Below are 57,671 nucleotides of genomic sequence, written 5' to 3' on the forward strand. Positions count from 1 at the left end.
GCCTCAGTGCCGGTGTGGGCGACGACCTGATTCGGATCTCCGTAGGTCTGGAGAACCCGAATGACCTGGTCGCCGACCTGGATCAGGCCTTTGCAGCCGCCTACCCGAACACGCTCTAAAAGCTGCGTCCTCTACATCACAAAACCCGTTCTGCTCCCAACACATCCCGGATAATACGGAGCAGACATATATGCAGAGTTGCATAAAGAAGAGCCTCTTGTATAAAAAAGGACCCGACCAGGTGGTCGGGTCCTTATGAAGCCAAACGATAGGAAGAACTCAGCGAGTCTCCCGGTGCAGGGTATGCTTGCCGCAACGGGGGCAGAACTTCTTGAGCTCCAGACGGTCAGGAGTGTTACGACGGTTCTTGGTCGTAATGTAATTACGCTCCTTGCACACGGTGCACGCCAGCGTAATGCCAGGACGGATATCTGCGGCTTTTGCCATGGTTCACCTCTATAGTCGTTGCACGACCGACGTATGTCGGCCACAGTAGCGAGGAAGAGACTCGAACTCTTGACCTTACGATTATGAGTCGTACGCTCTAGCCAGCTGAGCTACCCCGCCAGAGAGCCTCGGGTGAGAATCGGACTCACGACCTCTTCCTTACCAAGGAAGTGCTCTGCCACTGAGCTACCGAGGCGTGGCGGATAGAGGATTCGAACCTCTGAAGCATTACGCGGCTGATTTACAGTCAGCTCCCTTTGACCGCTTGGGAAATCCGCCATGTCGCACTAGAACCGGAGCTCCGTACGGCAACTTGCCTATAATGACATGTTTTTCCATTTTCCGCAAGTCCCGCTCCACGCCGTGTCTTCCGTGTCAGAGCGGGACAGATGGGTCAGAAATCCCAGTCGTCGTCGTCCGTCTCCACGGCCTTGCCCATGACATAGGAGGAACCCGAGCCGGAGAAGAAGTCATGGTTCTCGTCGGCGTTGGGGCTCAGCGAGGCGATGATGGCCGGATTCACGTCGGTGCTGTCCGAGGGGAAGAGTGCCGGATAGCCCAGGTTCATCAGCGCCTTGTTGCCGTTGTAGCGCAGGAACTTGGAGACGTCCTCCACCAGGCCCACTCCTGAATACAGGCTCTCGGTGTATTCCACCTCGTTGTCGTACAGGTCGCCCAGGAGCTCATAGGTATAGTCGCTCATGGCCTGACGCTCGGAGTCGGAGACCTTGGCCAGCCCCTTCTGGTACTTGTAGCCGATGTAGTAGCCGTGCACGGCCTCATCACGGATAATCAGACGGATCAGATCAGCCGTGTTGGTCAGCTTGGCATGGCTGGAGAAGTACATGGGCAGGTAGAAGCCCGAGTAGAAGAGGAAGGACTCCAGCAGGGTGGAGGCCACCTTGCGTTTCAGGGGATTGTCGCCCTCATAGTAGTCCAGGACGATCTGGGCCTTGCGCTGGAGGAACTCATTGTGCTCGCTCCACTCGAAGGCGGCGTCGATCTGAGGCGTGGAGGCCAGCGTGGAGAAGATGGAGGAGTAGGACTTGGCATGAACCGACTCCATAAAGGCGATGTTGGTGTAGACCGCCTCCTCATGGGGGGTCAGCGCATCCGGGATCAGGCTGACGGCGCCCACGGTCCCCTGGATGGTGTCCAGAAGGGTCAGACCGGTGAAGACCCGCATGGTCAGGGTGTGCTCCTCCTCGCTCATGGCCTGCCAGGAGGGCAGATCATTGCTGACGGGAACCTTCTCGGGCAGCCAGAAGTTGCCGGTCAGACGGTCCCAGACCTCCAGGTCCTTCTCGTCCTCCAGACGGTTCCAGTTGATGGCGGAGACCCGGTCGATCAGCTTCAGCGGCTGCCGGGGAATGGAAATGGGTGGGACCATGGTTGATTGCTCCTTGTTGGATAGGTGTTCGACAGTGCGACGCGGATCATGACAGGACCGTCAGTCTACCGCATGGACGGACCCGACCTGTGGATGTGGATACCAAAGGGCCGGCGTCGCCATCAAAGACGGCACCGACCATTGATTGCATATGTCTTAAGGACTGGTGCCTTAAAGCATGCAGCTGACGCAGCCCTCGACCTCGGTGCCCTCCAGCGCCTGCTGGCGGATCCTGATGTAGTAGAGGGTCTTGATCCCCTTGCGCCAGGCGTAGATCTGAGCCTTGTTCAGGTCACGGGTGGTGGCCGTGTCGGGGAAGAAGAGGGTCAACGAGAGCCCCTGGTCCACATGCTGGGTGGCCTCGGCGTAGGTGTCTACGATCTTCTTCCAGCCGATCTCGTAGGCGTCCTCGAAGTAGTCCAGGTTCGCGTTCGTCATGTAGGGGGCCGGGTAGTAGACGCGCCCGATCTTGCCCTCCTTGCGGATCTCGATCTTGGATGCGATCGGGTGGATGGAGCTGGTGGAGTGGTTGATGTAGGAGATGGACCCGGTCGGGGGTACGGCCTGGAGGTTCTGGTTGTAGATCCCGTCCTTGAGGATGGCCGCCTGGAGTTTCTTCCAGTCCTCAACCGTGGGAATGTGGACCTTGTACTGGTCGAAGAGGTCCTTGATCCGCTGGGTCCTGGGCTCCAGGGAGCGGCTGCCCTCAGTGTACTTGTCGAAGTAGTTCCCCTGGCCGGCCGGCTTGGCATAGTCTGACTTGGCGAAGGAGGCGAAGGCCTTCCCCCGCTCCACGGCCAGGGCATGTGAGGCCCTGTAGGCGTGGTAGGCCACGGTCATGAAGTACATGTCCGTGAAGTCCAGCCCCTCCTCGGACCCATAGTGGATGCCCTCGCGGGCCAGGAAGCCATGGAGGTTCATCTGGCCCAGGCCGATGGCATGGCCCTCGTCGTTGCCCCGCTTGATTGAGGGGACGGCCTCGATGTTGGTGTGGTCGGAGACGGAGGTCAGGGCCCGCACCGAGGTCTCGACCGTGTCGGCCAGGCCGCCGTCCATGGCCTTGGCGATGTTGAGGGATCCCAGGTTGCATGAGATGTCGCGGCCGATATGCTCATAGTTCAGGTTCTCGGAGTAGGTGCTGGGCTCCTGGACCTGCAGGATCTCCGAGCAGAGGTTGGACATGGTGATCCGGCCGTCGATGGGGTTGGCCTTGTTGACCGTGTCCTCGAAGAGGATGTAGGGGTAGCCGGACTCGAACTGGATCTCGGCCAGGGTCATGAAGAAGTCACGGGCATCGATGTACTTCTTGTGGATTCGCTTGTCCTTGACCATCTCCTCATAGCGCTCGGTGATGGAGATGTCGGCGAAGGGCTTGCCGTAGACCCGCTCCACGTCGTAGGGCGAGAAGAGGGCCATGGGCTCCTTGCGCTTGGCCAGCTCGAAGGTGATGTCGGGGATGACCACGCCCAGGGCCAGGGACTTGATGCGGATCTTCTCGTCCGCGTTCTCCCGCTTGGTATCCAGGAAGCGCATGATGTCAGGATGGTGGGCCGACAGGTAGACGGCACCGGCACCCTGGCGGGCACCCAGCTGATTGGCATAGGAGAAGGAGTCCTCCAGGAGCTTCATGACCGGAACCACGCCGCTGGACTGGTTCTCGATGTGCTTGATGGGTGCGCCCATCTCGCGCAGGTTGCTGAGCAGCAGGGCCACGCCGCCGCCCCTCTTGGACAGCTGCAGGGCGGCGTTGACGCCGCGGGAGATGGACTCCATGTTGTCCTCGATGCGCACCAGGAAGCAGGAGACCGGCTCGCCGCGCTGGGCCTTGCCCAGGTTCAGGAAGGTCGGGGTGGCGGGCTGGAAGCGGCCGGAGATGATCTCATCCGTGTACTTCATGGCTGCCTGCTCATCCCCGTCGGCCAGCTCCAGGGCCACGGCCACGCAGCGCTGGGGGAAGTCCTCCAGGTAGCGCTTGCCGTCGAAGGTCTTCAACGCATAGGAGGTATAGAACTTGAAGGCGCCCAGGAAGGTCTCGAACTCAAAGCCGCTCTCGGCCGCATGCTTGTAGATCCTGTCCAGGAACTCAGGAGTGTAGCTCTCGAAGACCTTCCGATCGTAGTACTCGTGATCCAGGAGGTAGGCAATCCTCTCGGCCGTGGAGGGGAAAGTCATGGTGTTGGGCCGTACGTGCCGGTCCATGTACTGGCGTTCGGCCTCGCGGTCCTTGTCGAACTGAATCCTGCCGTCCTTGTCGTACAGGTTCAGCATGGCGTTCAGGGCATGGTAGTCGTGAGCCGGATCGAAGGTCTCCTCATCCTCGGATGCGGTCCTATCCAGGGCCAGGGACGTGTCCTCGTTTGCTCCCATCGGGTGTCCTTTCATGAGTATTGCAGTGATAGTGCGTGTAATGAAATAGGCTCAGGACTCGGGGTGGTTGCGGAAGAAATCCACAACCCCGCGGCGGACCTTCTCCTGGTCCTCCTTGGTGCCCATGAGCTCGAAATAGTAGAGGAAGGGCACATTGCACTTGCGGGAGATGATGTCCCCCGCCATGCAGAAGGCCTCCCCGAAGTTGGTGTTGCCCGAGGCGATGACCCCGCGGATACCGGACCGGTTGGCCGGGTCGTTCAGGAAGCGCTTGATCTGCGGCATGACCGCCTTCTTAGCTGATCCGCCCCCATAGGTGGGGACGATCAGGATGTAGGGCTGCCGAATGTTGAGCGGCGGATCCTTGGGCCTCAGAGGGATGCGGAAGACGTCAATCCCCTCGTCATCCAAATGGCAGTTGGCGATGAACCGGGCGGTGTTGCGCGAGGCCGACGAGAAGTAGACCACGGCCCCCAGGTGCTGACCCTGGGCGGCGAACTCGGGAGCGCTGAGCTCCGAATCAATTCCGGCGGTCTGCTGTTGCTCCATGCTTCCTCCTGATCAGGCCATCCAAAGCCTGTCTTGACGGTGATGCCCGCCCTGAAGACGGACCAACCTGAACCCGCCCAGCGCGAGCCTGAACTACTATATGTGCTATTGGTATTGAAAACGGTGAGCATATATAGGGTTTTCTGTGCCCAATATCACAGCGGATCCAACTCGCCTAGAAGTCCCAGTCGTCGTCGTCAGTGGACTCGGAGTGTCCCATGACATAGGAGGAGCCCGAACCCGAGAAGAAATCGTGGTTCTCGTTGGCCGATGGCGACAGGGCCGCCAGGATCTCCGAACTGACATCGGTCTGGTCGGCCGCGAACCGGGCCGGGTAGCCCAGGTTCATCAGCGCCTTGTTGGCATTGTAGCGAACGAAGGCGAAGACGTCCTCGACGAAGGGGAAGCCCTCATAAATCTGCCCCGAGTAGACCATCTCCAGGTCGTAGAGCTTGTCCAGCAAATCGTTGGTGAACTTTTCCAGCATGGCCTGGTCGGCCTGGGTCCTCTCCTCCAGACCCCGCTGATACTTGTAGCCCGAGTAATAGCCATGGATGGCCTTGTCACGCAGGATCAGACGGATCATGTCGGCCGTATTCATCAGCTTGGCATGGCTGGAGAAGTAAAGGGGCAGATAGAAGCCCGCATAGAGCATGAGCGAGGAGAGCATGGTGGAGGCCACCTTGCGCTTCAGGGGATCCTCGCTGACATACTCGTGCAGGACCGTGTGGACGCGCTCCTGGAGGACGTCGTTGGCCACAGCCCAGCGGTAGGCCTTGTCGATCTCCTCGCTGGAGCAGAGCGTGGAGAAGACCGAGGAGTAGGAGCGGGCATGGACCGACTGCATGAAGGCGATGTTGGTATAGATGGCCTGCTCCTGCTCGGTGCGGGCGTGATCGATCTGCACCAGCTCACCGATGGTGGCCTGCGTGGTGTCCAGCATGGTCAGTCCGGTAAAGACGCGGACCGTGGTCTGGCGCTCATGATCGGTCAGGGTGTTCCAGGATGGGATGTCGTTGGACAGGGGCACCTTCTCGGGCAGCCAGAAGTTGGAGACCAGTCGGTTCCAGACCTCCAGATCCTTCTCGTCGGTGATGTTGTTCCAGTTGACCGGGCGAATCCTGGCCTCGGGGGTGACCCGGTACTGGGGCGGAGTGATGGATTGGCGCATCATCTCGTCGTCGGCATAGACGCCGGCCTCTGACTTTGCGCTCTCTTTGGTGCTTTCCTGCTGGCTCATGACAAAACCGCCTTTCGTGAATCAGTCGACTGCTGCTGGAGCTGCACTCCCATTCCGACCAGAATGGCCCTGACCGCCTGTACATCCTCCGCGGTGCCCAGCAGCTCGAATCGATAGAGCTCAGGGACGCCGCACCGACGGGCTATCAGAGGGCCGGCCGCGCAATAGGCGCTGCCAAAGTTCCGGTTGCCCGAGGTGACGACTCCGCGGATCAGTCCGCGGTTGACCGGATTGTTCAGGAAGTGGATCACCTGCTTGGGCACGGCCCCCTTGGCTGACCCGCCGCCATAGGTGGGCACCAGCAGAAGGTAAGGCGCATCCATAATGGGCATGGGCTGGCGCCGCTCGTACAGAGGGATGCGGATGGGCCCCTCCACGCCCAGCCGCTGCACAAAGCGGTGGGTGTTGTTGGAGACGCTGGAGAAGTACACCAGCTTGGAGGCACCATCGGGAGGATCGTGCCGATCCACATCTGCTGAGGACATAGTGACTGTTGCTCCTTGGTAAACACTATATATTGGATAGGCTTGGCCAGCCAACCACAATATATAGGTTTATCCAAGACGACACAAGCTCACAGGAGCAAAACAGCCTTTGCTGTGACATTCCATACAAGGACGGAGACGGCAATTATTTGCATTTACGCTCGCGGCAGTATGCGGCCTTCAGTCAGCAATCGGATCCTGCGGTAAACCCTGCCGACGCAGATCAGCGCAAACTTCCAGGACCCGGTCGTTGGCTTCCCGCTCCCCCACAGTGATGCGGATGCCCTCGCCAGGGAAGGTCCTGACCGACAAGCCTACGTCGCGGAAGAGCTGATCAGCCTGTGCGGCAGCCTGGCCCAGAGGCAGCCAGTAGTAGTTGGCCCGAGGTTCAGGGATCTTCCACCCCTGCTCCTGCAAACCAGCCAGGATCCTGGCCCGTTCCTGCTTGAGTGCCTGGACCCGTTCGGCCAGACGGTCCTGTGCGTCCAGGCTGGCCATTGCCGCCGTCTGAGCCACATCAGTGACGCCGAAGGGCAGGGCCACCTTGTTCATGCCGGCAATGATCGGCTCCGCTGCCACGGCGTATCCGATCCGCAGACCAGCCAGTCCATAGGCCTTGGAGAAGGTCCGGGCCACTATCACATTGGGATGCTCGCGCATAAGTGTCAATCCATCGGCTCGATCAGGGTCGTCGTTGAACTGTATATACGCCTCATCAAAGAGCACCGGCAGGTCTGCTGGCAGGGCTTGCAGGAGCCGTTCGGCCTGATTGCGATCGACGTTGGTCGCAGTCGGATTGTTGGGATTGTTGACAATGACCAGTCTGGTGTGGTCATTGACCGCCGCAATCATGGCCTCGATGTCATGGCGCCCCTGCTTATCCAGAGGCACAGGCACCCCGGTGGCGCCGGCCATGGTGATGATGATGGGATAGGCCTCGAAACTGCGCCAGGGATAGACCACCTGATCGCCGTGACCGGCCACCAGGTCAACCAGCTGGGTGATGACCTCAGTGGATCCGCATCCCAGCTGAATGCATGCTGGATCGACCCCGTGCAGCTTGGCCAGCCGCTCTACCAGACGGGTGCCGTGCATGTCCGGATAGCGGTTCAAATGCCCCAAGGCTTGCTCTGAGACGGTCTGAAGCACACCAGGCAAGGGCGGATAGGGGTTCTCATTACTGGAGATCTTGTAACTGGTTAACCCGGGAACGGCTGGTGCCGGGCTGCCCTGCCGGTATCCGGGAAGGGAATCAATGCTGGCGCGATGACGATAGTACATGAGCACCATGCTAGTGGCCGCCACATGTCCCTGCGGTGTCTGTTCCGCTGCACGGTCCTGACGAGATGCAAGTGGCCCCTGGTCCTTCTGCAGGACCAGGGGCCACTAATCACCGCCTTTTTACTTGAGGATGGCCAGAACGTCGCGCGCGGACACGATCAGGTAGTCCTCGCCGCCGTAGTTGACCTCGGTGCCGCCGTACTTGGAGTACAGAACCTTGTCGCCAACCTTGACATCCATGGGGATGCGCTCGCCCTTGTCGTCACGACGGCCGGGGCCTGCCGCCAGCACCTCGCCCTGCTGGGGCTTCTCCTTGGCGGTATCAGGAATGACCAGCCCGGAAGCGGTCTTGGTCTCCGCCTCAGCCTGCTTGATGACGATCTTGTCTTCCAACGGTGTGAGTGAAATCGACACTGTGGACCTCCTACATCTTGTGAGAACAGCCAATGAACCCACGCCGGAACGTCGATGAGAGGCTGACGAACACTCACCACGCATTCCTTTGCGCTACAAGTCATAGTAGCGCGAAATTAGCACTCTGCCAACTTGAGTGCTAACGCTGGTGGTGAAAGATGGATTGTCGATTGGCCCCTCAGGACTTGGCTGACGGACGACGCCGGGCCAATATGGCCTCCACGCCGATGGATAGAGAGTTCTCGCTACGGTCAGGCGCTTCGACCTGGGCCTGCATCTCCCTCTCATGGAAGTCGTCGGGCCGCCCATCGGCCTTCTTCTGAGCCTTCTTTTGATCGGGCTGCTTCTTTTCGGGGGGACGGGCCACGGAGACCTGTCGGGTTGACTTGATCTCCAGGCTGTGGGGACCCTCATCTTCGTTGTTCTTGCCGTCCTTGTCCGCTTCCTCGCCGCGGGCCGATCCCAGGGAGAAGGAAATCAGATCTTGGCCTGCCGCCATGTCGAAAGCATCCAAGGCCGGAGAGGGATTGATGCGTTCGAGTTCGTTGGTGGCATCCTCCTGGGCCTTTGCCGAGGACGACGATGCCGCGGATTTGGAGTCCTGATCCGACGAGGCCTGGTGCTCTTTGCCGATAGACGCAGAAACCGATCCGGACTTGCCTGAATGGGCACCGGCGGATTGGGCAGGCATCGAGTGTGAAGAAGTCGGCCGGACTGCAGACTTCGAGGCAGCGGATTTGTCCATTGACGACTTGGGCGTAGCAGATTTGGAGGCAGCCTTTTGAGCCTTTGAAGATTTGGCAGCTGCTGGTTTGGAAGCCGCCGGTTGAGAAGCCGCTTGTTTGGCTGGGGTCTGTTCAGAGGTCTTCTTGGTGACGGGCTGCCTGTTCGAGGTATGTCCGGTCTGAGCAGCAGTCTTCTCGTTCGGCTTTACGGACCCGGCCGAACCCTTAGCCTTGCTGGTGCCGGCTGACGGCTTTGCTGGCTTGGTGGAATTGTGCTGCCTGGCCTTGAGTGCTGCCTGCTGATCAGCCTTGGCCTGAGCCAGCGTTTGACGAATCTCACCCTGGTCAAGCACATCCGTGGCAGTTTCCGTGCGGCCCTCATTCTTGGCCTGCACAGGCCTGCCGGAGGTCTTGCTCTTAGTCAGGCTGGCCGCCTGCTGACGACGCTGCCTAGCACGTCGCTGGGCCAAATTGCGCTCCCAAGTCCTAGCCTGGGCCGAAGCATGTGCGCCGGCGGCCAACACCACTATCACCAAGGCCAGAGGAATCAAAGTGAACCATGGGCTGTAACCTACAAGGTAAGAGAGCCCAGCCACCAGCAGAGTGATGACCAACAGGGTAAGGACCAGGATGCGACGACGGCGTATGGCCGCGCGGCGCAACTGTCTGATCTGCTTGATGCGCTGGGCCTGACTCAGCCGGTTGCCATCCTGCTGCCCTTGCTGCATGACCAACCCTTTCACCGTCCTCGACTGCCTGTCGCAGAACCTCATACCGTCTTCCCGACCCACCATGTGCAGGGAGGTGGAAAGCCTGTCCTGGCGATGCTCCGAGGCCCGCTTCATGCCCTTGACGGTGCGAAACGGCAGCCAACCCAGCACCAGAATCACTGCAATCACCAAAACCATGATGCTGCTGAGTGATTCATAAACCATAGGTACTACGTTAGTTGACGGTATGCCCCAAGCGGCAAGTCAAACCCAGCGTGTCGACCATGTCTGCCCCGGGGATTCATAAACGGGCCAGCAGATCTGAATCGAATTGGTCGCTGATCCAGGCAAAGGTCAGGTGGTCCCGCCACTGTCCGTTTACATACATGTAGCTGCGACGCAGCCCCTCCGGCTCCATGCCCAGCTTTTGTACCACACGCAGGGACCGCTGGTTTTCAGGCAGAATCGCCACCTCCAGACGGTGCAGATGAGGCCCACTCCTATCCTTGAAGACCCAATTCGCCACCATGGCCAAGGCCAGGGGCGCGAATCCGTGACCGATCCAATCCTGGTCAACCCAGTAGCCCGCTACTGCCGTGCACATGGACCCATAGCGGATGGCGCCTAGGGAAATCTGCCCTACGATGCTCTGATGAAACTCCATCAGGAAGACCGCCGAAGTGCCCTCCTGCCGGGCACGCTCCAGCTCCTGCATCCACTGGGCATAGGTCATGCCGGGTCCGTGGCGGGGATCCCCAGATTCCCATGGAGCCAGCCAATCACGATTCCTCCATCGAACCGCATTCCATGCTGATTGATCACCCTCGCGGATGGGTCTCAGCAGGAAGTCCCCATGGCCTGGAGGCGGGGTCAGACGATCGGGCAGATTCAGGGCATGGCCCGAGCGGGCCCGGGAACCCTGCCAGACCTGACGGAAGGTATGCAGAACCGACATGATTCCATGTTCTCACCGAACGGCAGCTGAGGCAGACAGGCGTCCATCCGGGAGAGCCCCTACTGGTAGAACTGAGGACATGAACGAGCAGGCACGCATCGACATGGACAAGCAAGATCGGCGTGGCCGGTTGCTTGAAGACCGAAGGCACATCGATCGGACCCAATGCCTGGATGCGGGCCGCAAGCTGGCCTATCTGCTGGCCGATCAGGTGCTACCCAGAGTCGAACGCTCCCGAAGCGACCAGAGCCTGACCGTGGCTGCTTTTGCCTCCATTCGGGGTGAGATAGCCATGGACCCCAGTCTTGACCTTCTGCTGGGCCGGGGATACCAGGTGCTCATTCCCATGCTGGGCACGGGCACCCAAGTAGGCTGGGGATGCCTGCAATCAGAGCATGATCTGGATGGCATGAAGCGGATTCCCGGCTGGCGGCCGGACGAACCCGATATGCCGGCACTGCCAGCGCAGGCTTTGCATCAGGCTGATCTGATCCTGGTGCCGGCACTGGCCATCGACCATGCCGGCATTCGTCTGGGTCGGGGCGGCGGCTGGTATGATCGGGCTTTGGCCTTGCGTGCTGAACAGACCCCAGTGGTAGGCATCTGCTGGCCCGGCGAATTCGTGGAAGCCCCTCTGCCCCACCTGGATCATGATCTTCCTGTGGATGCCGTCCTGACGCCCGAAGATTTCACGCCCACAGCCGCAGGTCTGTCACGAAGACCCAAGGCGGACCATAATGGTGATGAACAAGACTGACGAGAGGCCCGGTGCCGATTCTTCTGGTCGCAGTCACCACTAGGATATTGGGTGTTGAACCAATCGTCGCGCGAACCGACCATCAGCGGAGGGAAAGAACGGTGCCCACCTATCATTATCGTTGCAAGAACTGCGGATACGACTTTACCAAGGAGCAGTCTTTCAGCGACGAACCCATCACCATCTGCCCCAAGTGCGGGCAGCAGCAGGTCCGCAAGGTCTTCTCCGCAGTACCCATCGAGTTCAAGGGCCATGGTTTCTACCGGACCGACGGAGCCTCATCTTCCTCCTCTTCGAGCTCCACAAGCAGCAAGTAGACCAAGAGGCACATTCGACCACATCGACCATGCGGACCCATACGCCGGACAACATTCTGGCAGGCTGGGGGCATGGTCGATTTTCCCATCTTCACCAAGAAGAACAAGCCTTCAACGGTCACCAGCACTCTGACTCGCCGACGGCGACTTTTTCGGCTACGGAGCGTAGGGGCCGCCCTGGCATTGGGGCTGGCAGTCTTCTGTGCCCTGCAGATCCTGGTCCAGGCGCAGGGCCGTCTGTCTGTATTGGTCGCCGCTCGGCCTATTGCACGCGGCTCAGCCATCGAGCCTGCCATGGTTCGGACGCGGATCCTGCATGGCAGGGAACGGCTGCCCGGCCTGATCGCTTCATTTGGGCAAGTACGCGGACGGAGGCTGATGATCAGCGTCCACACAGGGCAACCGCTGACCACAGCCATGATCAGCAACAGACCGGCACAGCCGGCCGGGACCACCGCAGTGACCGTCCACCTGGCCGACGATCCGGGAGACCTGCAGGCCGGCGATCAGGTGAGTTTGCTAGCCGCGGGGAACTGCCCGGCCGACAACGGTCCGCATCCCACCCAATCCAGTTCCCTGCTGCCATCCTCCAAGCGAGACCAACCCGGTTCTGATAGGGTGCCGGGGCTTGCCCACAGTCGACAAGTCAACGACGTACAGACGCCTGCTCCCAGGCAGGCCTCAGGTGGCGGACGCTGCATGATAGCCGAGCAGGCACTGGTTTTGCAACCAGCGCAGACCGTCCCCAGGAATCAATCCAATCCAGACGGGCGGGAGAGCAACCAAGGCCGGCAAAGATCCCAGTCCGTCTTCGCTCTGGATGCCAATCAGGCCCTGCTCTTGTTGTCGCTGGATCCATCCACCCCTGTCATTGCCATTCGCCCCGACAGAACTCCTGCACCGACACCCTCCAATCATGTCGGAAAACCGAAACCATCCTGGGCCCGCGATAATGGAGGAGGAAGTAGGCATGGGCGCTCCATGCCTCACATCAGCTACGGAAGGATACAGGATGGCCTCGATCAATCAGGTGGCGGCCAAGGATACCGCCGAAGCAGTGCACAAGATCTCGCAGATCAGCAACAAGGGCGTGCTGGGCGAATTCAAACAGTTCATCTCACGCGGATCCATGGTGGATATGGCCGTGGGTGTAGTTATGGGTTCAGCGGTGACCAGCGTGGTCAACGCCATCGTCAACAATCTGATCAGCCCCCTGATCGCCATGATCTTCGGCAAACCAGACCTGTCGGGACTCCTTACCATCAGCTACCGGAACGCTACCATCTCTTTCGGTGCCATTCTGACGGCCCTGCTCAACTTCCTCTTGATCGCCATCGCTGTCTACTTCTGCATCATTATGCCCATCAACAAGCTGCGGCAACTGAGCAGGGCGGCCTCGGGCATCAAGGACCAGCCCAACGCACCCAGCCCCCAGGACCAGAGCCTGCAGCTGTTGCGCCAGATCGCCGCCGACATCCACCAGTCAACAGGCGCAGACAGCCAAGATGCCGGAACCGGTATGCCCACAGGACAGAACTAGAACCAGCAGTCAGTCGCCACGCTCGTTGGGGAAGAGTCCCCAATGCGGCGGCAGCTCACCCAGGATCCGCCGGTCATCCCCGTCAAGACGATCCTGCGTACAGACCTGGTCCTGAGGATCCTCCTCGATGCCGTCAACATCAAACCGTTCCGTGCCTGGGCGAACAACCCGGCGATGCCGACGTCTGCGTGAAGCTGCAGGCTCACCGGTCTGATTTCCCCGGTCTAGCTGATCATCTGCCATCAACGCGCCTGCTGGTAGATATCAGCAAGGCGAGCAACGATCCTTTCGGCTTCTTTATCGGGGTTGACAAAGGCCGAAACGCTCCAGACCGTCATGACCGACCAACCAAGATACTGCAGGTCCTCGGTGGTGAACCGGTGACGTTCCCGGGTGGACTGGGTATGCATGAACTCGGCGTCGTCGGTCAACACGGCCAGAGCATAGGGCTTGTTCTTGAGCCCAACCACCAACGGGATTCGGGGCGCCTGTTCGTACCCATAATCCAGGGCTACATCCAGCCCCCGGGTCCGCAGCCGTTGGGCCAGATCCCGGAAGAGCACATTGGTGGACTGCTCGGCTTGCTCGGGCCTAGCAGGTTCAGCGTCGGGATGCTCAACCCAAGTCAACAGATCCTTGAGCAGACGCGGCCCAGGCTGGTGAATGCGGTCGTCCTCAAGATCATCAGCGGAAAACGCCGCAACGATGTCCAGATTCCGATCCGGCAGGACCAGAGCATCCAGCAACATGCCCTTGCCTCCTTCGCCTTCCAGGTCGCCGAACTGCTGCAGAAGACGGCCGTGGGTGGTCTTGGCAAAGCCCAGAGTGAGGATCACGTCCGTGGCCCGGGCACCGCAGACCTCGTCAATGCCGACAATGCGTACGTGCCGCAGGAATTTGGCGAAAACCCTATCCTTGGCAGCTGCCGACTTGAGTTCAGCGCCGAGCCTGGAGCGGTGGGTTGCCGACAGGGTGACCACAGTCAGCAGATAACTGTTCGGCACTAGGGAGAAGGATCCGGCCTTGCGCTTGAGCATGTCAACAACGGTAGCCACCTCCTGTTGACTGGACTCGACCAGCCCGGTGGCCATGACCGGGACGCCAGCGCCCTCCACCCGGGTCAGGGTCACCCTGCCAGGCTCCCGGCAATCTGGCACAGGTACCGACAGATCCCCATAGCCGTGATCTTTCAGGAAAGCATCCAGTCGAATGGAACGACGTGAGGGCCGTGATTTGACGGTGACTGGAACCAGATGATCGACCAGCTGCAAGAGGCCATCCGAGGTGATGGTGGGGCGGTGGGCGATGACCGCCACCTGCCGGGCACGCGCCAGCACGGTCAGGACCTGAATGGAAGGCATATGAGCCCCGGCATCGATGATGACCGTATCAGCAAGCTGTGTCGGATTGGTCCTGGTCGCCAGCGTGGCCGGAGTCGCGATGATGATGGGCTTGGCCGCCGACAGTATGCTGGGGTGGGCCTGTTGAAAGACGGCAAGAGAGGCACCGGGGTTGCCGGCCAGCATGGTGTGCAGCTGATTGGCCTCCTGTGTGCGCGAGAAAAGCAGCTCGGATAGGCGCTTTTCACTCTCCTGGGCAACCATGGGTCCTACGCTGGCCACATGCTCGGCATCTACCTGGCTGAAGCGGTCGGCTGCGTTGGATAGGGCGGAACCGTCCTGGTTGGAGATGATCTGCGAGGAACGCATGATGTCGTCGAAGACTGTGGTCCACCACGCCAACTGCAACTCGGCCCGTACCGCCTTACCTTCAACCTGGCGGTTGCGCAGGTCCTGGACCAGGCCCTCCAGACCCGCCTTGTTAAATTCACCCTCCAAAGCACAGCGTTCAGGCAAGGTATCCAGGGCTGTATGGTCGTCAAAGAGGGCCTTGAGCCGCTCCTCCACCTTGTTGAAGTCCATGGTCTCCAGATCGCCACCAGCCGGAGTCGAGTCCAAGACGGTGTCCAGAGCCGTCATGTCACGGATCAGGGATTCCTGAGTGTCGATGATGACGTCCAGCTTGGGTGGCAGGACCGGCCAGCCGCCGTGGGGGACGAAGGTCCGCCACTGCTCGGCCTGCTTGGAGACCACCACCAGTGATTCATGCAGATCCTCGACCTGGGCACCGGGCCTGAGCAGGCTCTTTGCTTCCTTGACCAGGCGTCGACGTTCCCAGAATCCCAGATTGGTGCCACTAGCTTTGCGATCAGCCTTGGCCTTGGTGGCCTCAATCATGGCAGGAATGTCGCGCTCGAAGATGGAGGGCTGGAAGACATCCAGGACCCTACGAAGGTTCTTGAGGACCACCACCTGCCGCCCCCAATCCTTGACGGTGGCCGGCACAGGGAATCCGCAGGTCTCTACAGTAGATTTGACCTGCTCACGGGTGTCCGGCAGAAGCCGTTGCAGCAGACGAACCACACGGGAGTAAGCGTCCACGGCCTCGTTCTCGTTGACCAAGGTAGCGCCGAACCAAGGAGTATCTTGTGGACCGATGACGAATTCGCCCAGCTCGGCAGCCCTCTCCAGCTTATCGGCCCAGGCATTCAACTCGGGCTGCAGATTGTGGGCAGTGGCCGCACCCAAACGGACACGGGTGGCAGGATGCGTAGGCATGTTGGCAATGTTGGCCAGATTCTGAATAGTCTGGTAGGCCGAAACCCCCCAGCTGGAATCCACCCCATGCAGATCGCCCAGATAACGGGTCAGCCGGGAACGGACACCCACAAGCTCGTCAGCCACCTGATCGAAGTGTTCACTGGCCTTGCCGGGTTTGAACCCCACCGCATCAATCAGCCGCTGGTCCAGGACCCGGCCCAGCTGATCGTCGGTCAGGTCAAGAGCCATGTCCGCCATCCCGGCAGCATCCAGACGATGTTGAAAGCGCCGCTTCTCCTCCACCACACAAGGTACATAGAGCACTGTTCTGCCTGCGGTGACGCAACGCGAGGCAATGGCCAAAGCGTCGTCGGCGCTGTGGCGGCCGGTCTGTTCATCCACAATCACGCTATGACCGGTCGCCACCAGCTGGGCTGCATAACGGACCCGGTTGTCCACATCTCCGGACTCGAATTCGCTGTGAGGATCCGCATCGAAGGGGCTGTAGTCAGGCACAGATCCGCCCTTGAGCCGCTCGGAGGCTTCCTGATCACCTGCCAAAGCATCGAGCAGATCGTTGCCGGTGGACCCGGCGGTCATCCGGTCCAGAATCCGGAGGCTTTCACCAAGCAGCTGGGCCGATGGCTCGATGAAACACCCTAGGACAATTTTCCGTTCGATGGTGAAGTCGCTGATATGCGGCGTGATCAGGGCCGTCATATCCTTGAACAACGATGAAGTTTCTGGTGTGCCGCCCTGATAATGGGAGGCGGAAAACAGGCGGTCAGAATCCAGGGTGATGCCTCGCTCGCGCATGGCCGAGATCAAGGCAGGATTAAGATCCACCTTGCCTGTGAATCTGATGGAGGCTCTGGAGGTTCCCTGTGTGCCCTCATCAATACGCACGGGGTAGAGCAGAACAGGCATGTCGCGCCCCTGCCAGGCAGCCACTCCCACCACCATGGAGAGCTGGGCAAAACCGCTGGCACGCTCTTTGGCGGCCTGATCGTCCAGGACCCGCTCCATGCGCCGGTGGGCCGCGCGCAGCATGCCGCGGTCTCGGAAGAGCGCATCCAGATGAACCTGACCGCTGGCGAAAAGCTGTGCAATGCCTGAAGGATGCGCATGTGTCAGGTCCATCTGCGCGGCCAGCTGCGATACATTCTCCAGAGGAGTCAATCCCACCTGGTTCTGGTAGTCCTGGCGCCATCCTCGAATTCGCTCCAGAGGAGTCAGCGGGGCTTTGACCTCTTCTGCCGCAGGGTCGGAGGAGGATCCGGCCGCTGATGCCTGCGCATCCTCAGCCCGTTTGCCCTGTTCCGATTCCCCGGTGCTCATTACCGTCTCGCTCATCCGTCTACTCACTTCCGCACGGCGTTCAGATACTCGTGATACCCGTCATTGTTTTGCAGGGCCGCATCGATGTCCCGGTCGCCCTGAGCCTCCAACCAGGCGTAAAGATCATCATAAAGGGCCGGGTTCATCGCCAGGAAAGGCAGCAGTTGCCGATGCTTGGCCATGGCGAACTGCAGAGCAAAGTCCCCGGTTCGCTTGGCATCTTCAGAACTCATCCCGTCCACCTCGATGGCATCCCGGCCACGGTCATAGTCACCCTTGGAAACCCGCTCGAAGACGGATCCTGGCTCAAAGGCCGGCTGGTATCGATGGTCATCATCCGGCTTATCCGCTGACTCAGGACGCCGGGCCTGATCCGGTTCCTCCTTGGACAGGCGAGCCAGCTCTACAGCTCCCAGCGGGGTGAACCCCTGGGCCGAGCCTGATTCGCCCCCCCGGCCTTGTCCGGACTGATCGTCCGCATGGCCTTTGTAGCCGAAAGACGCGCTATCATCGTGTTGACCACGATCATCACGAGCATCTTGGTCATAGCGTTCCTGATTGGGAGCGGAGTCAGCGGAACGCGAGCGACGAGCATCAGCGAAAAGGTCGCGGTCGACCGGCTGCCTGTCCTCCTCCTGAGTGCCGACCAACGGCAGACCCCGCTCGGATTCGTTCTCCTGCCATGGCAGGGGTCGACGGCCTTCGCCACGAGAGTCCTGAGCCTGGAAGTCCCCTTCACGCCGGGCACCCTCGCGGTCTTCGAATTCTTTGTCATCCGGCTGGTCGGCATAGGCCCGGCGACGGTCTGATACCTGGCCATCTGCCGATCCAGCATCGGCCGATCCCTTGTCAGTCTGTCCATGCTCTGCTGAATCAGGATTGTCATAATACCGCGCTTGCGAGTCACGCGGATTCACAGAAGCTGATCTTCCGGAGAAAGTCGGCGACGCGCTATCCTCCGAGTCGCGGTCAACTGAGGCAGACTTGGGACGATCTTGTGAAATTCCGGCGGTCTCTTGCGAAGAATCGGCTGTCTTGGCGGCACCCAGGGCCATATCATGAAGGGCAGTGACCCGGTTACGGACCCCGTCGGCCTTGAAGATGCCGGTGGGCTCGCCGGCGCGCATATCCAGAATGTCGTCAACGGACATCTCAGCTGCATCAGGCTCCACTGCGCCGCGGGGCTGTGTGGAGTACGAGAAGAGGTCAGGTACCCGGAGCGAAGGATCGGTCTGGTCTTCTTCGGGATTGCTGATGCGCACGAAATCGACAGGAACATCACCGAACTGGAAACGAGCTGAGCTGCTGGACAGTGGGTAAGCGGCATCCACAGGCAGCCTGACCAGCGATCCGTCGGACTGAATCAGATAGGACCCATTGGTGGAGCCCATGTCGCGCAGGGTGGCCAGACCGTCCTGATCGACGGCGAAAATGGCATGCCGCTTGGACATGGATTTGGTCTGATCGGGCACCTCCAAACGACGCCGACCGTCATCGGCCAGCGGACGCAGAGGCTTGCGACCGATCTCGACGGTCTCGCCAGGCTTGAGCCGGGTCTCTTCCACACCATTGAACTTAATGATCCACACCTGCCCCGGTCGCCGATCGTCACTCACGTTTTCGACCTCCCAAATCTGCAGCCGCCTTCACTCGGTACTACCGCCTATTCTGTCATGAAACCCAGAGATAGGATTGATTGCGTGCCGAATTAACTGATAAAGGACACATGAAAGGCTCGCAGACATTGAGCAGTGCTTGGGAGCCGACTGAATCAGGAGCATCTGCAGACCTGATTGCGAATACGCCCCGGAGCTCATTGCAGGCCATGAAGCATTTCAGACACATTGCGCCGCCTTCGTATAGATAGCAAACATCTCATAATCGTTTGGCCCGGAGTGGATTTTTTCGTACATCGGGTGCACATATAAAGGCTGACCCGACAGCAGTCTACAACTCTCTGTCAGTGTGGACAGAGCAACCTGACCGAACTTGATTACGACAATGAACAAATTGTTTCAGATGAATCCTTATCCGCCCGTCAGTCCTTGAACTTGGGCGCCCGGGTACGTAAATCCGCAACCGCAGGAAGGACCGTCCCATGGACATCGGTGCGGATCGTCCCCGAGCAAAGCGGCGCACCCCCACACCTCACCCCTATGGTCAGGCCGGATATGAGGAAAGCCCCGCGCTGTCGATGACAGCACAGGGCTTTCCAGCATGCAAGAGCTCAGAAAGAGCCAATGACTACTTGAGCTCGACGGTGGCGCCAGCTTCTTCCAGCTGGGCCTTGGCCTTGTCTGCGTCTTCCTTCTTGGCACCTTCCAGGACGGCCTTGGGGGCACCGTCAACCAGAGCCTTGGCATCGGCCAGGCCCAGGTTGGTGATAGCCTTGACGGCCTTGATGACCTGGATCTTCTTGTCACCGATGGCGGAGAGGACGACGTCAAACTCGGTCTTCTCCTCCTCAGCAGGAGCAGCGGCGCCGGGGGCGGCAGCGGCCACGGCCACAGGGGCGGAGGCCTCGACATCGAACTCGTCCTCGAACTTCTTGACGAAGTCGGACAGCTCGACCAGAGTCATTTCCTTGAACGCGTCGATGAGCTCGTCAGCAGAGAGCTTGGCCATAATGGCTTCCTTTCATTTGTGGCGACCGGCATTGACTGGTAAGCCGATCACCGAACATCTTTTCTTGTATTCGCCGTATGAATCCGGGCCGATGGGCGTGGACTCAGGCGGCCTTTTCCTGCTTCTCGCGCAGGGCGTCGAACGTGCGCACGGCCTTGGTAGGCACAGCGACGAACAGGTTGGCGGCCTTGGACATGGTGCCCTTGAGCGCGCCGGCCATCCGGGAGAGCAGAACATCGCGGGATTCCAGATCCGCGATCTTCTTCACGGCATCCGCGTCAGCAACAGCTCCATCAATAAAGCCGCCCTTGACGATCAGTGCCGGGTTGTCCTTGGCGAAATCGCGCAGCGTCTTGGCGGCATTGACGTAATCACCCTTGACGAAGGTGATGGCGCAGGGGCCGGCAAGCATCTCATCGAGACCCCCGATTCCAGCCTCTTTGGCCGCAATCCGGGCTAGCGTGTTCTTCGCCACGTTGTAGGAAGTATCGCGGCCTAGCTTGTTTCGCAGATCGGCGACCTGCGGAACACTGAGCCCACGGTACTCGGTGAGGATGATAGCATCGGCGTCACGGAACTTGTCCGTCAGCCTGGCGACAGCCTCTTCCTTTTCGGGCCTTTTCATGGCGTTCCTTCCTAGACAGACCTCTGGAGGGAGCCGGACGACTGAGCATGACAGGCAAAAAGAAAGCCCTGCCGACAGGCAGAGCAAAAAACAGGTCACGAAGACCAATTTGAAACTCAACCTGTGCTGGCTCGATCAACCGAACTTAGGAGACCCAAGGGTCCCGACCAACGGTCTTTGGTATGCAAACGGCAATAATACACAGGTCGGCCGCAGCCGTCAAGTCCATATACACGACAAGCTCGGCTTCTACCATTTTTGCGGGCCGCATAACGGGCGCAGATTCACGGCACCCGAACCTTAACGGGTACAGCCCACCAGAACGCGGGCCTATAGGCACCACCATGCCACTCGGCCAAGCGCTCCTGTTGATCTGCACTCAGAGCTCGCGTACGATGCCCAGCACCAATTTGGCAGCTGTGTCGGCATATTTGGATATGTCAAACTCCCGGAAAACCTCGTAGTCGGTGTCGGCGTTGTCGCTCAGAGCGCGGATGACCAGAGCCGGAACCTTGTTGCGGGCCGCCACGTGACAGACGGCCGCACCCTCCATCTCGACCGCATCGGCCCCAGTCTGCTCCTTGACCTGTGCGATCTTCTCCGGGCTGTCCACAAAGTAGTTGCCGGTTGCAATGGTGCCGACGATGTGCTTGATCCCCATGGCATCCAAGGCCCGATCAGCCAGATCCAACAGGTGAGGGTCCGAGTGGAACTCCTCCGTGCCGGGGGCCGATTGGGCCACCAATCGCATGTCGGTATCCAGATAGCGCAGGGTACCCCCAAGGACTACGTCATTGATGTGCAGGTCCTTGTTCAGGTTGCCGGCAATGCCGGAGAAGATGACAACCTTGGGATGGAGGGCATCGATCAGATATTGCGTGGTGGCGGCAATATTGACAGTGCCCATGCCACCCACGGTGGCAGCCAACCGAACAGGGCCGTGCGACCCATCAAGGGTGCCGCATATAACCTTCAGACCGGCATCACCGGCATGGGGATCCTGATCGACCTGCTCCAGGCCTCGGCCAATCAGGGCCACCTCCTCATCCATGGCTCCTATGACGGCAACCGGCCGTCGATCTTCGCCCTCCAGGGAACCATCCGTTTCGCTCATGCCTGACTCCTTATCCATGATTTCACCCGCGACCGCGGCCCGACCAGCCTACTGCAGGCTGTATGTCAACGAGCCGTGCTGCGACGACGATCCACTGCCCCCGCCAACTCCTCCAGCAGATCTTGAGTATCAGGCCAAGAGATGCAGCGGTCAGTGATCGAGCACCCGTAGACCAGTTGGTCCAGCGGGGCCGGCTTCTGATTGCCTCCACGTATGAAACTCTCCATCATCAGCCCGGTAAAGCCCTCCTCGCCGTCGCCTATCCGCTGGGCCAACTCATGGACAACCTGGATCTGGCGCCGCTCATCCTTGCCAGAATTGCCATGGGAGGCATCGATGAGCAGCCCGTGGGCAGCCGCGCTATCCTTGGGCATGCGCTGGCGCAGCACGGCAAGGGCCGCCTGCACCGAGTCCTGATCGTAGTTGGGGCCGGACTTGGAGCCGCGAAGGACCAGATGGCAGTCGGGGTTGCCCATGGTCGCGACGGCTGCGGCCTGACCCTCGTGATCTATCCCGAAGAAGGTATGACGCTGAGAGGCCGCAAAGCAGGAGTCGATGGCCACGTCCACGCTGCCGTCCGTAGCGTTCTTAAAGCCGATGGGCATCGACATGCCACTGGCCAGCTCCCTGTGAACCTGGCTCTCCGTGTTCCGAGCACCGATGGCCCCCCAGCTGACCGCGTCAGAAATGTACTGGGGCGATGTGGGCTCAAGAAATTCCGTGGCCGCCGGCAGCCCGGTCTCCAGCACACCCAGCAGGATACGCCGTGCCAGGACCAAGCCTTTCTGAATGTTGTGGCTGCCATCCAGATCGGGGTCGTTGATCAGCCCCTTCCAGCCGACCGTAGTCCGGGGCTTCTCGAAGTAGACCCGCATGACAATCAGCAGCCGATCCTTCAACCGCTCATTGACTGCCGACAGACGACGAGCATAGTCCAGCGCGGCATCGGGGTCGTGGATGGAACAAGGACCCACAATGACCAGCAACCGGTCGTCCCGACCATGCAGACAGTCCACAATCTCCTGCCGGGAGCGGATGACCAGGTCCTTGGCCGGTCCATCCAAGGGGTATCGGGTCAGCATCTGCGCGGGCGAAGGCAGGCGGTCAAGCTCAAAGACTCGCCTGTTGACGATCCGACCTATACCTACCTCGTCCTCCCACCTGGGTAGGTTCCCCGACTGCAATGGGTTGACGCCGGCCGCCAGCGCCTTGTGCACCAGTTCAACTTCGTAGGCCTTGCTGGGTCGGGGCAGAGGCTCCTGTGGCTCATCCTTCATCCCACTCATGCCTTCATCCTTTCCCGACGGGCTTGCACGGCATCGGCCAGGATCTGCAACAGTTCCTCGGTCCTGTCCCAGGCAATGCAGGCATCGGTGACGGACCGGCCGAAGACCAGCTGATTTAGCGGAGCCGGTTTCTGGTGACCGCCCTCAAGAAAACTCTCCATCATGATGCCCGACAAGCCCTGCTCACCCTTGGCGAGACGGTCTGCCAGCTCCTCGACCACCAGGGCCTCACGCACGGGGTCCTTACCGCAGTTGCCATGAGCTGCGTCCACAATCAGACCGCGGCAGGCACCAGGGCCCAGCGGTGCTTGATGCATGACCTCCAGGGCGGACTGGACGGATTCCGCATCGTAATTGGGGCCATGACTGGAACCACGAAGAATTATGTGGCAGTCGGGGTTGCCTCTGGTCTCGGCAGCGATGACATGGCCGTCCAGGTTGATGGACAGGAAGTGATGTTCGGATGCCGCAGCCAGACAGGAATCGACCGCAGCCTCTACACTGCCCTCGGTCGAGTTCTTGAAGCCCATGGGCATGGACATGCCGCTGGCCAGCTCCCTGTGAACCTGGCTCTCCGTGTTCCGAGCACCGATGGCCCCCCAGCTGACCGCGTCGGAAAGATACTGCGGGGTGATGGGGTCCAGCCACTCTGTGGCCGCCGGAATCCCCTGACCCAGAACCTGCCAGAGCACCTGGCGGGCCAGGCGAATCCCCTTGCGGATGTTGAATGTTCCATCCAGGTCGGGGTCGTTGATCAGCCCCTTCCAGCCGACCGTAGTCCGGGGCTTCTCGAAGTAGACCCGCATGACAATCAGCAGCCGATCCTTCAACCGCTCATTGACTGCCGACAGACGACGGGCGTACTCCAGAGCAGCTTCCGGGTCGTGGATGGAGCAGGGACCGGTGATGACCAGCAGCCGGTCGTCCCGACCATGCAGAACGTCCCGGATGGCCTGGCGGGAATCCCGGACCAGCTCCATACGCTTCGAATCCAGGGGCCGCGAGCGCAGAAAGACCCTGGGGGCCGGGATTGGATCCAACTGACGAATGTTGACATCCACTGTTTCGGGAAAGACGGCCGTATCGGCAAAATACTGCCGCTCCTCTTCAGGGATGATATCCGGTTCCTTGACGAATGCCACGGTCGCTCTCCTCTCTGTCGTACTGCGACGATCCTGCCCGAATTCCTCATGACCGCCCGCATCCGGGCCAATGTGGACAGTCCGTTCCCGCTATGCATATAGACCACGGGAACGAACAGTTTGATGGATAGAAGTGGATGAATTTAGTGCTGCTGCTCAGGCCAAGGCACCCATGGGATCCCAGGCGGGCAGCATGATGGCCTCCTGATCAAAAGCCTGACGATACTCGTCAGATAGCATGGACTTGGGCACAGCCACCTCGTAGACATACTCGCTGAACCAGTCGTCGCTCATGGTGAAGTAACCCTTGTTGGCAATGTCAGCGCCCCAGGAGTTCTCCACCCGCCAGCGGTTGGTGGTCCGGCCGTCATCGGCCACGTCCACGCCCACGAATGCCATGGCGTGGTTCTGGGCCGAGTCGCCGAAGCGCACCCGCTGCTCCTTGTCCATGTCGAAGTCCACACCGTAGACCCAGCCATACTCGAACAGGTCTGTGGCCCACTGACCGGCCTTGCGGTCCATCATGGGGTGGCAGTCGGCACCGAACCAGACTGGCAGGCCCTGCTCGCTCATCAGACGACGGGCGCAGTCCTTCATGACCTCCACAGGAACGTTCAGATACTCGGTGGGATCGCCGCCAGCCACGTTGCCTAGGTGCTCGATGCCGATCTTGCGGCCCTTGGGATGCTCTGGGCGCGGATCGTCGACCAGGCAGACATAGTCCTCAAGTCCTGCATTCACGTAGCGCTTCCAGAACTCCTGCGGGGTAATCCGGCCATCCCGGTGGAAGACGCCGTCCTTGTCGGTCCACTCCCAGTCGAAGCTGGTGGGCGGGGTACCCAAATGAATGGTCAGGATACGGTGGCCAGCCTCCAGGGTTCTATCGATGATCTCGTCAATCCCGTCTGGATTGGCCACCATGTGAGCCGTGGCCTGGTGGAGCAGGCGACGCAGCTGATCGTTCATCTGGCTGGTGTTCTGGGAGGAGGCAGTCTCGGGATAGAACTGCTTGGGCACTGCGCCGTACTTCTTATAGATGTTCATGGCCATGATCCACTGACCGCCATCTCCCATCACATCGCCCATCAAGAAACGCATGAGCTGGGAGTCGATGGGTTCGTGGGCACGCACCAGAGCCGCTACGTCGCGCAGGAAGTAGTTGACGCGCTCAAGCTTGTCATAATACATGGCGTAGTTCTGGGACAGCTCGAAGTCGCCCATGGGGTTGGCGGTGCTTTCGCCATCAATGTTCAGAGCCTTGCGGGCCACGAATCGGGCCACATTTAGCGAGCTGAAGAGCCAGCAACGGCCGGAATGCGCCTGCGAGGTGACCGTACCATTGTCGATGCTGACCGAAAATCGGTGTTGGAGCAGGCGGGAGCGATTATAGTTGTGGGCCACTTCGTCAATGCCTACCTGAGTGACGGCGTTCATGGCGACGTGGTTGGCCTCGCGCTCATCGAAGGCGGTGCGCAGGCCCTCCAAACGGGTCTGATCCAGTGGTGTCAGTGCTGATGTCATACGGTCTGTCCTTGTTTCCTTTCATGCGGATGTATCTGCATCCCTGCATCCAGCATAGCGGGAATCAGTCATCAAGGGTTCGCCTGGTGGAGGATGTGAACAACTGCACTGTCAAGCCAGAGAGAAGCGCTGGGCTGCATTGACCAAGGCCAGGACCACCAGGACGACCAACCCGAGGGAGATCCAGCCCTTATAGGTTCCGGGGCGTGAGCGATTGGCGCGCAGATAGTCTGCCAGCTGTCCCCGAATCAACCAGAGGACAATTAGTCCCCCAACCAGGCCCAGAAGGGTCATACCCTGGTTGAGCATCATGCCGGTGCGGGCAGGCACCGTCTGAGTCAGCCACATCATGGCGTCGGCCAGGACCAGGTTGTTGAAGATATGCAAAGCCATGGACCAGATGATGGAGTATTCCATGGCGATGAAACCCAGAACCAGGCCCAGCAAGAAGGTGAATAGACTCTGGGTGATGTCCCCGTGCAGGCAGGCGAAGATAAAGGAGGAGGTGACGATGGCAAAGGTTCGCCCGTAGGGTCTGAGCCTGCCCATGACCACGCCGCGCAGCAAAAACTCCTCGACAACAGGGACCAGGATAGCCGTATCCAAGGGCGACAGGAACCCGTGCTGGCCCGCAGCAATCTGGGAAGTGGTGGAATGGTAGACCAGCCCCAAGGCCTGGGATCCCTGGTTGACCACCCAGGTGAAGCCCGTCTCGATGCTGCTGGCCAGCATAATTAGCAGGATGGCCCCGATAAGCACGGCCGGACCGGGATTGGTATGAGCCTTGTAGCGCACCGGGGTGGAACCGCGGCCAAGCAGGTCCTGGCCACGGGTGCCGAAGAGGAAGATCAGCATGACCAGATCGCCCAGCAGATCACCTAGTCCCGGCTGACGGGCAATGCCCAGGGCCGCAGCCACCGAGGGCAGATTCAGAACCCCTGCGAATAGGTTGGCCACCACCAGATACACCAAGGCGTAGAGAGATTGCAGATCCACCCCCCGGCGCACTTGGGCGCTCCACGAGCGTGAGGGCCCTGGAGATGCGCTCGATCCCCCCTGTTTGCCCGCATCCGCATCGGTCGAATCTGTGGCGGGTGACTCTGATAATGAGTGATTTGGTTGCTGCATGATGCTCTCCCAACCCTGTGGACCCCATGGCCTGCGCCCTTCACCACTGACTCTAGGCCAGAGCAAGGGTTCGGATCGAGATTGACGCCCATGCCGGTTTCGGCATGAGATCGGGCAACTTCCAGACAAGAAAAAGCCGGGTTGCAAATCATGCCTGCAATCCGGCCCTTACGAACAGTGAAGTTCGTTGATCAGTCCCGATCGGTCGAGGTCACGCCATCATTGACCGGCGGAATGACCGTGGTTTCCTGGTCAGTGACCGCCTTCTCCACCTGTACACCCTTGGCCTGGGCCGGCGCATCACCGGTCTGGTCGGATGCATCGGGCAGGACGCTCGGTGCCGGGGAGGGCAGGACCTGAGTCGGCATATTGGCCGAGGACCGGACAGTCACAGCCGCGCTGGTCTCATCTTCGGAATTGCCGGCTGAATCAGCTGCCACGTCATCAGTTGCCAGGTCATCGGCTGGCTGACTCGCTGCGACCGGATCGTCCGATGCCTGAGGGGTTTCTTCCTGGGTGTCGGCAAGGGGCTGGCCTACACCATCATCCTCGCTTTCCGCCTTCGGCGCTGGGGCCGGCAATGGATCAGCGGCAGGCACCGCGTTGACCACGGGCACGCTTGGCGCCTGCCCCTCGTCCTGGTCATTGACCACAGTCTCATCATGGAAGCCGTCGAAGTTGCCGAAGGACTTGGAGAAGATGTTCCGCAACTCATCGACCCGAGAGGTAATGGTGGCTTCCCGGTGCTGCAGCTTGGTGATGTGGTCCTTGAGCCCGTCCAGCTCAGCCTGTGCGGCCTTGCGCTGAGCCTCGACCTCGGCCTGGGCGCGCTGTTTGGCCTCCTCCAGCAACTGGCTGGCCTTGCGCTCGGACTCCTCGCGCTTGAAGGATGCGAACGAATCGGCATCCTTGCGGGTGGCCTTGGCCTGTTCAATCAGCTCCTGGGTTTCCTTCTCAGTCTTGACCCGGCGCTCCTCCAGGCTCTTGAGCAGCTCGCCCACCTTCTTGGTGGCCTCCTCCTGCTGGGCGGCGATGTCGGAGCGCACCTGCTCGGCCTCGGCATTGACCTTGGCCATGGTCTCGGCGCTGGTGACCTTGGAATCGTCCACGATCTGCTGGGCTTCCGACTTGGCCTTGTCAGTGATCTCCGAAGCCTGCCTGCGAGCGTCATTCAGGCTCTTGGAGACCTGCTCGCGCACATCGGCAAGCTTCTTGTTGGCCTCGGCCAGGGCCTTCTGAATCTGATCGTTGGCATCCTTCTTGAGCTTGGCGATCTCCTCGTCGCTCTTGCGTCGCTTGTCGGCGATCTCCTTGGCGGCCTTGGCCTTCTGCTCGGACAGCTCCTTGTCCTGGGTGGCCTTGTTGGTGGCCAGCCGCTTCTCATGCTCTTCGCGGGAGTTCTGCAGCTCCAGATCCAGGGCCTGGCGACGTTCGGCCACCACTTTGTCGGCCGCGGACTTGCTCTGTTCGCTCTGCTGCTTGGCGGTGGTGGTGACGGTCCTGGCTTCGTCGTTGGCGGCCTCAACGATGGACTTGGCCTTGGCGTTGGCCTCGTCCACGATGTGCTTGGCTTCAAGCTGGGCCTCGTTGACCAGGGTCGTCGCCTTCTCCTGGGCGGAGGTCTTAGTGGATGCCGCATCCTGCTTGGCGCGGTTGAGCAGCTCGGTGCTGGTCTGCTCGGCCGAAGCCAGCAGCTGCTGGGCATTTGCTCCGAGGGAGGCGAAGGAGTTGCGCGGCTGTTCGACCTTGCGTGACTTGGCCTCCTGGAGTTCCGCCTCCAGTTTCAGAATGCGATCGTCATCGGCCTTGATCTGCTGACGCAACCGGGCCAGATTGCTCCGCGAGGCCGCTAGGGCTTGGTCGACCCGCTCCTTGTCATAGCCTCGAAGGACAACGGGAAACTGATCTTCGGCCATGGAAACACTCCTCTTCGCCACCAAGACATGCCGGCCCGTGACAAAGATGTCTTCGGTCCGGTGGATTTACCTCGACTCTACCCCATGACAGGCCGAAATTTGCCGTCTGACAAGCTGCCGACACATTGACCTTACATACGGGGCTCAGGCAATAAGAATAGGGCTGGAGGAGGGTCTCCGATAGTAGCGAATGGTCTCATTTACCACCTCGCGCACAGCCTGTATCTGCTGATCCAGAGGCAGACCGCACTCCTGTCCGTCGCTTTCGTTGACCAAGGGAAGACTGACGAACCCGGCCAGGACATCCTTGTGTCCTGCAGCCCATGCCAGCAGGTTGTAGAAAAGCGCGTTGCAGACATAGGTACCCGCGTCCGAGCTGAGTGTGGCCGGAATACTGCAGGTGCCAAAGTCGTGCAGGATGGCCCGCAGTGGCAGTCGGGTCCAGTAGGCGGCCGGACCCTGGGGGTCAATGGGCTGGCGACTGGTCTGGCGGACGGTATCCCGGGACTCCCGCTCCCCTAAGTTGTCATGGTCGTCAGCATCGTCCTCCTTGAGGTTGACGGCGCAACGCTCCATGGCGATGCCACGAGCCCGACGCTTGAGCCCTGTGGCGATGATGATATCGGGGTGCACCCGCTCTATGGCCTCATGCAGTATGGGCCAGGCCTTGGCGAAGCTGACAGGCATGGTGACCGAGGAAATAGTCAGATCCACGCCCTCCAAAGGATCCTCCTCAGTGGGGCCAACAGGGCGCATGCCCTCCATGCCATGCTTGGCCAGGGCCTGTGAGACCTGGTAGGAGGGGTTTACGTCAACACCCTTGTAATGATCGTATCCGGCGACGATGACCCTGATCTGCTCCATGTGCACCATGGTACACAGGACTTCACCCGGCCAGGGAACGCGCTATCCATTCAGCCATGGGCACGTCCGATGGCAGGGTGATCTTCATGTTGGTCACGCTGCCGGCCACAATGGCCACCGACTCCTCAGGCAGGCGGTCCACCACTACCCTGGTGTCATCAGTGGGATGGAAGTCGGGGTCCGCAGCGGCCAGGTCGTAAGCCTTGCGGAGGGTGCCGAAACGGAAGGCCTGCGGGGTCTGAGCCCGGAACATGTTGTCACGGTCTGGCACCTGACGCACCACCTTGCGATCGCCCAGGTCGCCGGTCATCAGCATGGTGTCACTTGAGGCCACGGCCACGGTTGCGGCGTTGAATGTATCCAAGGCATCGATGCAGCCATCGATGGACTCCTGGCTGACGAAGGGGCGAACCGCATCGTGGATGAGCAACTTGGCATCCTGGGGAATCTCCGCATCAGCCAGGGTCTGCAGGGCTGCCTCGGTACTGTCCATGCGCTCGATGCCGCCCTGGATAACCGTGCGGACCTTGTCGTAGGTGTCAGCGCCCACGATGGCCTCGACAGCCTCCCGCACCCGATCATTGACCACGACCAAGATGTCCGTGACCCGGGCATTGGACTGGAAGGCGTCAATTGACCAGGTGATGATGGGTTTGCCGCCCACCTGCACCAGCTGCTTGGGATTGCTCTCGTCAAAACGAACGCCCAGCCCGGCCGCCAGAATCACCGCTACAACTGGCTGAATCTGCTCCTCCGGCTCTGCACTATCCTGACTGGCCTCGGACGGGGCTGCTGATGCTCTGCGCTCACTCATAGACTCAACGGTACTCACGAGAGGACGCTGAAGGGTGCAGACCCGGCGCTATCTGCACCGAACATCTGCACCCGAGGTCTGCTCCGGCTGCCAGAAACAGGATCAATCAATCTCACGGCTTCAGTCATCGGCCAGAATAAGGGCCAGCATGCGCCCCTCCCCAGCCTTGTTGGCCAGCGAGGCCCGACGGTGGGAATACCAGAGTGGGTTCTCCATTGTGCACAGCGGTCGGTGCAGATCCTCAAGACGCTTCGATAGGGAGGGACCCTCGCCGTCCTGGCTGCACAGCTCTTCCAGGTCCGGGTCCTGACGCAGATAGCTGGTCGCAGCGCCAACCCGGGGGGCGGAGTCTACGATATTGGTCACTCCTGCCGTCTTCAGTTCCATCCTGGCAGCAGTGGCGATGTCGATGGCGATTCCGCCGAATCTGCATGGTCCGGATGCGCCGGGGAAACGCTTCTCGAAGTCATCGGCCAGGTCCGAACCCACCTGATAGCAGTCCGCGCAGATGCTAGGTCCCAGGGTTGCCACGATCCTGGACGGGTCAGCACCCTTGTCGGCCATGGCCTGGACTGTTGACGGAATGACTCCAGCCACCAGACCCCGACGGCCGCAGTGGGCCGCCCCCATCACGCCAGCCTGAGGGTCGGCCAGAAGCATGGGAAGGCAATCAGCGGCAAAAATACCCAGGGCCAAGTCGCGACGGGTGGTCACCTGAGCATCAGCCTCGCAACGCCCCTGGGGCTGACCCTGGTCGGCATCCCAAACCCGGGCTGAGTGAACCTGGTTCACTAGGACCACGGGACGGTTCAGCTGGCGACCCAGAGCCTGACGATTAGCAGCAACTGCCTGCGGGTCATCGTCTCCCTTGCCGCCTAGATTCAGCTGGGCATAATCGTCTGAGGAAACCCCGCCCAGCCTGGTGGTGTAGACCACCTTGATCCCTGGCGCCAGGGCTATGGGAATGGTGACCGGGATTGGCCGACCCTGATCGTCCAGCGACGACAGGGGACTGCTGTCTAGCAGGGTCTGTTCCCGATCCCAGGCTTCTCCCTGAGCACTCTGACCATCCTGCTCGTTTGGTTGAGGCTCGAGACTCATGCAGTCGCCACCCGGTTCAGGCGGTCCATCTCCTCTTCGCTCAGCTCCATGTCGGCCGCCTGCAGGGAATCCAGAATGGTGGCCGCCCTGTGGGCCCCGGGAACCACAAAGACGTTGCGGTTCTGGGACAGCTCCCAGGCCAGGACCACACGCTGGTGGGAAACGCCGCGCTCCTGGGCCACCTGACGGAAGGTGTCATAACGGGTTTCGTCCTTGGGCGCTCGGAAACCTCCCAAGGGGCTCCAGCAGACAAAGGCCAGACCCAGTTCGGCCGCATGGTCCAACTCCTGGCGGGAGCTGGTAAAGGTGGGCGAGAACTGGTTCTGCACGGCCACGAGGTCATCGCCCAGAATCTGACGAGCCAGGTCCATCCGCTCAATGTCTACGTTGGAGACGCCTAGGGTCCGGGCCACGCCCTGTTTGACCAACTCGGCCATGGCCTCCAAGGACTCCTGGTAGGGCACCTGCGGATCAGGCCGGTGCATGTAGAGCAGATCGATGGTGTCCACGCCCAGGGCCTGAGCGGACTCCTTGGCATGCCGGATCAGGCTCTCCGGTCGACCGTCCACCGCCCAGGTTGGCCGACCATCGGTGAAGTTGCGGTAGTGCCCAACCTTGGTGGCCACCAGCACATCCTGACGGGGTCCCTTCCAGGAGTCCAAAGCCTGGCGAACCAGTCGTTCATTGGTCTGCTCAGGACCACCTGACTCGTAGTAGGACCAGGCAGTATCCAGATGTCGGCAACCGGCATCCAAAGCCTGATGGATGACGTCGATGGCCGTTGCCTGGTCCGGCTTGCCCTCGATGGACAATCCCATGCAACCCAGTCCGACCGCTGTCGTAGTAAAGGGCCCCAAGGCCCGCATCGACGATGTCATACACGTACTCCCGTCTTGTAGATTGACGCCAGCTTCAATGCCGCCGGCTTCCTATCGAGCTTAGCTTGTGGCCCAGTATCAACGACCGCCGAAGGAACCACCACCGGAGCCACCACCGGAGCCACCGAAGGAACCACCACCGGAGCCAAACCCACCAATACCACTGCCGGAACTGTTGCCGCTGGCCTGGCCGATCAGGCCGCCGATCTGTTCGAGTCCCTGGGTCAACTGAGTACCCAGATCAACCACCCCGCCTTGGCCAAGCATTGAATTTGCAGCCAATGCTTCAGGGCCACTCACGGAGGAAGCCACCGAAACATTCTGGCTGTAAGGCAGGAAGGTACAGTAGAGCAGGCTCCCGCGCGCATTATTATTCAGCCAGTCGAAGTCGGTCAGTTCAGGGCTGGCCTGTGCCAGCTGAGCGACAACCCGGTCACTTATACCGAAGGCCGCAGCGTAAACCAGGTAGCGGTCCCAGAGCACCAGATCCTCCACGCCCCGGTGGCTAAAATCGCTGAAGTCCAGCAGATAGCGCCGAAGCCCTGACACCTGACCAGCCATGAGTTGTCCATTCCGGCTGAGCACTTGCGAACTACCATAACGAATGGAGAATGCTGCAACAGCCACCAGAAGCACGGCCAAGGGCGCACGTACCAGCACGGTGCCCGGCAGGAATCCAGCCAGCAGGATGAAAGCGGCCAAGAGCACGGCCAGGAAGGGCAAGACCTCTATGCCATGACGATAGGCACGCAAGTCAGCATTGTTGGTCTCAAACTTGACGGCCTTGTCGAAAGCCTCCAGATAGCCCTTGCCATGATTAGCTTCGGTGCTGGAGAAGAGAGCAATCATCTCGTACAGGTCGAAACGTTCATCCTTGGAGCCCATCAGAGCGGAAGCACCTTCCAGCATGGTCAGGCAGGCTTCCTCGCTTAAGGACAGGGCCAGGGAGGCTCGATCCTGACTACAGACCGGATTAATGACCACCTCCATGGACTGCCGTTTGCCCTTGTGGAGCAGCGAGCGCATCACCTTAGTCAGGGAACCTCCGCCGGAATTCGCCCGGTCCTCATACTTGACCGGAATCAGAGCGATGGCCCGCTTGGAGGCCAGGGAGAGAATGGTGGCTGACAATTGCCTGCCAATAGGAGATTCTCGGGTCAGCATCAAATCGTTGATAACGGCGGCCACGGCCGGTGACAGATCAGGAGGCTGACGGTAGTAGATAATATCGCCTCGGTACTGGGAGTCTCCATAGGTGCGGAAGGCCTGCCAGAGCATCACTACAATCAGCGCGATAGCAGCCAAGACAGTCAGTACACCAGCCAAAAGTCCGATCCGCGCCCGTCTGGTCTGCTCGGCGTGCCAGTGCTCATACTGCTGGCGCTCCTGCTTGATGATGCGATCACGCGCCGGTTGAGAGTCGGTCCTGACCACCGAGGAAACCCTCTTCGCATCGAAGAGAGCCACCAAATCCAGATGCTGACCTGGCCCGATCCGGTCAGCTGAAAAGTGGATACGACTGTCATCGCCCACCTGGTAGGAACCCTTGCCAGCGAAATGGAGCCAGGCCTTGGCATCCTTGTCCTTCTCTGTTCCTATAAGCTTGGGAAGCCTGACATCAGCGCTCATATGCTCGACAGAAATCTGGTTGGTGTCGCCCACGGGCTCCCATTGGAATTCGGCCACATCGGGATGGGCAGTAGTTACCCCGTGGAAGGTCATGTCGATGCGGAAGCGCCGACCTGAATCCTCGGCAATCTGCGGAATGTTCCAACCCAGCTCCACCTGACACCGGTCCCCCTGGGCGCCGCAGGCGGATCCTTGGTCCGAGTCGCCCGGCTTGTAGGATTCCAATCCTGAGTCCGAGACTGTGCCCATATACCAGGTGCCAGCCATGGTCTTATCCCAGTCGGGAACCTGATCGAGGTTATCAGGATCCGTCGGCGGATCGGCTTGCCTATATGTAGAGCCATTGGTCAGGTCGCGCACGCTTATGTCACTGATGCCAGTCAGCCGGTCAGGCTTGATCTGATAACGCTGGTAGAGCTCCCTCCAGGGACGTTTGTCACCGTTGTCGTCCTCACGGGAGTTCATGGTTACGGTCAGGTCCTGACTGATGCGCAAATCGCCGTTATCCAGGACCTGGACATCATAGTCCACTGAATCGTATACCAGGTCCGGCCAATTCTTGTTGAAGATAAGCAGAGCAGCGACTATGCACGTCACCAAGGCTGCCACCAAAGCCAGTGCCAAGGCTCGGAAAAAGCGGGAAGTGCTCCAGGAGGGATGGCCTGAGACCGGTTTCCCAGAGGAGGCTGCTGGGGCGTTCACTGTCCGAAGTCCACAACGGGCGCCTGGCGGCTGCCCTCGTCGGCCTGGAAGTACTGGGCCTGACGGAAGTGGAAGAGGGATGCGATGATGTTTGAGGGGACCGTCTCGATGCGGGTGTTGAACTTCTGGACCACATCATTGTAGAACTGCCTGGCGTAGGCGATTTTGTCCTCCAGGTCCTTGAGCTGACGCTGCAAGTCCAGGAAGTTCTGGTTGGCCTTGAGCTCAGGGTAGGCCTCCGCCCGAGCCATCAGAGTGACCAGGGATTGACCCAGTCTCTGCTCGGCATCGGCACGGGCCTGCATCTGGTCTCCGCCAGCTGTCTGGGCCTGAGCCACGTCGGCGCGGGCCTTGGTCACCTCCTCCAGGACGGAGGACTCGTGTGAGGCGTAGCCCTTGACCGTCTGGACCAGATTGGGCACCAGGTCGGCACGCTGCTTGAGCTGGACGTCAATCTGGGCCCAGCCATTGGCCACCCGGTTGCGCAGATTGACCAAACCGTTGTAAGCCCCGATGCCCCAGATGACCAGCAACACGACCAGCAGGACAATGACGATAAGCACGATCAGTGATACGGACATGTTCCAATTCTCTCACGGAAGGGTCTGCAGACAAAACAGGACCCCGCCCATTAGAACGGGGTCCTATCGGAAGACACCGAATCAATCAACATCCGGCATCAGCGGGAATCAGTCTTCACTGTCGAAGGGGTCGAAGTCCCTGCGCACCCGGCGACGGGGACGCTCGGAACGCTCCTCCCGGTCGGCCCGGTACTCGTCGTAGTGCTCGTCGGCCGCATAGCGCGGATTCTCCCTGCGGCCACGATAGCCGCCACGTCCGGAAGAGCGACGCTCATGACGGCCGCCACGATCACTGCGGTCATCACGCTCGGCACGGCTGCTACGGCCGCGACGCTCGCCACGACCACGGCCGCCACGATCCTCGTCATCGTCACGGGAGACCCGACGCCGATCACGACGGGAGCCACGGTCCTCGTCCTCGAACCAGTCACCGCCATCCTCAAAGTCGCGGTCGCGGCTCTGGCGACGGTGCCGGGGACGGTCCTCCTGGTCCTCGTCGTCGTAGTAGCGGTCATCACGCTCGGAACGGGAGCGACGCGGGGCCTCATACCGATCCTCGCGTTCGGAGGAACGGCTGCGGCGATCGCGGCGATCACGGTCACCACGACCGCTGCGCTCACGACGATCACCGCCACGGTCCCGACGGTCACCACGGCCTCCGCGATCGCGACCTCCTGCGGACTCCTGGTCCTCGAAGCCGGGGATGGCCAGGGAGATCTTGCCTCGGTCGTCCACACCCTGGACGATGACCTCGACGGTGTCACCTTCCTTGAGGACGTCCTCCACGGAGTCGATGCGTTCGCCGTTGGCCAGGTTGCGAATCTGCGAGATGTGCAGAAGTCCGTCGGTGCCCGGTGTCAGGTTGACGAAAGCGCCGAAGCTGGTGATCTTGACCACCTTGCCGTTGAAGGTCTCGCCCGCCTCGGGCACGTGCGGGTTGGCGATCTGGTCGATGACCTCCTTAGCCTTGGCTGCAGCCTCGCCGCCCTCGGAGGCGATGTAGACCGTGCCGTCGTCCTCGATAGAGACATCGGCGCCGGTGTCCTCCTGGATCTGGTTGATCATCTTGCCCTTGGGGCCGATGACCTCGCCGATCTTGTCGACCGGAACCTGAGTGGTGATGATGCGCGGCGCATAGGGGCTCATCTCGGCGGGTCCGTCGATGCACTCGTTGATGACATCCAGGATGGTGGCCCGGGCTTCCTTGGCCTGCTGCAGGGCGGCGGCCAGGATGTCGGCGGGAATGCCGTCCAGCTTGGTGTCCAGCTGCAGGGAGGTGATGAACTCGGAGGTGCCGGCCACCTTGAAGTCCATATCGCCGAAGGCATCCTCGGCACCCAGAATGTCAGTCAGGGTCTTGTAGGTGGGCCGACCGTCGACCTCGCCCGTGACCAAGCCCATGGCGATGCCCGCTACAGGGGCCTTCAGGGGCACGCCGGCAGCCAGCAAGGACAGGGTGGAGGCGCAGACGGAGCCCATGGAGGTGGACCCGTTGGAGCCAATGGCCTCGGAGACCTGACGGATGGCGTAGGGGAACTCCTCGCGGCTGGGCAGAACCGGAATCAGAGCGCGCTCGGCCAGGTTGCCATGGCCCACTTCGCGGCGCTTGGGCGAACCCACGCGGCCGGTCTCGCCGGTCGAATAGGGCGGCATCTCGTAGTTGTGCATGTAGCGCTTGGTGGTGGGGCCGGACAGGGCATCGATGGTCTGCTCCATCTTCAGCATGTTCAGGGTGGTGATGCCCAGCACCTGGGTCTCGCCGCGCTGGAAGAGGGCGGAACCGTGCACACGGGGCACCACGTCCACCTCAGCAGACAGGGTGCGGATGTCGCGCAGGCCACGGCCATCAATGCGGTAGTCCTGGGTCAGGATGCGGCGGCGGACAATCTGGCGCTGAAGCTCCTTGAAGGCATTGCCCAGCTCCTTGTCCTTTTCGGCCTCGTCCATGTCGGTGAACTCGTCGGCCAGAGCCTCGCGGACCTTCTCCTTGATCTCGTGGATTCGATCCTGGCGGGGCAGCTTCTCCGCGATGGACAGAGCCTGGTCCAGATCAGCATGAGCCACCTGGTCGATGCGAGCATAAAGCTCGTCAGTGTACTCGGGGAAGAGCTGGAAGTCCTTGGTGGGCTTGGCGGCCTTGGCCTTGAGCTCGCTCTGGGCCTCGCACAGAACCTTGATGAAGGGCTTGGCAGCCTCAAGACCCTGGGCGACAACCTCTTCGTCGGGCTTGATCTGGCCCTCGTCATAAATCAGGCTCCAGGCGTTCTTGCCGGCACCGGCCTCGATCATGGCGATGGCGACGTCCCCGCCCTCGACCACACGACCGGCCACGACCAGCTCGAAAACGGCGCGCTCGCGCTCGCTCCAGCGCGGGAATGCCACCCACTGGCCATCGATCAGGGCCAGGCGCAGACCCGAGACCGGACCCTCGAAGGGCAGACCGGAGATCAAGGTGGATGCGGAGGCCGCGTTCAGGGCCAGCACATCGTAGGCATCCTCGGGGTTGACGGCCAGGATGGTCTCCACGACCTGGACCTCGTTGCGCAGGGTGTGCGGGAAGAGAGGGCGCAGGGGGCGATCAATCAGCCGGCAGGCCAGGATGGCCTCGTTTGAGGGCCGACCCTCGCGACGGAAGAAGGAGCCGGGAATCTTGCCCGCGGCATACATCTTCTCTTCCACATCGACGGTCAGCGGGAAGAAGTCGTAGTTCTCCTTGGGGCTGGACCCGGCGGTGGTGGTGGACAGCACCATGGAATCGTCATCAAGATAGGCGGCTACTGCCCCATCCGCCTGCTGGGCGAGACGACCCGTCTCGAAGCGCAACGTGCGCTTGCCATATGATCCGTTATCGATCGTGGCTTCTACAGCCGTGATTTCGGGACCCTCCATAGGGTTCCTCCTTTTATTTACTGCTTGTTTACTACCTGATGTCAGGATGCTCGGCGTCACTTAACCGCCGGAGATCCTTGTACTTCGGTCTGGTCCTGCCGAACCCCATGTCCGGCGATTTTCATTCCTTGCGGACCAGCCTTGCATTTCAATTCGGCACCATCTTCTGCAACCCCATCCCGGGATCGACGGTACCTGGTTCAGTCATGCAAAAGCGCCCGAGCGCTAGGCCCGGGCGAAAGCATGCATAATCAGTGGCGCAGTCCAAGACGCTCCACCAGGGAACGGTAGCGGTTGATATCCACCTTCTTGAGGTAATCCAGCAACCGGCGACGATGACCGACCATGAGCAGCAGACCGCGACGTGAATGATGGTCGTGCTGATGCTGCTTGAGGTGCTCTGTCAGGTCGGAGATTCGCTTGCTCAGAAGAGCCACCTGGACCTCGGGGGAACCGGTGTCGCCCTCGTGGGTCGCGTATTCCTTGACGATTGCCTGCTTCTGCTCACTCGTAAGAGCCACGGCTCCTCCTCTTGCATTCTTCCGTTACGCGGTGCACCAGCCCTATGCTGAAGCGCTCTCGATCCGCGGGCGAAACACGCCAAAAATACATTATACACAGCGATGGGACCGAGGGCGGGAATTGAGGGATAGGCCAAGGACGGAACCGAGTCTTGTGGGGTTCCGCATTATCTGATATCCATTCGACTATCCATATCGTCCGGGCAGGCATCAGCACGCTTGCCATTATGTTTGCCAAGCTGTGATACCAGGCGAATAGGCCGCATGCGCAGAACACCCAGCTCGCCATTACAATGCCATGCCACAGCTTGAACCATGCACACACTGGCCATATAGAGTTATCCATAACCTCGGGTCTCACCATCAAGATGGCGTAAGACCAAAGCCGTGCTTATCGAATGGCTGAGGGTGCTTCACGCCTCAGGTTTCATACACTGCCAAGTTGAAGATAGTCATGCTTCCTACAAAGCGGCCTGAAAACAAACGACATGACCTCATGTGCCGATGCCGCTGAAAATACGGTGATCATTGCCGGATACGAATCTTATATGGCAGGTTTACGTGTGGAAGAACGACGGACCAGCCTAGGCATAAGCAACTGGGTTGTGTGGATATGGCCCTTTGGATTCGTGATCTCGTCCACCAACTGTTGCATGGCCTGCCTCCCCATTTCAACTCCAGGAGATTCAACGACGGTCATCGGCATAGGTGAAATGCTGTCCATCGTGTCTCCTTCGAGACCGATGACGGAGACATCCTGGGGGATTCGCAGATCATTATGCTGAAGAGCACTGAGCAAGCCGGCAGCAAGCGTGTCTGTGGCGGCGATCATACCGTCAGGACGCTGTTCCGGCGGCATCGCAGCAATCGAGTTGCCCAATTCGAGGCCATCCTCAAAGGAATTCCCTGCAGAATCTACGCTTTGAAAGCTGATCTCTCCATCTTTGGAAGCAATGTCTTCGAAACCGAGCAGCCGGTTATGAATAGGTTGGAAGACATCAGCCGCATGGTAGGCGAAAACCAGTCTTTTGCATCCTGTGCCGATGAGTTCATGGACCGCCAGCTGGCAAGCTGCTTCATCGTTCTTGAGTATGGAGCAACTGTTATCGGCAATCGCAGGGTTGAGATGATCGATCATGACAACGGGAATGCCCGCAGCTCTAGCGAACGCTATGTCATCCTGTGAATCGAATACTGAACTGAGCAATATCCCCTGAAGCCTCATCTGACAGAGCATCCTGACCAAGCTCGTTTGCCGTTCCTTGTCAGACATGGCATTTACAGCTATGACCTGCATGTCTTCTTCATCGCATACCTCTTGTACCCCCTCGAGAGCAGAGATAAAGACGGAATTCTCCACATCAGTAATCACAAAACCGATGATGGGGTAGGGCACAGTGCCAAAGTTGGAGTGCTGTCTGGGCATGCGGATATATCCAAGGGACTCAATAGCCTCTTGAATTTTGAATTTCAATTTATCCGATACCCTATCAGGATAATTCAAATAATTGGAGACCGTACCGATAGACACCCCCGACAGCTTGGCAACATCGCTTATGCCGATGCGGTGCTTCTCCCCTGCGTCGCCTTTGGCCTTTCGAGCAACTGGCCTGTTTTCGTCGTGGTTGTTATCGCTCATTATCGTCACTCTATTAAACCGTTCGGACACTGAGCGGCGATATTGCAACGAATACTACTGGCAACTGACCTAGAAGGCCGACGAGAATGTGGCACATATCTCGCTGTCAGAACTACAGGCCCTGCCATACCACGTACATCATAAACTGCAAATTGAATTTCAGAATATACAGTTTTCTAATTTGAAATTCAAAATCAAAAGCAGTAAGCTTCCTCCGTATGGAGGTTCACTCCATGGAACCGTCAACGGCTGCAGATCGGCCGTTGACGAGGGTATGCAGCAGTAGCAGCATCCTCGCTGTCGAGAGATGGACTGAAAGGAACAACGATGTGTGCTTCAAGCAATGAGCCCACAAAAGGATTGGGCGTCTATATGCCACTTGCCATGGCGGCAGGCATAGGCTCCCTCTTGGGTTCCGGCGTCATAGTAGGGCTTTCGTCGACTATTACTGTTTGGCAGACAGGAATGGGACTGAACAATGGACAGGTTGGCATAGTGTCGGGCATTCTAACCTTTGCCATCGCCTTCGGTTCTTTCTTTGGAGGACGATTAGCCGACACGATTGGCCGCGTAAGGGTTTTCAACTGGATTAATCTTGTCTATGCCATCGGCGCAGTCGCATGTGCCCTAGCTCCGAATTTCGTCGCTCTAACGCTCGGCGTTGCCGTTGTGGGAGTGGCTTCAGGCGCCGATCTGCCAGTTTCCATGACAGTGGTTTCGCATGATGCCCCTACCGATTCCATAGCGGCCCGGCTCGTTTCCACCACACAGATATTCTGGCAGCTGGGCATTCTTATCGCTTCCCTTTTCGCCTTTGGCCTCTCCCGCATGCAAGGAGACATGGGCGGTCGAGTGGTCTTTGCCGTATTGGCCGTCTTAGCCTTGGTCGCCTGGCTCTGGAGACTTCTGTCCCCCTCTTTCCGCAGCTTCCACGAAGCCGCCGAAAAGCGCGATGTCGAGCAGGCTGGCACAGAATCTGCAGCCGCCCAGAAGGTCTCGGTTATCAAGGTGCTCTTCGGTCCACGCCGACAGGTCCTTCTGCGATATCTGGCCGCCATAATGGTGTTTTATTTGGGATGGAACCTGCTAGCCAATACCTGGGGTCAGTTTCAAACCTTCATGTTTGTAAAGGCAAACGCCTCTCAGTCGCTTGCCACAGGCCTGGGCGTAGCCCTCAATGTGATGACCGTGATTGTCAGCATGATTTTTGCTTCTATTGCAGGAGGTAAATACCGGAACAAAGCCTTTGTCATCGGTATGATCTTTTCATTCATCGCCATGCTCTGCATGGCCTTGGGCGGCACCAACCTATGGGTCATAGTCGGAGCAACCGCAATCCAGAACATCGGTACACCTCTTGCTGGTGAAGCCTTGTACAAGGTTTGGACGCAGGAGTCCTTCCCGATCGAAATCCGGTCCAGCATCCAAGGCTTTATCAATGGAACTTCCAGACTGGTCTGTGCCCTTTTTGCCTTCGTCACTCCGCTGCTGGTGCTTCCCGGCACGATCCGCACTACCATGTGGTGCTTCCTTCTGGTAATCGTTATTGAATTCATAGCTGGCTGCCTCATGATTTCCTTCCAGCATCGATATGGCACCGATGAGGAATACATGGCCGCCACCCATGAGCATGGCGAGGCCTGAACATGGCGAAGAACTCTTCTCGACTCGACCGCCGTTATTGGCTATTGAGCGCCAATGCGGGAATGGCCTCCTACCTTGATGCAGCAATCCTGGTCAGCACCGGCATCGCCTTGCCATTGTGGACGCACAGTATAGGCCTGTCGACCTGGTGGACCGGTGCAGTAAGTACAATGCTGACACTCGCCGTGGCTGTTGGCTCGTTCTTCGGCGGACGCCTGTCTGACATATTCGGCAGGGTTTCGGTGTTCAACCTGGATATCCTCTTTGTGGTTGTCGGTGCCCTGATGGCAGCTTTTGCCCCCAATCAAACAGTCCTCATTTGCGCACTGATCATATGCGGGCTGGCTTCAGGCGCCGATCTGCCAACATCCCTTGCTGTCATTTCTGAGCGTGTTCCAAAGGACGTGCAAGGAAGGATTGTTTCCAGTACGGAATTATTCTGGATAGGTGGCATCATAGTTTCGCAAGCCATAGGGCTAGGTGTTTCAGGCATGGGGTCGGGCGGTATCATTGTCCTTTTTGGCTTCATCGCTCTAGTTGCCCTTGTTACCTGGCTTGTCAGAGTGGCCAGCAAATCGTTCAAACGCGTTGAGAACGATCTCTATCATGAAAACTCTGCGATTCAAGCCAAGCAACCTGACCAATCAGCTTCGGACGCCTACCCGCTTTCGGAGTTAGTGCATAAATCAAGGTACTTGATTCCCATGCTTCTGCTCACGTTCTATTACCTCATGTGGAACCTGCCAGCGAACACCTGGGGATCATTCCAGACATACTATATGGTCGAAATTGGCGGAAAGTCGCAGGCCTTTGCAACAGCCTGCGGGTTGATCGCCAATATACTCACGCTGATAGCCACATATTGTGTTTTCATGAAACTCGCTGATACCAAGTATCGGTATACTGTCCTGTTCTTCGGGGTCACCTGCGGGATCGCGGCTTTTGTGGTTTCGGCATTCGCCGGCGGCCAATGGCTCGTATTCACCATTTGCTACTTCGTGTTCAGCGCCACAAACTGTCTGCACGGAGAATCAGTTTATAAAATTTGGAGTCAGCAGTTTTTCCCATCGAATGCTCGAGCAACTGCAACCGGCTTCACTTACGCCATCGTCCGCTTTTTCACAGCCTTGTTCGGCTTTGTCACTCCGACCATCATGGCCTTTTCCCCGACCCTGCTCCTATGGCTTCTAGTGCTGTTCCTTGTTTTGAGCCTGATTACGGCCCTGGCCACATTGAAATTCATTCAGGCCTATCGAATACCGGATCCGGTTCTAAACCAAGACAACTCTTAGTGGAAGCTTGACCATCAACGTCATTGACATATTTACGTAAGAAAGGCATCGATATGATTCAGGCACCTGTACGCGTGCGTGTTGAGCAGTTCTCTGGTGATGTATTGGGAATTGGTACGCCAACACCCCGCTTATCCTGGGAATATAACTGTCCTGTTCCGGAAAACGCAAAAGCCGAAATTCGCGTCGAACGCCGCAAACCGCGTCACGGCGCCAACGAAAGCACAATAAGCGTGGATTCTTCCCAGAACATTCTCCTGCCCTGGCAGTTCGAGCCTTTGGATTCACGAGAACTGGTCAATGTCTTTGTCCGTGTGAAGACCGACAAAGAGACCAGCGAATGGTCGCGTCCCTTATTCTTCGACGTCGGCCTCTTAATGCCACATCAGCGCGTAGCTGATTTCGTTGGACCTTCCTGGCCCGAAGCGGGAACAGATCATCGCCCGCAGCCACTGGTGCGAACAGAATTTACAATCAGGGAGAAGCCTGTTCTCGCCAGATTGTACCTGACCGCCTTGGGACTGGTATCAGCCAGAATCAACGGTCACCGTGTGGGTGTCGATCAACTGAACCCAGGGTGGACAAGCTATGACAATCGCTTGGAGTGCTGGACCTATGATGTATTGGATCTGATTCACGAAGGCGCCAACGCACTGGGGCTCCTACTTGCGGATGGCTGGTATAGGGGCAGAGTCGGATTCGATGGCGGTGAAGCTAATGTATGGGGCGACAAGATTGGCGCTTTTGCGCAATTGGAAGTCACCTACGCCAACGGCGAGCGCCAATCCCTATATTCGAACTCTTCAGATGAACGATGGAAGACAACACTGGGACCCATAGTAAGATCAAACATCTACGAGGGTGAAACCTATGATGCGCGGAAAGAGATGCCTGGCTGGGACAGGCCAGGCTTTGACGACAGTTCTTGGCAACCCGTGGCGGAAATACCTTTCGACGAGCATAAAATCGAATTCCCCGTCATGCGCTCAATCCAGCCGGATAAGATCCAAGAAGACAGGACCATACATGTGACAGCTGGTGTGGAACCGGGAACCTGGTTGATTGATACGGGTCAGAATGCGTCCCAACGTCTGAAGCTGCACATGCACGGGTTGAAGGCAGGCCAAGAGATATCCGTACAACATGCCGAGGTACTGGACAAGGAAGGCAATCTCGTTACTACCATCCTCAAAAGAGGCCACCAGTTGGATACGTACATATCCAACGGAAAAGACGGCTGGTGGGAACCGGAATTCGACATGCACGGGTTCCGTTATGCACTGGTGAAGGGATGGCAGGGCACACTGACACATGAGGATATCAAGTGCACTGTCTACCACACAGCCATGGAAAGAATTGGATGGTTTGACACGTCCAACGAAATGGTCAATAAACTCAGTGAGAACACAGTCTGGGCTCTGAGATCCAATTTCATGTCGATTCCGACGGATTGCCCCCAGCGGGACGAGCGTGTGGGTTGGACGGCCGATATCGCTGTTTTTTCGCCAACGGCCCTTTACCTGTACAACGCGGCTGGTTTACTTCGCAACTGGCTGCGCGACCTGGCATTCGAGCAGAAGAAGAATGGAACAGTTCCGTTTTATATACCCTATGTCCCCATGGGGATCTGGTCGGATCCGCAGGCCATTGCCATCTGGGGCGACGCAGCAGTACTGGTGCCTTGGGCCTTATATATGGCCACTGCTGATAAGGATGCCCTGCAAGAGCAGTATCCTGCCGCGGTCACCTGGGTGAACGAGGTGCATGGCTACTTGTCGCCAGATGGCGTTTGGGACAGGCGACCCGAATATGCTCTTGGGCAGTTGGGTGATTGGCTCGATCCCACAGCCCCGCCGGAATCTCCCGACCAAGCCATGACCGCAAAGGAATTGGTCGCTACTGCCTTCTATATCCACAGCTGCGATCTTCTTGCGCAAATGGCCATCGTTCTTGACAATGACGATGATCGGAAACGATTCAGCCATTTCGCCGAGGTCTCAAGAGCAGGGTATGGGAAACGGTTCGTTGCAGCGAATGGAAGAATGACCTCCGACACCCAGTGTGCCTATACCTTGTCCATCATGTTCGACCTGGTTCCCGACAAGACTTTGATGGAGGGCTTTGGCAACAGGCTGGCTGAATTGGTCCGCTCGTCTGATTGGAAGATTGGTACAGGATTCGCCGGCACCGCTTACATTCTCCCTGCTCTGGCCAAATCAGGACACCTGGATGAAGCTTACGGTCTTTTTTTGTCGACCAAATGCCCGAGTTGGCTCTACCAGGTATCGATGGGCGCAACCACAACCTGGGAACGCTGGGATTCCATGGAACCCGATGGCAGCTTAAACCCAGGGGGCATGACCTCGTTCAATCACTATGCTCTGGGATCTGTGAATAATTGGGCTTATTCAACGATTGCGGGCATATCCCCTATGAGCCCCGGTTGGAAAACGATCAAAGTCGCTCCGCGACCGGGTGGGGGGATCACCCACGCTTCCGCCAAGCATTTGACCCCCTACGGATTGATATCAATTGCTTGGAATATTGATTCAGATTCGCATTGCATGCATCTTTCCCTGCATGTGCCTTACGGTGCTACAGCTTGTCTGGACCTGCCTGGCACCCGGCAGGAATGGCTTAAGGGTGGCGATTACCAACGTCAATACTCCCTTTGATAAGGTTTGAACGCTGATCTTGCATTCATCAAGTGGCTTCCCCGACCGTTGCTCATTGGTGGGGAAGCCACTTGCGCCTACCAGCTTGCATGCGAAAATACAGCATGCGCATATTCAGCTGCGTAGCTTTATACCACCTGGCAGTTTTGCTGACTCATAGATGATTTCGTCGCCGTTCACAATTACCTGTCCTGCACCACACCCGCGAAAGCCCTCGCATTACGGTGAAAGGGTAAGAGTCAGGCTACAACCGTGGTCTTTAACCAATTCTCATGGAACAGATCGGTTTACCCTACGCGTCGGAGACCCATGCAGATATCGGGGATGGCATAAGGAGAATCGTCCTGATCATTAGGAATCTGAAACCTTCCTCCAGCGCTTGCTTCACAGCATCCAGAGCTTTTTTCGTTCACGGCCGTTCATACCGACGGAAGCAATCCCAGTGTTTTCTTTAATCAGGGGCTCCTGGGACTGCTTCAGTACATACACGGTTACTGCTGACAGGTTGCTTCACACCGTTCTCACTGGGGACTACGGTCTTTGTCTGCAGCCCGTCGGATTCTGGGCCGGATCGCTCTCACTCCGCTCACCCATGTTCTGTTATTCCGCCGCGCAAATCTCAGAACAACCGCATGGTACATTTGGCATCTAAGTCTGATTAGTCAGAACAATGTCAATGAGTTGACGATGAATGAGACTCCGGCCAAGCAGCAGCAAACAATAATATTGAACTGCTTCCACGTTTTCTAAATATCGAAATTACCACAAGCAGCCAGTCACATAATAAACAATCGCACGGAAGTGGCGGCTGCTTCTGGCTTTGATGTCATTGACCGAGCACTATACAAGGAAATCATGATCACTGACCATCCAGACAAAACCTCGTGTGAAGTTTAGAGGATACTGCAGGACCCTCCCAGTATGAAGACCGGAAGCTTAGGGGTAATAGTCAAAGGAGCGGCCCCAGAGATTCTTTTCCACAGAATCATAAGATCTGCTTCCCTAACCTTGCATGCATTTCACCAAAATGTCCCCGCCTCCGCTCATCCCGCCCAGTGACAAGCAACAAACATGGCACCGATACCCGAGCTGACAGGAAACATGAACCTTATCGGAAGTGACTGCCTGCTCGTATGGCTGCGTGTTTGCACAACATCGCCGAAAGGAACAGAAAAAGATCTCTCCTTGGCCGACACGACAATCAGGTCATGCCGCGGTAATCAGACCTCCGAAGAGGACGATGGCGATGGCCGCCAGCTCGATGATGAAAAATAAGGAAAGAGCAGACCAGCTGTGGGTCAGCGTGTTCCAGGGGGAATCCTTGCGCACACAGACCAGGATGGCCACGAAGACGACCGCAAAGACCGCCACGCCTAGGCCGGCAGCGATGATGCCCAGGTTGGCCGCATTGGCCAGAATGGCCTGATGCTGGTAGACCACGAAGGTGCTGTACCAGAAGTTCATCTTGAGCAGGCAGAGGCCGGCAATCAGCTGTTCGGCTGCTAGGCCCAGTACGAAGACCACCCGCCAGAACCAGGAAGACGACTCGATGATGGACATGCCGATACCCATAAAGGTCAGCACGGTCACCGTCCAGGCGATCAAGGCTATGCCGCGCGGGTCCAGGACCGAGGCATAGCGGAGCACGCCCTGGGTGTGGTTGATGGCCAGCGAGCGCCCGTATCCATAGGGAATGACGATGGCCAAGAGGACCGCCAGCGCGAAGACGACCCAACGGACCGGGCGGGCACGTCGCTGCTCGATCTCAGCCAGCGAGTATTCCGAATCCGGAATAGTCGCTTCAGGGTGGGCCGAAACCTTGTTCACCGCAGTCGCTTCATCCGGATGCAGTTGCGCGGTTGTGGAACTCGCTGCATCGCTTATGCCGGATCCCGCGCCATCCGCATCGTCGAATTGCTCCATCGGCGACCACACCTCCAAGTCCGCTACTCGTGGACACACCGCCTACAAGCTTATACCGGACGGCACACTCGCGCCTAGGAACGAGAGAATGGCATGAAAATGATTAGTACTATACCGAAGCAGCAACTCATGCTCATGTTTTGAAGAAGCAGAATTTATAATAAAGTTCTAAGGAAAGAACTGATTTAATACATATTCCAGCTAAGAAGCAGCGCTGTATGGTTAATTCAAAGCAGCGCAATCAGTTTTTCGTTTTAGGTTTCCACGCAGCAGGCAGTGCATTTGCCGCAAGCAGAGAGCCATTCGTTGCAGTATTCCCAATCCACACCCCCACGAGGAGAGCGTCCATCCTCATTGCCTTAGTGGACCCAAGACTGGGCACTTCAATCCACGCTCCCGTGAAGGGAGCGACCTTACGCTCTTGTCTGTTGTAGCTTCCCGCGTCTATTTCAATCCACGCTCCCGTGAAGGGAGCGACCCAATGTTCGCCATGGCCGATTGCGGGAGTGTCTTATTTCAATCCACGCTCCCGTGAAGGGAGCGACCTTTTCATCCAAGGTGGCACACTCGCGGTTCGGATTTCAATCCACGCTCCCGTGAAGGGAGCGACCTGGGACCAATCATCAGAGATGGTGTCCTCTAACTATTTCAATCCACGCTCCCGTGAAGGGAGCGACATACAGACATTTAGACAACGCATGCAACGTACTACATTTCAATCCACGCTCCCGTGAAGGGAGCGACGCGTCTGGTCGCGGTCTTTTCTGCCTCGTTGCGATTTCAATCCACGCTCCCGTGAAGGGAGCGACGTGGTCGTATCAATCAGCGAGTTGGTCTCAGCAATTTTAATCCACGCTCCCGTGAAGGGAGCGACCACCAGCGAGGCCGACCTCTACCAGTCCCTGATATTTCAATCCACGCTCCCGTGAAGGGAGCGACCCATGTTCCTACGAGGTCTTTGCCTATGCCAAAATATTTCAATCCACGCTCCCGTGAAGGGAGCGACACTATGCGGGCAACGTCACGGATGTGGACGCTAAATTTCAATCCACGCTCCCGTGAAGGGAGCAACGCGCGCCGTAGGCGCGGACAACGTCTACCGGTGATTTCAATCCACGCTCCCGTGAAGGGAGCGACCCCTGAGTGCCTCCGTGTACGCGTTGGCCTCGCCGTTTCAATCCACGCTCCCGTGAAGGGAGCGACGTGTTCGTGGCGTTGTTGAAATTCCCTACGGTTGGATTTCAATCCACGCTCCCGTGAAGGGAGCGACGATGGCGCCCCAAATCTGCGACCCCAGGTTTCTATTTCAATCCACGCTCCCGTGAAGGGAGCGACCCGAATGTATCCGTCATCCACACTGAAAAGTTTTATTTCAATCCACGCTCCCGTGAAGGGAGCGACACGCCAACGACGATCCGGACGGTGAGCTCACAGCCATTTCAATCCACGCTCCCGTGAAGGGAGCGACAACAGCGTAGTGCGACCCTCGCACACAGCATAAATTTCAATCCACGCTCCCGTGAAGGGAGCGACATGGCATGGGAGACGGTGTGCGCGATGTCCGTGTCATTTCAATCCACGCTCCCGTGAAGGGAGCGACCTCTCGGACCTGACTGGGAGTACCACTGGCTCAAATTTCAATCCACGCTCCCGTGAAGGGAGCGACCCGACAACGAGGCCCTGAACCTCATGCAGGACAAATTTCAATCCACGCTCCCGTGAAGGGAGCGACGTTGCATTTCCCGACGTTCGTTTCATTATTTTTGACATTTCAATCCACGCTCCACGCTCCCGTGAAGGGAGCGACTAGCGATGACGAATTTATTTCAAATCGAGATGGAATTTCAATCCACGCTCCCGTGAAGGGAGCGACCGGGCAGCAGCCAATAGCCCCGGCAGACTGTCAATTTCAATCCACGCTCCCGTGAAGGGAGCGACTCGGCGTTCGCGAAGAACACCTCGGTCGGTATCATTTCAATCCACGCTCCCGTGAAGGGAGCGACACACGGGGATCGCGGTCAGGGCCACCGTGAGCAAATTTCAATCCACGCTCCCGTAAAGGGAGCGACGTGCGAGCTTGTAGATGCCGGTGATATGGTAATATTTCAATCCACGCTCCCGTGAAGGGAGCGACGCGGGTCGCCGCAGCTGTGTCCGGCCATGTGATATTTCAATCCACGCTCCCGTGAAGGGAGCGACGGCATTCTTGGCCCCCTATGGGGCTTGCAGACTATTTCAATCCACGCTCCCGTGAAGGGAGCGACCGTATATCTTTAATGCGGCTAAAAACGATGGACAATTTCAATCCACGCTCCCGTGAAGGGAGCGACCCGCCTCCCATATCACGGTGTTCGATGCCGGCGGATTTCAATCCACGCTCCCGTGAAGGGAGCGACTGCGTGATGTGGCTGACGGCAGAAGCTTGGCGGCATTTCAATCCACGCTCCCGTGAAGGGAGCGACGCCCCTGGTGGCTGATAATCCACGTGAATACGTGATTTCAATCCACGCTCCCGTGAAGGGAGCGACGACATCTATGCCCCGTTCGTATCGAATTCATCGAATTTCAATCCACGCTCCCGTGAAGGGAGCGACAGAAGGCAGCACATCATGCGTCACCCAACGCTGATTTCAATCCACGCTCCCGTGAAGGGAGCGACCTGATAATCCACGCGAATACGTCGAATTCGACCTATTTCAATCCACGCTCCCGTGAAGGGAGCGACCCCCTTTGGCCTGCCACTGGGCCAAGGTGTCGGTATTTCAATCCACGCTCCCGTGAAGGGAGCGACACCTTCATGGGGATCCTGGCGGCATTCCGGGCGATATTTCAATCCACGCTCCCGTGAAGGGAGCGACCCTGTCGGTTGGCTAGGTTGGTGTTTTGCTGGTTATTTCAATCCACGCTCCCGTGAAGGGAGCGACCAGGCTTTGCATGGACCTTAACCGTCGTTCCTTGAATTTCAATCCACGCTCCCGTGAAGGGAGCGACGCAAGCTTGGACCTAATCGAGCCCGCACGACCGGATTTCAATCCACGCTCCCGTGAAGGGAGCGACACAGAACGCACGGACCGGTGATCATAAACGCTGGTGATTTCAATCCACGCTCCCGTGAAGGGAGCGACATATCCAGTTTGCTTGTGCCGCCAAAAGTCTCAAATTTCAATCCACGCTCCCGTGAAGGGAGCGACCTGCGCGACCTGGTAAGGCAGACCGTCCTAGAAATTTCAATCCACGCTCCCGTGAAGGGAGCGACGAGCAGCCCGTCCATGGGCTCCCAGTGACCCCAGAATTTCAATCCACGCTCCCGTGAAGGGAGCGACGTTTCTGTAACCCTCTCGACCGCCAATGAGGACGATTTCAATCCACGCTCCCGTGAAGGGAGCGACAGGCCGGGTGGGGCACCAAGCCCATTATCTACATATTTCAATCCACGCTCCCGTGAAGGGAGCGACGGACGGCTGTATCGAGTTTCTTCTCTGGCGTTTGATTTCAATCCACGCTCCCGCGAAGGGAGCGACCTGGTTGCCGGCGTAATGGTCACCGTACCGCGCGATTTCAATCCACGCTCCCGTGAAGGGAGCGACCTGGCAGCCTCATTATTACAGTAATAAGTAAAAAATTTCAATCCACGCTCCCGTGAAGGGAGCGACGACCGGTCACCAGCCATGAGGGGTCGCCTCCCTGATTTCAATCCACGCTCCCGTGAAGGGAGCGACACGATCCTAAGGGATCGCACCTATGATGAGACGCATTTCAATCCACGCTCCCGTGAAGGGAGCGACCTTTGTCTCTCGCTCCCCGACAGCACCTATTGGGCATTTCAATCCACGCTCCCGTGAAGGGAGCGACCTGATGATCGTCGTATTGCGTACCTTAATTACTAATTTCAATCCACGCTCCCGTGAAGGGAGCGACCCAGTCCGACGATCCTATCGACTGCCGCCTTTGAATTTCAATCCACGCTCCCGTGAAGGGAGCGACAAGCCAGCCGACGACATTATCCCACGCACCGTGATTTCAATCCACGCTCCCGTGAAGGGAGCGACTTGGCTGACAAGGATAAGGCCATTGCTCTTATAATTTCAATCCACGCTCCCGTGAAGGGAGCGACTCATATGCTCATAGCTGGTTTCCAGTTTGGACCGATTTCAATCCACGCTCCCGTGAAGGGAGCGACGTTCTTCTGGAGCACAACGTCTCCCTTGTATGCATTTCAATCCACGCTCCCGTGAAGGGAGCGACAGCTGGTAGAAGACGCATCTGCCATCCGGAAGCAATTTCAATCCACGCTCCCGTGAAGGGAGCGACTCAAGCTGAACCGGATAGCGATCAAGCAGCTGAAATTTCAATCCACGCTCCCGTGAAGGGAGCGACCCGGCCGGATGGATCTGACCAATGCACCAGTCAGATTTCAATCCACGCTCCCGTGAAGGGAGCGACGATTCCCGATCCGACCATCAGCAAGGAACAGGCCATTTCAATCCACGCTCCCGTGAAGGGAGCGACCAGACTGAGCGTGCTACAGTAAGTAGCACATAAAATTTCAATCCACGCTCCCGTGAAGGGAGCGACGATAAGCAATGAGCAGCAAAAAGCAAGTAGATACATTTCAATCCACGCTCCCGTGAAGGGAGCGACACCGGCTGCCTTGACCATGCCAGCAGCACGCCGATTTCAATCCACGCTCCCGTGAAGGGAGCGACTGTTGTTTGACGTACTGGTAGGAGTCGTCGGCCAATTTCAATCCACGCTCCCGTGAAGGGAGCGACCGCAGTAATCCTTGCCAGTGGCCGGATCGTGCAGATTTCAATCCACGCTCCCGTGAAGGGAGCGACGACATGGGTAGCCGATAGAGTAGGTCCAGCGTTTATTTCAATCCACGCTCCCGTGAAGGGAGCGACACACCCTGAGTGATCCCATCCCACACGCCTGTGAAATTTCAATCCACGCTCCCGTGAAGGGAGCGACTTGCGCCGGACAGTGCCATTCTGACATACAATTGATTTCAATCCACGCTCCCGTGAAGGGAGCGACTAGCAGACCTTATGAAGTACGCTCGGGACAGTCTCATTTCAATCCACGCTCCCGTGAAGGGAGCGACGGGTCACCAAGACAGTGTCCAGCCGCCGGATGCGCATTTCAATCCACGCTCCCGTGAAGGGAGCGACGCATGGCCGACAAGGTTGAGCAGTTCAACGCGCAATTTCAATCCACGCTCCCGTGAAGGGAGCGACTCGTGATACCAAGTGCACTCCAAATCAGGCTCAGATTTCAATCCACGCTCCCGTGAAGGGAGCGACCATTGGTGTACAACGGCGACAGCCCTTCCGGCATATTTCAATCCACGCTCCCGTGAAGGGAGCGACGTATCCGCTTTAGAACAGTAGGCTATTGCCTCTGATTTCAATCCACGCTCCCGTGAAGGGAGCGACGTCTGGACGACCTGTACGGCAGGCTTGACGATCCATTTCAATCCACGCTCCCGTGAAGGGAGCGACAACATAAACCAGTTCTATGCGCTGAATTTTAGTAATTTCAATCCACGCTCCCGTGAAGGGAGCGACATGCTCAGCACGATACGTGCCAAAAGCCCTAGATATTTCAATCCACGCTCCCGTGAAGGGAGCGACCTGTAGTGTATAGGTCCACACCCACGCTCTTGCATTTCAATCCACGCTCCCGTGAAGGGAGCGACACCGCAGGCGCAGACCTACACGGAGGCCCTCAAATTTCAATCCACGCTCCCGTGAAGGGAGCGACCCGGGGTCTTGTACACGTGCAACTCGTCGCAGATATTTCAATCCACGCTCCCGTGAAGGGAGCGACCTTTGGCCGCGTCGGCTGGCGTTGCACCAGCATTGATTTCAATCCACGCTCCCGTGAAGGGAGCGACACAACGCTCTGAACAGCATCAAAAAGGTCGCGGGATTTCAATCCACGCTCCCGTGAAGGGAGCGACCTCTTCCAGCATGGCGGCAACCCGGTCCTGCGCTGATTTCAATCCACGCTCCCGTGAAGGGAGCGACCATCGGTCAGATACACCCCGGGGGCGTTTCTGTCATTTCAATCCACGCTCCCGTGAAGGGAGCGACCCCATGACATCGATCCTTTCTCTCATGTTCCGATTTCAATCCACGCTCCCGTGAAGGGAGCGACGTCTTCGATTTCCTTTTTGGTGTATCTGTCCTCAATTTCAATCCACGCTCCCGTGAAGGGAGCGACGAGAGAGCAGGAGCTTGCCCCTTGCGTCTGATAATTTCAATCCACGCTCCCGTGAAGGGAGCGACGATATATCTGTCAGGATTCGGCAAACGCCACAAGATTTCAATCCACGCTCCCGTGAAGGGAGCGACAGTGGCTTGACCTGGTGTACAAGGCCTATGGGGTATTTCAATCCACGCTCCCGTGAAGGGAGCGACCTTTGTATCGAAGTTCTTGGCTATCATATCAACGATTTCAATCCACGCTCCCGTGAAGGGAGCGACGTGTGCAAGGCTGCTTTTTTAATCCCGGGGAAGGATTTCAATCCACGCTCCCGTGAAGGGAGCGACTGGCATCATTCGCCACAAAGCTCGGCTTGTCCCTATTTCAATCCACGCTCCCGTGAAGGGAGCGACAGCACAATGATACATCCGATGACCAATATATGATCAGCTTTTAATGGCTGGCGACTCCCAACAGCCCAAACTAGGTACCCAGATTCTATTTCTAGTCGAGCAATTGAGATGATGCTTCAAGTCGATAACATCACTATTCAGTTATCAAACAACTGTTCATCCGATTCACTAAAATTCTAGCTTTTTTCGTATACATACCCGTCTGATTTGAAATGCGAAAAGAACTCAGCTCACGAAAACATGCGAAATTAAGACCGTATATCGTCCTGAAGTAGAGATTTGCGACGCGAAGGATCAGCCAAATACATGATTGCTAGCGTTTCGCACCAACGATGATCCACAACAGCAGTCAACATACTGCACTGTTTACAGAATTACACCAACCACTTAGCTATCGTCTAATTTCTGCGACCCAAACAAAACAGTAAAATCAAAGTCACTTAACGCTCTATAACATCATCACTTTGTCAACAGGGATATGGCGCCTAACCCCATAGTAATGGATTCTGCGCGAGTATCTGGCACCCAGATCGTACAAGATCAAGCTGTCTTCCTGAGGATTGATCAACGTCATCAGCCGCTGTTTTAGCAGCTCACGGTCGGCGGGAGTGACCACGCATTCGAACACACTATTTTGCACACGCTGACCAAACTTCATGCACTCATGGCCGACCTGTCGCAATCGTCTCCGGCCAGCAGCCTCACAGGTGTCGACATCATAAGCGACAACCACCATCATTATTCTTTCACCCTACTTCCAAAACATCGGCGGATAGGCATCCATATCCCCACGTATGTATCTAGCCAACAATAATGCCTGCACATAGGGCACCAACCCCCATGGCACTTTCTCCTTAAGAAAGGGGTGCATGATTTGCTCATTTTTGCGCTTCTGCCAGGCTGAAAGCACCTGCTTCCTCCCCTTGTCGTTAAGATAAGTTCCTCCGTTCTCTCTAATCTCGAAATCTCCGGCCTTAATTACATGAGTGTTGACCAGAGACAAAGCCAGCCGATCCGCAAAGACAGGGCGCAATTCCTCAACAAGATCCAGGGCCAGCGAAGATCTGCCTGGCCTGTCTGTATGCAAGAATCCAACATAAGGATCAAGGCCAACACCTTGAAGTGCAGAACGACAATCTCCGGAAAGCAGCACGTAGATAAATGAGAGCAGGGCATTCATCCTATCCATCGGTGGCCTCCGGCTGCGCTGCTCGAAGTAGAAATCATCCTTATTTGTGAGGATGAGATCATCAAAGGCATAAAAGTAGCACTTCGCAGCCTCCCCCTCCACACCACGAACCGAATCCGCTGTTAGGCAACCATCCAATTCCTGCAAGGCTGCCAACAGACGGGCACTCTGCTTTTTGACACGAGGCACATTGATCCGTAAAGCGTGGTCTCGGGTAGCGCGCTCCAACACCTGTCGCGCATTGAATATCTTGCCCATGACGAACGAGGCTGCAATCGAGCAAACCTCATTATCGTCATCGGCCATGTGATACTGACGGCGTCGCAAAAGCACATTTCTGTTAGCTTCTCCAAGTACTGACCCGTAGTATTTGCCCTGCGGAGAGTAGAAGGAGAACGAGACCCCAAATTCATTACACTTGCCCAGCAAGGCCGGCGAGGCACCCTTGTAGCTGAAGCAAAGAATAGACTCCAAGGCACGCAGGGGTATCCGTCCCATGACGTGGTCTCCCTCATTCACCACAACATTCTCCTGCTCCAGGGAAAGGTAGGCATCCTCTGTAGTGACAAACAAGGTGTTCAACATCTGTCTCAATGGATCATCGCTTCCCTCTGGTGCTTTTCCTCAATAACCTCTCATTGCCCAAGTTACCCCTACAACTCTTTCAAGGTCTTTCGAATGTAGTCAGCGGCGGAAGACTTATGCACAAGTTCAGGCAGGCAGATATCCTTCAATGAGCATGACCGGCAACCCGTTTTCGGCTTCACCTTTGGAGTATGGCCTCGTCGATAAAGGTCCCGCATCTCCGACAGATCATCGGCCACCTGAGCGCGAAGTTCATTGTTGAGTTCAACCACTTCACGGCGCTTGGTCTGCTGGTAGAACAATGCCCCCTGGCTGATGCTGCAGGAGAGCATTTCTTCCAAGCACATGGCTTCGCCGCACAATTGCAAACGATCAGCATTATTGACCTTGCTGGAACCATGTTTGTACTCAATAGGATAGGGTTTCCACCGCCCTCTTCTGCCTGTCAATGAAACCCCATCCTGAGCCGCGTGAAATTCGACAATGTCACAATCTCCGACAACTCCTAACCTTCTGGAGAATACGCGCAGATCGCGCAGTATCAAGGTGTCGCCGCGTTTTTCAGAAGCGTGGTAGTCGTGAGCACGTCGGTGTTCGAAGTCTCCTGCATATGTTCTGGTGTTGTCACGCCACTGCTCCTCTATGTGGATCAATGCCCATTGGCGCTTGCAGAACTCAAAATGCTGAATGCCAGACAGGGTCAGCCATTCATCCTCAGGATATTCGGCCGGCCCTGTGGCCATGGACAAGTCCATGGAATTATCACTCATTGTAGTGTTCTCAGCCATCCACCATTTCAGTCAGTTCGACCGACTGCGGAATAGCTGAAGTATCAACGGTCACATCGTAATCCGAGAAGCTGCGCGGTGTCTCAACTTCAGGCTTATGGGCCACATGAATGCTATCGAACAGCTTATAGGAGGGAGCATCGCCAAGATCGTTGCTGTGCTTGAAGACATAGAGCTTGCGAACGGCCATCTTGCCCCTAGCAGCAGAATGATCAAACTCGAACATATTGAGAATGGCCTGCCAAAGCATGGCCAGGTCTTCCTCGCTAAATCCGGTGGTCTTTTGTGCTAGCTTTGCATTCACATAGCCATCAGCACGGTATAAACCGTAAGGAACAATTGACTTGTTGCCCATCTCATTGTTCTTGTTCTCTTGGTCTTTTTCCGTAGTAATGGCCACCCTGGTGATGGTGACCGACTGTGGGAAAATCGGATCGATGGACCTCGAGAATCCAAGTTGCACAGGGCCACGCACCTGGCCACAGGCCAACCCGCCCTTGACGAAGGTGGTCATCACCGCGCCAAAGGTCCTGATATCGAAGAAATTGGAACACATGTAATCGAGGATTAATCTATCCAGCTCGCCATTTTCCTTCTTGGCCTTCTTTAGGGTCTTCCCGATACTGTCCACATCGGGGTCCCCATTGACGCCAATCGCTTTCAATGCCTCAGCATCGAGGCGGTTCAGCGGAACCTGCTGCTTAATATAAATACGCCAGGGCGCCTTATCCCCGTTAATCAATTGCACATAGTTACGTATCTTCCTCTTTAGGCAAACATCAGTAACAATTCCAATCCCGGTCTCACTATCGGTTCGTGGCATATTGCCTGATTCCGGATCTCCGTTGGGATTGCCATTCTCAAC

42 protein-coding genes, 3 tRNA genes, 1 pseudogene and 1 CRISPR repeat array (2 of these 47 only partly in view) are annotated in these 57,671 nt (G+C 58.1%); of the genes and pseudogenes, 8 read left to right on the plus strand and 38 right to left on the minus strand.

The window, feature by feature from the left end; translation table 11 throughout:
• A protein-coding gene (locus tag DKK74_RS06880; RefSeq protein ID WP_110413391.1) for an O-acetylhomoserine aminocarboxypropyltransferase/cysteine synthase family protein crosses the window boundary here: on the plus strand, nucleotides 1-119 show its final stretch. The gene continues 1,213 nt to the left of window position 1, outside the view; 119 of the gene's 1,332 nt are visible here — the last part of the coding sequence; the start codon falls outside the window, past its left edge; the stop codon is at nucleotides 117-119.
• A 160-nt stretch (nucleotides 120-279) separates the two neighbouring features.
• Here DKK74_RS06880 and rpmG read toward each other — a convergent pair whose 3' ends face one another.
• The 13 genes from rpmG to DKK74_RS06945 all read right to left on the minus strand — a co-directional run bounded on the left by rpmG (nucleotide 280) and on the right by DKK74_RS06945 (nucleotide 10,563).
• Entirely contained in the window at nucleotides 280-447 is a 168-nt protein-coding gene (gene rpmG / locus DKK74_RS06885; RefSeq protein ID WP_015022386.1) for a 50S ribosomal protein L33, read from the minus strand.
• A 46-nt stretch (nucleotides 448-493) separates the two neighbouring features.
• Nucleotides 494-567, minus strand: a tRNA-Met gene (locus tag DKK74_RS06890).
• 4 nt (nucleotides 568-571) lie between these two features.
• Nucleotides 572-643 (minus strand) — tRNA-Thr (locus DKK74_RS06895).
• Between the two features lies 1 nt (nucleotide 644).
• A tRNA-Tyr gene (locus DKK74_RS06900) sits at nucleotides 645-726 on the minus strand.
• Between the two features lie 115 nt (nucleotides 727-841).
• Complete coding sequence (nrdF, locus tag DKK74_RS06905) at nucleotides 842-1,837, minus strand: class 1b ribonucleoside-diphosphate reductase subunit beta (protein WP_110413392.1); 996 nt, start codon at nucleotides 1,835-1,837, stop codon at nucleotides 842-844.
• Between the two features lie 171 nt (nucleotides 1,838-2,008).
• Complete coding sequence (nrdE, locus tag DKK74_RS06910; protein WP_110413393.1) at nucleotides 2,009-4,204, minus strand: class 1b ribonucleoside-diphosphate reductase subunit alpha; 2,196 nt, start codon at nucleotides 4,202-4,204, stop codon at nucleotides 2,009-2,011.
• 51 nt (nucleotides 4,205-4,255) lie between these two features.
• Entirely contained in the window at nucleotides 4,256-4,753 is a 498-nt protein-coding gene (gene nrdI / locus DKK74_RS06915; RefSeq protein WP_110413394.1) for a class Ib ribonucleoside-diphosphate reductase assembly flavoprotein NrdI, read from the minus strand.
• A gap of 175 nt (nucleotides 4,754-4,928) precedes the next feature.
• Nucleotides 4,929-5,924: a class 1b ribonucleoside-diphosphate reductase subunit beta gene (gene nrdF / locus DKK74_RS06920; RefSeq protein ID WP_046323878.1), complete on the minus strand. Its 996-nt coding sequence runs from the start codon at nucleotides 5,922-5,924 to the stop codon at nucleotides 4,929-4,931.
• Nucleotides 5,925-5,989: 65 nt separating this feature from the next.
• Nucleotides 5,990-6,478 carry a class Ib ribonucleoside-diphosphate reductase assembly flavoprotein NrdI gene (gene nrdI / locus DKK74_RS06925; RefSeq protein WP_110413395.1) on the minus strand — a complete coding sequence of 163 codons (489 nt, stop codon included), beginning with the start codon at nucleotides 6,476-6,478 and terminating at the stop codon, nucleotides 5,990-5,992.
• Nucleotides 6,479-6,658: 180 nt separating this feature from the next.
• Complete coding sequence (locus DKK74_RS06930; protein WP_181414975.1) at nucleotides 6,659-7,759, minus strand: histidinol-phosphate transaminase; 1,101 nt, start codon at nucleotides 7,757-7,759, stop codon at nucleotides 6,659-6,661.
• Nucleotides 7,760-7,879: 120 nt separating this feature from the next.
• Nucleotides 7,880-8,173, minus strand: a complete 294-nt coding sequence (gene groES / locus DKK74_RS06935; protein ID WP_015022393.1) for a co-chaperone GroES — start codon at nucleotides 8,171-8,173, stop codon at nucleotides 7,880-7,882.
• Between the two features lie 178 nt (nucleotides 8,174-8,351).
• Nucleotides 8,352-9,806 (minus strand): hypothetical protein, encoded by a 1,455-nt coding sequence (locus DKK74_RS06940; RefSeq protein WP_110413397.1) that lies wholly within the window; start codon nucleotides 9,804-9,806, stop codon nucleotides 8,352-8,354.
• A 103-nt stretch (nucleotides 9,807-9,909) separates the two neighbouring features.
• Nucleotides 9,910-10,563: a GNAT family N-acetyltransferase gene (locus DKK74_RS06945; protein ID WP_110413398.1), complete on the minus strand. Its 654-nt coding sequence runs from the start codon at nucleotides 10,561-10,563 to the stop codon at nucleotides 9,910-9,912.
• A gap of 79 nt (nucleotides 10,564-10,642) precedes the next feature.
• On the opposite strand from DKK74_RS06945, the gene DKK74_RS06950 reads away from it, so the two are divergent.
• From DKK74_RS06950 to DKK74_RS06970, 4 genes and pseudogenes are all read left to right on the plus strand, one after another.
• The gene (locus DKK74_RS06950) at nucleotides 10,643-11,320 is read left to right on the plus strand and encodes a 5-formyltetrahydrofolate cyclo-ligase (RefSeq protein WP_181414952.1); all 678 of its coding nucleotides are present in this window, start codon (nucleotides 10,643-10,645) and stop codon (nucleotides 11,318-11,320) included.
• 101 nt (nucleotides 11,321-11,421) lie between these two features.
• On the plus strand, nucleotides 11,422-11,637 hold the full coding sequence (locus tag DKK74_RS06955; RefSeq protein WP_015022397.1) for an FmdB family zinc ribbon protein: 216 nt from the start codon (nucleotides 11,422-11,424) through the stop codon (nucleotides 11,635-11,637).
• A gap of 72 nt (nucleotides 11,638-11,709) precedes the next feature.
• Nucleotides 11,710-12,048, plus strand: a pseudogene (locus tag DKK74_RS08940) (SAF domain-containing protein); the annotation flags it as partial.
• A 718-nt stretch (nucleotides 12,049-12,766) separates the two neighbouring features.
• Nucleotides 12,767-13,177, plus strand: coding sequence for an MscL family protein (locus DKK74_RS06970; protein WP_375537562.1), 411 nt, complete (start codon nucleotides 12,767-12,769; stop codon nucleotides 13,175-13,177).
• A gap of 9 nt (nucleotides 13,178-13,186) precedes the next feature.
• Here the strand turns inward: DKK74_RS06970 and DKK74_RS06975 are convergent, their stop codons facing one another.
• From DKK74_RS06975 to DKK74_RS07070, 20 genes are all read right to left on the minus strand, one after another.
• A complete protein-coding gene (locus tag DKK74_RS06975) occupies nucleotides 13,187-13,420 on the minus strand; it encodes a hypothetical protein (RefSeq protein ID WP_110413402.1) in 234 nt (77 codons plus the stop codon).
• The gene (locus DKK74_RS06980) at nucleotides 13,420-17,130 is read right to left on the minus strand and encodes a helicase (RefSeq protein WP_110413403.1); all 3,711 of its coding nucleotides are present in this window, start codon (nucleotides 17,128-17,130) and stop codon (nucleotides 13,420-13,422) included. Before DKK74_RS06980 ends, DKK74_RS06975 begins: the two co-directional genes overlap by 1 nt.
• A gap of 8 nt (nucleotides 17,131-17,138) precedes the next feature.
• Nucleotides 17,139-18,731, minus strand: coding sequence for a variant leucine-rich repeat-containing protein (locus DKK74_RS06985; protein ID WP_181414953.1), 1,593 nt, complete (start codon nucleotides 18,729-18,731; stop codon nucleotides 17,139-17,141).
• A gap of 628 nt (nucleotides 18,732-19,359) precedes the next feature.
• The gene (gene rplL / locus DKK74_RS06990) at nucleotides 19,360-19,740 is read right to left on the minus strand and encodes a 50S ribosomal protein L7/L12 (RefSeq protein ID WP_045924837.1); all 381 of its coding nucleotides are present in this window, start codon (nucleotides 19,738-19,740) and stop codon (nucleotides 19,360-19,362) included.
• 103 nt (nucleotides 19,741-19,843) lie between these two features.
• Complete coding sequence (gene rplJ / locus DKK74_RS06995; RefSeq protein WP_110413405.1) at nucleotides 19,844-20,365, minus strand: 50S ribosomal protein L10; 522 nt, start codon at nucleotides 20,363-20,365, stop codon at nucleotides 19,844-19,846.
• Between the two features lie 379 nt (nucleotides 20,366-20,744).
• Nucleotides 20,745-21,479, minus strand: coding sequence for a 5'-methylthioadenosine/S-adenosylhomocysteine nucleosidase (gene mtnN, locus DKK74_RS07000; RefSeq protein WP_110413406.1), 735 nt, complete (start codon nucleotides 21,477-21,479; stop codon nucleotides 20,745-20,747).
• Between the two features lie 65 nt (nucleotides 21,480-21,544).
• On the minus strand, nucleotides 21,545-22,765 hold the full coding sequence (locus tag DKK74_RS07005) for a 3-deoxy-7-phosphoheptulonate synthase (RefSeq protein ID WP_110413407.1): 1,221 nt from the start codon (nucleotides 22,763-22,765) through the stop codon (nucleotides 21,545-21,547).
• Nucleotides 22,762-23,907, minus strand: a complete 1,146-nt coding sequence (locus DKK74_RS07010) for a 3-deoxy-7-phosphoheptulonate synthase (RefSeq protein WP_110413408.1) — start codon at nucleotides 23,905-23,907, stop codon at nucleotides 22,762-22,764. Before DKK74_RS07010 ends, DKK74_RS07005 begins: the two co-directional genes overlap by 4 nt.
• A gap of 156 nt (nucleotides 23,908-24,063) precedes the next feature.
• On the minus strand, nucleotides 24,064-25,428 hold the full coding sequence (locus DKK74_RS07015; RefSeq protein ID WP_110413409.1) for a C1 family peptidase: 1,365 nt from the start codon (nucleotides 25,426-25,428) through the stop codon (nucleotides 24,064-24,066).
• A 111-nt stretch (nucleotides 25,429-25,539) separates the two neighbouring features.
• Nucleotides 25,540-26,556, minus strand: a complete 1,017-nt coding sequence (locus DKK74_RS07020; RefSeq protein WP_110413410.1) for a CPBP family intramembrane glutamic endopeptidase — start codon at nucleotides 26,554-26,556, stop codon at nucleotides 25,540-25,542.
• Nucleotides 26,557-26,747: 191 nt separating this feature from the next.
• On the minus strand, nucleotides 26,748-28,472 hold the full coding sequence (locus DKK74_RS07025) for a cell division protein (protein WP_110413411.1): 1,725 nt from the start codon (nucleotides 28,470-28,472) through the stop codon (nucleotides 26,748-26,750).
• A 144-nt stretch (nucleotides 28,473-28,616) separates the two neighbouring features.
• Complete coding sequence (locus DKK74_RS07030) at nucleotides 28,617-29,336, minus strand: pyroglutamyl-peptidase I (protein WP_110413667.1); 720 nt, start codon at nucleotides 29,334-29,336, stop codon at nucleotides 28,617-28,619.
• 22 nt (nucleotides 29,337-29,358) lie between these two features.
• The gene (locus DKK74_RS07035) at nucleotides 29,359-30,150 is read right to left on the minus strand and encodes an IspD/TarI family cytidylyltransferase (RefSeq protein WP_110413412.1); all 792 of its coding nucleotides are present in this window, start codon (nucleotides 30,148-30,150) and stop codon (nucleotides 29,359-29,361) included.
• Between the two features lie 120 nt (nucleotides 30,151-30,270).
• Nucleotides 30,271-31,251, minus strand: a complete 981-nt coding sequence (locus tag DKK74_RS07040) for a polyphenol oxidase family protein (RefSeq protein WP_110413413.1) — start codon at nucleotides 31,249-31,251, stop codon at nucleotides 30,271-30,273.
• Nucleotides 31,248-32,129: an aldo/keto reductase gene (locus tag DKK74_RS07045; RefSeq protein ID WP_110413414.1), complete on the minus strand. Its 882-nt coding sequence runs from the start codon at nucleotides 32,127-32,129 to the stop codon at nucleotides 31,248-31,250. The genes DKK74_RS07040 and DKK74_RS07045 overlap by 4 nt, the downstream gene beginning before the upstream one ends.
• 78 nt (nucleotides 32,130-32,207) lie before the next feature.
• Nucleotides 32,208-34,460 carry a DUF2207 domain-containing protein gene (locus DKK74_RS07050; protein WP_181414954.1) on the minus strand — a complete coding sequence of 751 codons (2,253 nt, stop codon included), beginning with the start codon at nucleotides 34,458-34,460 and terminating at the stop codon, nucleotides 32,208-32,210.
• Complete coding sequence (locus DKK74_RS07055) at nucleotides 34,457-35,041, minus strand: LemA family protein (RefSeq protein WP_046323346.1); 585 nt, start codon at nucleotides 35,039-35,041, stop codon at nucleotides 34,457-34,459. Before DKK74_RS07055 ends, DKK74_RS07050 begins: the two co-directional genes overlap by 4 nt.
• A gap of 108 nt (nucleotides 35,042-35,149) precedes the next feature.
• Complete coding sequence (locus DKK74_RS07060) at nucleotides 35,150-37,930, minus strand: polyribonucleotide nucleotidyltransferase (protein ID WP_110413416.1); 2,781 nt, start codon at nucleotides 37,928-37,930, stop codon at nucleotides 35,150-35,152.
• Nucleotides 37,931-38,181: 251 nt separating this feature from the next.
• The gene (gene rpsO, locus DKK74_RS07065) at nucleotides 38,182-38,451 is read right to left on the minus strand and encodes a 30S ribosomal protein S15 (RefSeq protein ID WP_024626835.1); all 270 of its coding nucleotides are present in this window, start codon (nucleotides 38,449-38,451) and stop codon (nucleotides 38,182-38,184) included.
• A 544-nt stretch (nucleotides 38,452-38,995) separates the two neighbouring features.
• Entirely contained in the window at nucleotides 38,996-40,090 is a 1,095-nt protein-coding gene (locus DKK74_RS07070) for a LacI family DNA-binding transcriptional regulator (RefSeq protein WP_110413417.1), read from the minus strand.
• A 327-nt stretch (nucleotides 40,091-40,417) separates the two neighbouring features.
• Between DKK74_RS07070 and DKK74_RS07075 the strand changes: the two genes are divergently transcribed.
• The 3 genes from DKK74_RS07075 to DKK74_RS07085 are packed head-to-tail and all read left to right on the plus strand — an operon-like array spanning nucleotide 40,418 to nucleotide 45,701.
• Nucleotides 40,418-41,734: an MFS transporter gene (locus DKK74_RS07075; RefSeq protein WP_110413418.1), complete on the plus strand. Its 1,317-nt coding sequence runs from the start codon at nucleotides 40,418-40,420 to the stop codon at nucleotides 41,732-41,734.
• Between the two features lie 2 nt (nucleotides 41,735-41,736).
• Entirely contained in the window at nucleotides 41,737-43,026 is a 1,290-nt protein-coding gene (locus DKK74_RS07080) for an MFS transporter (protein ID WP_110413419.1), read from the plus strand.
• Nucleotides 43,027-43,079: 53 nt separating this feature from the next.
• Complete coding sequence (locus tag DKK74_RS07085) at nucleotides 43,080-45,701, plus strand: alpha-L-rhamnosidase (protein WP_110413420.1); 2,622 nt, start codon at nucleotides 43,080-43,082, stop codon at nucleotides 45,699-45,701.
• Nucleotides 45,702-46,907: 1,206 nt separating this feature from the next.
• Here DKK74_RS07085 and DKK74_RS07090 read toward each other — a convergent pair.
• The 5 genes from DKK74_RS07090 to cas7c form a co-directional block, all read right to left on the minus strand.
• Nucleotides 46,908-47,624, minus strand: coding sequence for a hypothetical protein (locus tag DKK74_RS07090; protein WP_110413421.1), 717 nt, complete (start codon nucleotides 47,622-47,624; stop codon nucleotides 46,908-46,910).
• Between the two features lie 380 nt (nucleotides 47,625-48,004).
• Nucleotides 48,005-54,244: a CRISPR direct-repeat array (repeat unit 32 nt; unit sequence ATTTCAATCCACGCTCCCGTGAAGGGAGCGAC).
• Between the two features lie 448 nt (nucleotides 54,245-54,692).
• Nucleotides 54,693-54,983, minus strand: coding sequence for a CRISPR-associated endonuclease Cas2 (gene cas2 / locus DKK74_RS07095; RefSeq protein WP_110413422.1), 291 nt, complete (start codon nucleotides 54,981-54,983; stop codon nucleotides 54,693-54,695).
• 12 nt (nucleotides 54,984-54,995) lie between these two features.
• On the minus strand, nucleotides 54,996-56,027 hold the full coding sequence (cas1c, locus tag DKK74_RS07100) for a type I-C CRISPR-associated endonuclease Cas1c (protein WP_110413423.1): 1,032 nt from the start codon (nucleotides 56,025-56,027) through the stop codon (nucleotides 54,996-54,998).
• Nucleotides 56,028-56,086: 59 nt separating this feature from the next.
• Nucleotides 56,087-56,788 carry a CRISPR-associated protein Cas4 gene (gene cas4, locus DKK74_RS07105; protein ID WP_258334488.1) on the minus strand — a complete coding sequence of 234 codons (702 nt, stop codon included), beginning with the start codon at nucleotides 56,786-56,788 and terminating at the stop codon, nucleotides 56,087-56,089.
• Nucleotides 56,789-56,798: 10 nt separating this feature from the next.
• Nucleotides 56,799-57,671, minus strand: the 3' portion of a protein-coding gene (cas7c, locus tag DKK74_RS07110) for a type I-C CRISPR-associated protein Cas7/Csd2 (RefSeq protein WP_110413424.1). It continues 60 nt past the right edge of the window; only the last 873 of its 933 coding nucleotides appear in the window; its start codon lies off the right edge, out of view — the gene reads right to left on this strand; the stop codon is at nucleotides 56,799-56,801.

It is taken from the genome of Bifidobacterium asteroides, from assembly GCF_003202755.1.
In the GTDB taxonomy this organism is placed as follows: domain Bacteria; phylum Actinomycetota; class Actinomycetes; order Actinomycetales; family Bifidobacteriaceae; genus Bombiscardovia; species Bombiscardovia asteroides_F.

What these genes read in the sequence shown, in the direction of transcription:
- rpmG (WP_015022386.1), bottom strand. Translation starts at nt 447, where the DNA reads ATGGCAAAAGCCGCAGATATCCGTCCTGGCATTACGCTGGCGTGCACC.
- nrdF (WP_110413392.1), bottom strand. Translation starts at nt 1,837, where the DNA reads ATGGTCCCACCCATTTCCATTCCCCGGCAGCCGCTGAAGCTGATCGAC.
- nrdE (WP_110413393.1), bottom strand. Translation starts at nt 4,204, where the DNA reads ATGGGAGCAAACGAGGACACGTCCCTGGCCCTGGATAGGACCGCATCC.
- nrdI (WP_110413394.1), bottom strand. Translation starts at nt 4,753, where the DNA reads ATGGAGCAACAGCAGACCGCCGGAATTGATTCGGAGCTCAGCGCTCCC.
- nrdF (WP_046323878.1), bottom strand. Translation starts at nt 5,924, where the DNA reads ATGCGCCAATCCATCACTCCGCCCCAGTACCGGGTCACCCCCGAGGCC.
- nrdI (WP_110413395.1), bottom strand. Translation starts at nt 6,478, where the DNA reads ATGTCCTCAGCAGATGTGGATCGGCACGATCCTCCCGATGGTGCCTCC.
- DKK74_RS06930 (WP_181414975.1), bottom strand. Translation starts at nt 7,759, where the DNA reads ATGTACTATCGTCATCGCGCCAGCATTGATTCCCTTCCCGGATACCGG.
- DKK74_RS06940 (WP_110413397.1), bottom strand. Translation starts at nt 9,806, where the DNA reads ATGGTTTTGGTGATTGCAGTGATTCTGGTGCTGGGTTGGCTGCCGTTT.
- DKK74_RS06945 (WP_110413398.1), bottom strand. Translation starts at nt 10,563, where the DNA reads ATGTCGGTTCTGCATACCTTCCGTCAGGTCTGGCAGGGTTCCCGGGCC.
- DKK74_RS06950 (WP_181414952.1), top strand. Translation starts at nt 10,643, where the DNA reads ATGAACGAGCAGGCACGCATCGACATGGACAAGCAAGATCGGCGTGGC.
- DKK74_RS06970 (WP_375537562.1), top strand. Translation starts at nt 12,767, where the DNA reads ATGGTGGATATGGCCGTGGGTGTAGTTATGGGTTCAGCGGTGACCAGC.
- DKK74_RS06975 (WP_110413402.1), bottom strand. Translation starts at nt 13,420, where the DNA reads ATGGCAGATGATCAGCTAGACCGGGGAAATCAGACCGGTGAGCCTGCA.
- DKK74_RS06980 (WP_110413403.1), bottom strand. Translation starts at nt 17,130, where the DNA reads ATGAGCGAGACGGTAATGAGCACCGGGGAATCGGAACAGGGCAAACGG.
- rplL (WP_045924837.1), bottom strand. Translation starts at nt 19,740, where the DNA reads ATGGCCAAGCTCTCTGCTGACGAGCTCATCGACGCGTTCAAGGAAATG.
- rplJ (WP_110413405.1), bottom strand. Translation starts at nt 20,365, where the DNA reads ATGAAAAGGCCCGAAAAGGAAGAGGCTGTCGCCAGGCTGACGGACAAG.
- mtnN (WP_110413406.1), bottom strand. Translation starts at nt 21,479, where the DNA reads ATGAGCGAAACGGATGGTTCCCTGGAGGGCGAAGATCGACGGCCGGTT.
- DKK74_RS07005 (WP_110413407.1), bottom strand. Translation starts at nt 22,765, where the DNA reads ATGAGTGGGATGAAGGATGAGCCACAGGAGCCTCTGCCCCGACCCAGC.
- DKK74_RS07015 (WP_110413409.1), bottom strand. Translation starts at nt 25,428, where the DNA reads ATGACATCAGCACTGACACCACTGGATCAGACCCGTTTGGAGGGCCTG.
- DKK74_RS07020 (WP_110413410.1), bottom strand. Translation starts at nt 26,556, where the DNA reads ATGCAGCAACCAAATCACTCATTATCAGAGTCACCCGCCACAGATTCG.
- DKK74_RS07025 (WP_110413411.1), bottom strand. Translation starts at nt 28,472, where the DNA reads ATGGCCGAAGATCAGTTTCCCGTTGTCCTTCGAGGCTATGACAAGGAG.
- DKK74_RS07030 (WP_110413667.1), bottom strand. Translation starts at nt 29,336, where the DNA reads ATGGAGCAGATCAGGGTCATCGTCGCCGGATACGATCATTACAAGGGT.
- DKK74_RS07035 (WP_110413412.1), bottom strand. Translation starts at nt 30,150, where the DNA reads ATGAGTGAGCGCAGAGCATCAGCAGCCCCGTCCGAGGCCAGTCAGGAT.
- DKK74_RS07040 (WP_110413413.1), bottom strand. Translation starts at nt 31,251, where the DNA reads ATGAGTCTCGAGCCTCAACCAAACGAGCAGGATGGTCAGAGTGCTCAG.
- DKK74_RS07045 (WP_110413414.1), bottom strand. Translation starts at nt 32,129, where the DNA reads ATGACATCGTCGATGCGGGCCTTGGGGCCCTTTACTACGACAGCGGTC.
- DKK74_RS07055 (WP_046323346.1), bottom strand. Translation starts at nt 35,041, where the DNA reads ATGTCCGTATCACTGATCGTGCTTATCGTCATTGTCCTGCTGGTCGTG.
- DKK74_RS07060 (WP_110413416.1), bottom strand. Translation starts at nt 37,930, where the DNA reads ATGGAGGGTCCCGAAATCACGGCTGTAGAAGCCACGATCGATAACGGA.
- DKK74_RS07070 (WP_110413417.1), bottom strand. Translation starts at nt 40,090, where the DNA reads ATGAGCGATAACAACCACGACGAAAACAGGCCAGTTGCTCGAAAGGCC.
- DKK74_RS07075 (WP_110413418.1), top strand. Translation starts at nt 40,418, where the DNA reads ATGTGTGCTTCAAGCAATGAGCCCACAAAAGGATTGGGCGTCTATATG.
- DKK74_RS07080 (WP_110413419.1), top strand. Translation starts at nt 41,737, where the DNA reads ATGGCGAAGAACTCTTCTCGACTCGACCGCCGTTATTGGCTATTGAGC.
- DKK74_RS07085 (WP_110413420.1), top strand. Translation starts at nt 43,080, where the DNA reads ATGATTCAGGCACCTGTACGCGTGCGTGTTGAGCAGTTCTCTGGTGAT.
- DKK74_RS07090 (WP_110413421.1), bottom strand. Translation starts at nt 47,624, where the DNA reads ATGGAGCAATTCGACGATGCGGATGGCGCGGGATCCGGCATAAGCGAT.
- cas2 (WP_110413422.1), bottom strand. Translation starts at nt 54,983, where the DNA reads ATGATGGTGGTTGTCGCTTATGATGTCGACACCTGTGAGGCTGCTGGC.
- cas4 (WP_258334488.1), bottom strand. Translation starts at nt 56,788, where the DNA reads ATGAGTGATAATTCCATGGACTTGTCCATGGCCACAGGGCCGGCCGAA.